Raw genomic sequence first — 57,093 nt, 5'->3', positions numbered from 1 at the left:
TGCAGGATCGGCGCGCCCAACGCGGCCATGTGCAAGCGCAACTGGTGCTTCTTGCCGGTGACCGGGTGCAGCGCATAGCGCCAGATATCGGCCCCGCGCTCGATCACCTCGATCAACGTCTCGCTGTTGGGTTCGCCCTCGACCTCGCGCATGCGGAAAAACGGCTCGCCCGCCACGATGCGCGAACGGCGATGCTGTGGAAACGACAGCTGCGGCAAACCCGGCGCCAGCGCGTGATAAAGCTTCTCGATGCGCCGTTCGCGGAACAGCGCCTGGTACGCCGCGCGGCTGGCCGGGTTGGCCGAGAAAAGCACCAGCCCCGCCGTGGCCCGATCGATCCGGTGCAGCGGCACCAGGTCCGGATTGCCCAGCCGGCGCATCAGCCGCCGCAGCAAGGTCTGCTCCACGAAGCCGCCCGCCGGCGTCACCGGCAGGTAGTGCGGCTTGTCCGCCACCACCAGATGCGCACCGACATGCAGCACGGTTTCGACGCCGGGGATCGGCACCTCATGCGCCACCTCGCGGTAATAGTGGAGGCGCAGCCCCGCGCGATACGGCGTGTGCGGCCTGATCGCCCGCCCCTGCGCATCCAGCACCCGCCCGCGTTCGATCCGGTCCAGCCACTGCGCAGGGCTCACGCTGGCGAAATGCGCGCACAGCGCGTCCAGCACCGTGGCCCATTCGCCGGCAGGCAGATGCACGGTGCTGGCGCGGGGATCGTGGAAGGCGTCAGTCATAAGCACCGCAGTCTAGAGCCAACGCGTAGAATGGCCGGCTGTTGTCTCAAGGCTGGCCCATGGCGCTCAACTCCACCATCTACAAAGTCGAACTGCAGATCAGCGACATGGATCGGCATTACTACGCCACCCACGCGCTGACCCTGGCGCGGCACCCCTCGGAAACCGAGGAGCGCCTGATGGTGCGGCTGCTGGCGTTCGCGCTGTACGCGGACGATCGGCTGGAGTTCGGCAAGGGCCTCAGCGACGAGGACGAACCGGCCCTGTGGCGCAAGGCGTACACCGACGAGATCGAGCTGTGGATCGAGCTGGGCCAGCCCGACGAAAGCCGCATCCGCAAGGCCTGCGGCCGCTCGCGCCAGGTGGTGGTGATCAGCTACGCCGGCAACGCCGCGGAGATCTGGTGGAGCAAGGTCGGCTCCGCGCTGGCGCGCAACAGAAACCTCACCGTGCTCGACATTCCCGCCGCGACCGTGACCGAACTGGTTGCGCTGCTGCAGCGGGGCATGCGGCTGCAGTGCCTGATCCAGGATGGCCAGCTGCAATTGATGAACGACACCGACGCGGTGGCCGTGGACCCGGTGAAGCGCATGCTCGCCACGGACGCTTCGAAATAACCCTCACCTTTTCCGGAGATACCCATGCGCTGGTTGCTGCCCCTGCTCGCCGTCTTCACCCTCGCCGCCTGCGGCGGCTCGCCCCAGGTCCGCACCCACGGTCACGTGGACAAGCTCACCACCATCGACCACACCGTCGGCAGCGGCGCCGAGGCGAAGGCCGGCATGGACGTGCTGGTGCACTACACCGGCTGGCTGTATGACGACACCGCCACCGACAAGCACGGCACGAAATTCGACAGCTCACGCGACCACGGCACGCCGTTCAATTTCCAGCTGGGCGCCGGCCGCGTCATCGAAGGCTGGGACCAGGGCGTGGCCGGCATGCGCGTGGGTGGCAAGCGCACGTTGTTGATTCCCGCCGCGCTCGGCTATGGCGCCCAGGGCGCCGGCGGCGACATCCCGCCGAATGCGTCGCTGGTGTTCGATGTGGAATTGATCGACGTCAGCAAGCACTGACCCCTGTAGGAGCGACTTCAGTCGCGATGCTCTTGAAGGGGATTCGGGATTCGGGATTCGGAAAAGCATCGCGACTGAAGTCGCTCCTACAAGAGCTGTGCTCCTACAATCAATCCTCCTGCGCCGCGGCCTCGCGCCCCTGCTGGCGGATGATCGCCTCTTCGCGCGCATCGATGATCGACTGCATCACGCTGTCCACGTCGGCGATGCTTTCGTCGAACTCGAACTGGCCGGTCAACTCGGTGTCGGGGTGCAGTTCGCCCAGCTCGTACAGCGCCCACATCTCCTCGCCGTAATAAGTGTCCAGCAATTCCGGCGCAAAGCGCGACAGGCTGATGGTGATGTTGCCCACGTCACGGCGCAGCATGGCGCGCGCCGCGTTGTTGCCCGACGCGCTGACCACCTGCGGCAGGTCGATGATCACCGGGCCCTCGGGGCCCACCAGCACGTTGTATTCGGACAGGTCGCCGTGGATCAGGCCGATGCACAGCATGCGCGCCACCTGCTGCATCAGGAAGCGGTGGTAGTCGCGCGCCGTGTCGGCCGACAACTCCACCTCGCCCAGTCGCGGTGCCGAATAACCGTCCGCGTCGGTGACCAGCTCCATCACCAGCACGCCGCTGAAATAACCGAACGGCCGCGGCACCCGCACGCCGGCGGCGGTGAGCTGGTACAGCGCGTCGACCTCGGCGTTCTTCCAGTTCTCCTCCATCTCCTTGCGGCCGAACTTGCTGGCCTTGCCGATCGCGCGCGCCTGGCGGCTGCCGCGCACCTTGCGGCCCTCCTGGTATTGCACGCGCGCCTGGAAACTGCGCTGCCCCATGTCCTTGTAGACCTTGGCGCAACGCGTTTCATCGCCGCAGCGCACCACGTAAACGGAGGCCTCCTTGCCGCTCTTGAGCGGGCGGAGCACCTGGTCGATCACGCCTTCCTCGATCAATGTCTGCAGGCCCTGGGGTGTCTTCATGCGTTGGAAAGCTTCAAGTCGTCGTGGAAAGGTCGCGATTATGGCCGATCGGATGTTGCTATTTGTTCGACGCGCACACGGCGGCGATCTCGAATGAGCGCCGGCGGGCGGCGTGGTCGAACACGTTCGCGGTGATCAGCACCTCGTCCGGCCGATGCCGCTCGATGAATGCGTCGATGCCTTGCCGCACGGTCGCCTCGTCGCCCACCACAGCGCAGGCCAGCGCGCGCTCCACGCCGATCTTCTCCACCGGCGACCAGTAGGTCTCGATGTCGTCGATCGGCGGCGGGATCAGCCCCGGCCGGCCGCGACGCAGATTGATGAAACTTTGTTGCTGGGTGGTGAACAGCCGCCGCGCCTCGGCATCGCTGTCGGCCGCCACCACGTTCAGACCCAGCATGGCGTACGGCTGTTGCAGCCGCGCCGACGGCCGGAAATCGCGACGGTACAGCGCCAGCGCCTCGTCCATCGCATCGGGCGCGAAATGCGAGGCGAACGCGAACGGCAGGCCCAACGCCGCCGACAACTTGGCGCTGAACAGGCTGGAACCCAGCAGCCACACCGGCACGTCGATGCCGGCGCCAGGCACCGCGCGCACCGGCTGGCCGGGCGTAGCGGGTTCGAAATAGCCGAGCAGTTCCATCACGTCCTGCGGAAACGCGTCGGCACTGTCGAAATAGCGGCGCAAGGCTTTCGCGGTGGGCTGGTCGGTGCCCGGCGCGCGGCCCAGCCCCAGGTCGATGCGGCCCGGATACAGCGACGCCAGCGTGCCGAACTGCTCGGCCACCTGCAGCGGTGCATGGTTCGGCAGCATGATGCCGCCGGCGCCCACGCGGATGGTCGAGGTGCCGCCGGCCACGTGTCCGATCAACACCGCCGTGGCCGCACTGGCGATACCGGGCATGTTGTGGTGCTCGGCCAGCCAGTAGCGGTGGTAGCCGAGTCGCTCGGCCAGCTGCGCCAGATCCAGCGTGTTGCGGAACGCCTGCGCGGCATCGCTGCCTTCGGTAACCGGCGCCAGGTCGAGTATCGAGAAAGGGATCATGTGGGGACGTCCGCCATGGTGGAGGTTTCCAATCTGGGGGCGCGCACCGGGAATGCCACCGCGGCGGTTTATTTTCGTGCGGTTGCCCACGGATGCCTACAATGGTGGATTCCCCTGCGCTGGCCCTTCCCATGACCGAACCTGTCCGCCTTGCCAAACGGGTCGTCGCCCTGGCGGGTTGCTCGCGCCGCGAGGCGGAGCAATTCATCGAAGGCGGCTGGGTGCGGGTGGACGGCGTGGTGGTGGAAGAGCCGCAGTTCATGGTGGACGCGCAAACCGTGGCCATCGACCCCGCCGCCCGGCTGGCGCCGCTGGAAGCGGTCACGCTGGTGCTCAACAAACCGGCCGGCATCGACGCCGGGCCGGGACCGGACAGCGCCGCCACACTGGTCACGCCGGCAACGCGCAGCGCCGACGACGCTTCCGGCGTGCGGCCACTGAAGCGGCACATGTCCCGCCTCACGGCGCCCCTGTCGTTGCCGACCAAGGCCAGCGGCCTGCTGTTTTTCACCCAGGACTGGCGCGTGGCGCGCAAGCTCACCGAGGACGCCAGCCGGATCGAGCAGGAGTTCGTGGTCGATGTGGATGGCGAGCTGATCGAGAACGGCCTGGCGCTGCTCAACCATGGCCTGCGCTTCAACAACTACGCGATGCCGCCGATCAAGGTCAGCTGGCAAAGCGAGCACCGCCTGCGTTTCGCGTTCAAGGGCCTGCAACCGAGCCAGATCGAACCGATGTGCAACGCGGTGGGCCTGCAGGTGGTGGCGATGAAACGGTTGCGCGTGGGCCGTATTTCACTGAGCCGCCTGTCGCCCGGGCAATGGCGTTACCTGGCGCCGCACGAGCGCATCTGACAGCGGCGCGATGGCGATCGGCATCATCGCCACGACCGCTTCGAAAACGCCAAGCGCCACCGGCTTGGCTTCCACTGCGCCCACCCCTAAACTCCGATCGCGCCGCGCTCGAAGTTTCTGCCGGCGCCCGGATCGGCGCTGCCGCTCCCGTCCAACCTTCCACAGTGCGGAGTTCGACATGAGCAAGGGCATGGATTCAAAGAAAACCGAGAAGAAAAAGCCGGCCAAGACCATGAAGGAAAAAAGGGCGGCCAAGCAGGAAAAGAAGAAAAGCCAGTAACCAGGGCTGAAATCCGGGCAGCGAACCCGCACCATCGCAGGCAGCCGGCTCACCACGGCCGGCTGCACCAGGCACCGCAGCGGACGATCGGATTGCTCAATTTTTCCGTCGCCCTGCCGTTATCTCCGCAAGTTGTGGGACGCTTGCGTTTTCTCGAAAAGGGACGTTTGCATGGGGAATCTTTGGCAGCGTTTGTTTCGCAGCCAGAAGCCGGTTGCGGGTCGCATGCGACCCATGGCGACCGGACCCGTGCGGGCGTCCGCGCGGATTCCCGACGATGACGTGGTGGTGGAGCCGGACTTCCCGCTGACTGAAATCGAAGACCGCTTTCACCGCTTCGTACTCGATCTGCCGCCCAGCGAGGCGGGAGAACCCAGTACTGCCGAGCAGGCCATGCTCAAACGCCTGGACCTGCTCAGCACGCGCTTCGACATGCGCAGCCTGCCGCGCCTGCCCAGCGTGCTGCCGCAACTGCTGCGCACGCTGAAAAACGACAACGCGGCCGGTGGCCAGCTCGCCAAACTCGTGGGCCGCGATCCGCTGATGGTGGGCGAGGTCATGCGGGTCACCAGCAGCTCGTATTACCGCTCCGCCCAGCCGATCAGCAGCCTGCAGCAGGCAGTGGTCCTGCTGGGCCAGGACGGCTTGCGCCGGGTGCTTACGCAATACGTGATGAAGCCCATCCTGCAGGCCAATGCCGGCAGTTTCGGCCAGGCTGCCGGCGAGCGCCTGTGGGACCACGCCGAGCGCTGCTCGCACGCGTGCGCATGGCTGGCCCGGCACAACGGCGGCGATACGTTCGAAGCCTACCTGGTCGGCACCATCTGCCACACCGGTACCGGCGCGGTGGTGCGCCTGCTCGACCAGCTGGCGCAGGATTCCGCCCTCACATCACCCTCGGCGGAGCTCATTGCCAGCTGCAGCGCACTGGCGGCGCGGCTGTCGCTGCAGGCAGCGCAACACTGGGAGCTGCCGCCGCGCGTGGTCGAGGCGATGGCCGATCGCCAGCCTGGCAAGTCAGTCGCCACCAGTTCGCCGCTGGGCAAGACGCTGGCCACCGCCGATGGCCTGGCGATGGCGCAACTGCTGGGTGAACACGAGCGACTGGATCGCGACGTGGACCTCAGCCACAGCTGGCCCGATGCCTTTGCGCCGGCGCTGCTGGCGCGTTGCCAGCAGGATCTGCGCCGCCATTTCCCCGCGGCCGAGAAGTCGATCTGAGAGCCGCGTCATTCGGCGTGACCGTCAGCGGTGGAGTTCGCGCTCGTCCTCCCGGCTGACGCTCAGTCCGATCAGTCGCGATACCACCAACGCGATATACATCACGCCCACGAACATCTCCAGGCAGGCCAATGCGCGCGCATGCACGGTGATGGGTATGACGTCACCGATGCCGGTGCTCGACATCAGGGCAAAGCTCAGAAACAGCAGTTCGGTCCAGCTGCGCGGAGCGGCCGGATTGACCGCGGCGGCAAAGCAGCCCGGCTGCAATACCTGGCAGAGCACGAACAGGTAGGTGAAGCCCCATACAAGCAGGGTGAAAGTGGCGCCGGCGGCGAACATCTCGTCGGTGGTGGCGCGGCGATCGGCCAGCATGTAGGCGATCAGGCAACCGGCCGCATAGAAGTAGAACAGTGCCTCCAGCGCGGCCCACCACGGTTTCAGTGCCGGCATGTCCAGCATCAAACCCATCGCGTTGCACACGACCGCGGGCACGGCGATGGCCACGCTGATCCAGCCCCGGCCGCGGGTCCGCTGCACCATCGAAATGGCCAGTATCAACACCACCACGCCGAAGGCGCCGAACAGCGCGCGTGCCGCACGCGTCTGCTCGATGAACGGATACAGCAGCAACCCGGCCAGCTGCACCAGCAGCAGTGCCGCGGACGGATGACGGATGAGGATGGCGAGCCACCGCAAACGACGCATGCTCCACACGGTATCGCCGTCACTCGTTCGCATGCGTCACCCTTTTGCTCCAAAGGCCGTTTCGAAGACGGCGTTGCCGATATTCAACACGATGGGCCACGACCATCCCCATCGTCGGGATGCCGCGCCTGCCACGCCTCCAGCAACATACGGTAGCGTTCGAGCGACGCCTCGTATACGTCATGGACACAGCGGACGCAGCCTTCGCCACAGCAATCGCCCGGGTCCGGCGCAACGGGCGGAATCGGGGGTGGATCGCTCGGGCATGCCGGATCGTGCGTCATGGTTTCAGCCCATCGATGGAACGTTTGATGCTCGCATATTCGCGCGTTTCACCAGCACTATCGATGGCGCTTGAAGCGCCCTGGGGCAAAAGGCCGCCGGCTGTCCGATCCAGCGCTGACAGGCGGGATGAAAGAAAAGAGACGTCCATAAGCATTTCGGCCCATGCGTCGCTCCGTCGCAGCGGCAACTGTTCATCTCCGGCCGCACCTCAGTGGGCACCGGTGCTGCAATAGGCTATCGTTCTCCGTGCGTTGCGCGCCGTAGACCCGAGCAGGCGCACGCCAGGGGAAAACCGCGCATGCATGAAATTGCAAGCCAACCGAGCTTCGGCTATTTCACGGCCGCCTTGCTGGCAACGGCAGCCGTGGCGCTGTCGTCGGGCATGCAGTTTCTGGTTATCGGCCTGCGTCATCAGCGTGAACTGATGTACCAGGCGTATGCGGTGTTGTGCATCTGCATCGCCGCCCTCGCCCTCTCCAACGTGCTGCTGGACTGCGCCACGACGCTGGCGCAAGCCACGCTCGCGCTGCGGCTCATGTACGCCTCATCGATTTTCTCGTTCCCGGCCTTCATCGTTTTTGTCAGCACCTACACCCGAAAACCCGTAAGTCGCTTCACCTTCGGCGTGATCCTGATGGTCGCGACAGGCTTCTTCTGGTTCGACCTGCGAGCACCTTACGGACTGCATGCCAGTCTCAGCGCCGGTGCTCCGATGGTGCTTCCATGGGGGGAATCCCTGTTCACGCTGAAGGTGCAGCCATCCGTCGCCAGCCACGCCTTCCACATCCTGACCTACGTGGTTTTCCTCTGGGCGCTGCTGCGTTCGTGGCGGTTTTACCGCGGTGGCCAGGCGCGGCCCGGGCTGCTGTTGGGCATTTGCCTGCTGGTGCAATTCACCGCCATGCTCTGGGGCGATATCGTGATCGATATTTTCGACCAGCCCTACCCCTATCTGGACGCCTTCGCGTTCCTGCCGTTTGTGTTGCTGATGGGCGTTTCGCTGGCCAGCCAGTTGCGCGCCCGCACGCTGCAGTTGGAACAGACCACGCTTGAACTGCGCGCCGAAGCGGAGACGCGGCGCGAAGCCGAGCTGGATCTGCGCCACATCGCCTACCACGATCCATTGACGGGCTTGCCCAATCGTTCGCGCGCGCTGCATTCACTGGCCGAAATGCTCGCCGACGCCAACCAGTCCGGCCGGCATGGCGCCGTGCTGATGATCGACCTGGACAACTTCAAGACCATCAACGACTCGCTGGGCCACCACGTCGGCGACCGCGTGCTGGAGGCCATTGCCGATTGCCTGCTTGCGGTAGCGCCCGGCGAATCCACCGTGGCCAGGCTCGGGGGCGACGAGTTCCTGGTGCTGCTGGATGCCGGATCGCACGAAGCCATGGATGCGGACGCCACCGCCGCACTCGCCATGGACGTGGCCGAAAGCATGGTGGAACGGCTTTCCGTTCCGCTGCCGATCGACAGCCGCATCCTGGCCATCGGTGCCAGCATCGGCGTCGCGGTTTTTCCCAACGGCGATGCCGAAGCAGCCGACATCGTGCGCTGCGCCGACATCGCGCTGTACCGCGCCAAGGCTGCAGGGCGCAACGGCGCGCGACTGTTTCTGCCGCATATGCAACGGGATGCGGACAACCGCCTGGAACTGGAGCGCGGCCTGCGCACCGCGCTGGAGCGCAACGAGCTGTCGCTGCATTTCCAGCCGCAAGTGAGCATGAGCGGCAAACTGATGGGCGCCGAAGCGCTGCTGCGCTGGCGCCACCCGGAACTGGGCGACGTACCGCCAGACGTCTTCATTCCGGTGGCCGAGGAAACCGGCCTGATCCACGCGCTTGGCAGTTGGGTGATCACGCGCGCCTGCGCGCATATCCAGACCTGGCGCAGCCAGGGCGTGGATTTCGGCGGCCGCCTGGCCGTGAACGTCAGCCCCTGGCAGATTGCCCACCCCCAGTTCGTCGAACACATCCAGGCCATCGTGGTAACTGCCGGCATCGACCCGGAGTGGCTGACGCTGGAGCTTACGGAAAGCGCGCTGCTGAACGATTTCGAGGCGGCGCTGGCCACCCTGCATGCACTCTCGAACATCGGCTTCCGGCTGGCGATGGACGATTTCGGCACCGGCTATTCATCGCTGGCCTATCTGCAGCAATTGCCGTTGGATGAATTGAAGATCGACCGCTCCTTCGTCAGCGCGTTGCAGCCATCGGTTCCCGACCCGTTGGCGGGATTCATCGTGGACATCGGCCGCCGCCTGGGCATGGCCACCATCGCCGAAGGCGTGGAAACGGAACAACAACGCGCGCGGCTGGGCGCCATGGGTTGCGACACGCTGCAGGGTTACCTGATCTGCCGTCCACTCCCCGAAGCGGACTACCTGCGCTGGCTGGCCGCGCGCAAAACCACCGCCAGCGAAAAAAGCACGATCACCTAGAAGCCCGGACGCGCGCCTGCCCGTTTACTTCGCACGCCGCCGGTCCAACATCGCCACTTCGGTGTCGCTCAGGCGACGCCACTGGTTCTTCGGCAGATCGCCCAACGGCAGCGAGCCGATCGCCACGCGGATCAGCCGCAGCACGTCAAACCCCAGCGCCGCCAGCAGACGGCGTATGTGGCGATTGCGGCCCTCATCCAGCATCACCTCCAGCCAGGCGTTCTTTTCACCCTGCCGCAGCACGCTGGCGTGACGCACTTTCAGCCACTCATCGCCGTCCGCGATCCCGGCATGCATGGCGGCCAGGGCAGCCGCATCCGGCTGGCCCGCCACCTGCACGTGATACGTCTTGTCGAGATGGGTGACCGGATCCGTAATGCCGGCCGCCCACGTCGTGTCATTGCTCAGCAACAGCAATCCCTCGCTGGCCTTGTCCAGGCGCCCCACCGGGCCCAGCCAGGGCAAGCCGGCGGCGGCCAGTGCCGTGTAGACCGTGTCGCGGCCGTGCTCGTCGGACGCGCTCACCACCAGGCCGCGCGGCTTGTTGAACATCACATGGACTTTTTCCGCCGATGCCAGCGGCTTGCCGTCGACCGTGATCGGCGGGCCGTCCGGCCGGATGGGAAAGTGCGGATCGCTGACCACGCGCCCGGCCACGCTGACCCGACCGTCGCGAATCCATTGTTCCGCCTGGCTGCGCGAACAAACGCCGGCCTTCGACAATACCCGCGCAAGGCCGTGACGTGGAGTGGCAGCCTTTACGCTGGTGCGGGTGTTGCCGGAAATGGGGGAACGCATCGCGATAGCGTAACGAATACACGCCGCAAACGCCGACCGTGAAGGCAAAAAAAACCCGGCCGAAGCCGGGTTTTTTCATTCACCGGACTCCGAATGGAGCCCGGTCTACTGCCGCGGTTCGATTACTGCTGAACCTGCAGTTCCGTGCGACGGTTCTGCGCGCGGCCGGCATCGGTCTCGTTGTCACCGATCGGGTTGGTTTCGCCGTGGCCGATCGGGCCTTCCAGACGGCTGGCATCGATGCCATGGCTGGTCAGGTAGTTGTAGACGATCGAGGCGCGACGCTCCGACAGGCTCTGGTTGTAGGCATCCGTACCCACCGAGTCGGTGTAGCCGGCGACGGTGACGTGCACCTGCGGGTAACGCTGCAGGGTGTCGACGGCCTGGTTCAGAACGGCGATCGAATCGGAGCTCGGCTCAGCCAGCGCGCCGGAGATATCGGTCTCGTTCTTCTTCGGGCGATCGAACTTGAAGTTCACGCCACGCAGGTCGATGACGACCTTCTGCGCGCAACCGTCGGGGCCGACGATGGTGCCGGCCGTGGTCGCCGGGCACTTGTCTTCGCAGTCGTTCACGCCGTCGTTGTCGCTGTCCATGGTGGAGCAGTCAGCCACCGGGGCCGGTGCTTCAACCGGGGCCGGAGCCGCGGCCGGTTCGCCAAAGCGCGAAACGATGCTGAAGCCCAGGAACCAGTCGCCATAGCCGTCTTCGGCCGGCTGGGACTTGTCATCCCAGTCGTAGCGGTAGCCGGCTTCGATGCGGACATCGGAGCTGTCGGTGATGGTCTTGGACAAACCGCCGCCCAGTTCGGCAGCCGGCGACCAGCCCTTGTCGCCCGCGTTCTGGTGGTGGCTGCCCATGACGCCGGCCAGCACGTACGGACGCCATGAATCCCAGGCGCCAGCGTAGAAGCGAACGGCTGCGCCGACCGTGTTGTTGGCCCAGCTGCCGCCGCCATCGACGTCGCGCTTGGTGCGGTCAATGAAAATGTCGATGGACGCATTCGGCGAGATGAAGCGGCCGACACCCAGACCGTAATAAACCTGGCGGCTGTTGGTATTGCGGTCGGTGTCGTTGTAATAGCCACCAACGGTCGGGGCAATGTACCAGCGACCATCATAGTCGGCCGCCGCGGTGGACGAAGAGGCGGTATCAACGGCGCCCGTGGTGTCCTGCGCGTGTACGGCGCCAACGCCGCCCAAAGCCAGCGCAATCAGAAAATACAAGCCCTTACGTTTCATCGGGTGTCTCCTTGTGTGGGATTTTTCGTCCGCTTGACAACATAAATACGGGGATCGAACGAATGGCCAATGACAACGGCTCTTTCACCGATTCGCCGTGCCACGTTCGACGCGAACTTTAGCAAAAAATAAACATACCCGACCGCTTCCGCGACGGCTCGTTCATTTTCCGCTTATGTCGTCTTTACAGTGTGAATAGACCGAGGAAGTCCTGAATCGGCATTTTATCCAGGGCGGCCGCGTCACCGGTTGCCGCCAGGATGGCATTCACCCGGTGCTCGGGCAGATGCCCGCGCAGGGCGGATTCAAACTTCCTCAGCAGCACCGGGATGCCTTCGGCACGGCGGCGGCGATGGCCGATCGGGAAATCGACGGAGACTTTCTCCGTGCTGCTGCCATCCTTGAAGAACACCTGCACGGCATTGCCGATGTAGCGCTTGGCCGGGTCGAAGTAATCACGGGTGAACTGCGGGTTCTCGCTCACCGTCATCTTGTTGCGCAGCGCATCGATCCGCGGATCGGCGGCCACGTCGTCACTGTAGTCGCTGGCCACCAGTCGCCCGAAGATCAGCGGCACGGCCACCATGTACTGGATGCAATGATCGCGATCGGCGTAGTTCGCCAGCGGGCCGGTCTTGTCGATGATGCGGCAGCCCGCCTCCTGGGTTTCGATCACGATCCGGTCAATATCGTCCAGCCGGCCGGCAACCTGCGCGTGCAACTGCATGGCGCACTCCACCGCCGTCTGTGCGTGGAACTCGGCGGGGTAACTGATCTTCAGTAGCACGTTTTCCATCACGTAGCTGCCGAACGGGCGCTCGAACTCGAACGGCTTGCCGTTGAACGCCACGTCGTAGTAGCCCCAGGTCTTCGCGCTCAACGCCGACGGATAACCCACCACGCCGCGATGCACCGCGTTGATCGCGTGGGTTACCGCGCGGCGGCAGGCATCGCCGGCGGCCCAGCTCTTGCGCGGGCCGGTGTTGGGCGCGTGCCGGTAGGTACGCAGCGCGCCGTTGTCGATCCAGCTGTGCGAGACCGCCGCGACCACCTGCTCCTTGTTGCCGCCCAGCATCGCGGTCGCCACTGCGGTGGACGCCAGGCGCACCAGGATCACGTGGTCCTGCCCCACCCGGTTGAAGCTGTTGAGCAGCGCGTAGCCGCCCTGGATCTCGTGCGCCTTGATGGCATAACCCAGCACGTCGCGCACGGTCAGCGGCTGGCCGCCTTCACGCACCGCCTGGCGGCTGAGGTAATCGGCCACCGCCAGGATCGCGCCCAGGTTGTCGGAAGGATGGCCCCACTCCGCTGCCAGCCAGGTGTCGTTGAAATCCAGCCAGCGGATCTGCGTGCCGATCGCGAACGCCGCCTGCACCGGGTCCAGCTCGTGGCTGGTACCGGGCACGCGTGCGCCGCCGGGCAAGCTGGCGCCGGGCACCAGCGGGCCGAGGTGCTTCACGCATTCGGGAAACTTCATCGCCAGCATCGCCGTGCCCAGCGAATCGAGCAGGACGTAGCGGGCGGTATCGTAGGCCTCGGTCGAGTCGATGCGGTAGTCGATCACGTAGTCGGCGATGTCGACCATCGGCTGATCGGGATCGGGACGGATGGCGGAGCGGACGTCGGGCGCACTCATGGGGTCTTCTCGCTAAATCGGAAACCACCATTTTAGCCTGAGCACCCGTCGACCGCTTGCCACGCGGGGGGCACATGGGGACAATGGCCGCTCCCAAAAGGGAGTAGTTCCCGGCGCGGCTTCCCGCATCGGTGCGGTGATCGTCAACACGAGCGACGCTTCGCTCCGGTCATCGCGGCAGCCACGTTGCGAACGAGACTTTTGCGGTGGCTACGGGCCGCGCGCGTCCGTACCCGCTGCATTGTCCGCCGCGCATGGATTGTCCTATGGATTTTTTCACCCCTGATTTCTTCTCCGGCCTGCTGGCCATCGTGCTGCTCGACCTCGTGCTGGCGGGCGACAACGCCATCGTCATCGCGATGGCCGCCAGCCGCCTGCCCAAGGAATTGCAGAAGAAAGCGGTGTTCTGGGGCACCTTCGGCGCCGTCGCCGTACGTTTCGCCCTGACCGCGGTGGTGGTCTACCTGCTGAAGTTGCCAGGCCTGATGCTGGTCGGCGGCGCGTTGCTGTTGCCGATCGCCTGGAACCTGCTGCGCCACGACGGTGATGAGAGCCACGAGATCAAGGCAGGCCGCACGTTCTGGAGCGCCTTGCGCACGATCATCGTGGCCGACGCGCTGATGGGGCTGGACAACGTGCTGGCGATCGCCGGTGCGTCACGCGGCCACCTGGGTCTGGTGATCATCGGCCTGCTGATCAGCGTGCCACTGGTGGTATGGGGTTCGACCCTGATCCTGAAACTGATCGAGCGCTTCCCGATCATCATGTACGTGGGTGCTGGCGCCATCGCGTTCACCGCCGCGCGCATGATCGGGCACGACCACTGGCTGGCGGGCTGGTTCGCCGCGCACGGCTGGGCGCAATACGCGCTGGACGTGCTGCTGGTCGGCGCGGTTTGCGTGGGCGGCTGGCTGGCGCAACGGCGGCGGGCGGCACGATCCGCGTCCGCATCGAAGGTCGCCACCCACGGTTAAGGCAACGCTGACCAAGTATCGCCGCCGTCATGATGACTGGAAGGCCCGCAGGTGGTGGCGCGTGGCGCTGGCAAGACTGGCCGTCTTGTCAAGCCGCGCGGCGTCGCCTGCGGGCCTTCCAGTCATCACCTCATCATTTCAAATTCAATAGCTTGAGGCCCACCCTCTCTGTTCGCATGCCTTCGGTCCGCCGCCTCGACAGACGGCCAGTCTGCCTTCGCCGACGGCCCTGTGGCCTGCGAACAGAGAGGTTGGGTGACGGCGGTGATACTTGGTCAGCGTTGCCTTAATACGTGGTGGGCAGGCGCACGGTTACGGTGGCGTCGGGCGTGTCGCGGGTAATGCCGACGCCAAGCGCCACGTTCAGCGTGCGCCGGTCGCTGAGGCGATAGGAACCGCCGACCAGCAAGGTGCCCAGCACCGTCTTCGCCGACCCCGCCACCGTCTTGCCGTTCTGCCTGGTCAGGCCCACGAAACTCTGGTCGTAGCCCAGGCTGATGGACGCCTTGTCGTTCAGCGCAAAGCCCATGCCCAGGCTGAGATCCACCACGTCACCCACCTCGATCGTGCCCAGCGATTCCCTGTCCCCACCCAGCACGCGGCGGCTGACGCCATGGCGGGCAAAGTTGTGCAGGTAACTGAGGTTGCCGAAAAACACCACCGGGTCGGACGGATACAGCCAGGTCACGCCCGGCTGCAATGAATAGAAACCCGAGCCTGTCGGCAGTTGCAGCGGCATGCCGGTGCCGGTGACGTTCTGGATGCAGCGGTTGACGCAATCGGTGGTGACATCGAACGGATCGCGACCGGTGCGCGATTTGAAACGCAGCCAGCCCACGAAATAGGGTTTGTCGGCGCCACCGTCATTCATCTGATAGCGCGCGGTCGCCTCGATGTCGCCCAGGCCGTGCCCGCTGGAGGTGAACACGCGATCCTCCGCGCTGCCGGTGAATATCTCGCGGCTGGTCGTGTCGGTATGGCTGTGCAGGTATGGCACCCGCAGCTCCAGCTCCATCCGGTTGGTGAGCCCGTAGCGCAGCGCCAGCGCGCCGGTCTGCGTAGTGGTCCTGACCTGGCGAGCGTCGATCAAGCCGATCAGCACGGCGGGGATCACCGTGTAGCCGATCAGGTCGACCCGGTCGGCCGAGGAATAGCCGAACTGGTACGACGGCTCGATCACGAATTTGCCGCGCGGCGTTAGCACCCCGGGCTGCTCGAAGATGGGCGCCACCGCGGGCGGCCCCGGTTCGCGCACGGGCGCGCGGCCAACCGGTTGCGATGCCGCGGCGACGGCCGTTCCAGTTGTCGCCACGCCGGATGTGGCAGCCGTATTTGCGGTGCCCGCAGACTTGTCACCGCCGTCCATGCCCATCTCGTGGCGCAATGTGCGGTAATCCGCCTCCTGTGCCGCCAGCGCGCGCTTGAGCTGTTCGATCTGCGCCATCTGGGCGGCCAGCTGGCTGCGCATGGCATCCAGCCGCTCACCCTGCTGGATCACATTCTGCCTGATGGCGGCGGGCAGCCCATCGGCGGTGGACGATGCCGGTTGCTGGGCATGCGCCATCCCGAGACAGAGCAAGCCGACGCAACCGGCGGCATATTTGCTTCGCGACGATTTCCCTGCCATGCCCTTTCCTCTTGAGCCCAAAAGCACGTGCGAAGCCGCACTCACCGCGTCGCCACTCAATGCCCCAGCGACTGGATCAACGCGCCCTGCAAGGTGTCGCCCAGGCGCGCGCTGCGAAACTGGTCCAGGTGATCCACCGACGCGTCGATCGTGGTAAGGCTCTGGATGTGCTGGCCGTCGAGGCTGTTCTGGATCATGGTGGCCGTGGCGGCGCCCGATGGCACCAGTGCCGCGGTGTTGCCCTGCCCGCCTTGCACCACCGTGAGGACGCCATCGACCGCGGCCAGCGCCTGCGCCTGCGCGGGCGACATGTGGCCGATATCGGGTATCGACACGCTCGTGCGGGTGGCCAGATTGCCGTTGATATAAACCACGCGATCGATGCCGAACGACGCCAGCAAACCGCTGCCGTTGTCGAAGCCACCGCGCATGGTGTCGAGCTGCGCGTTGCCGACCGGAAGCGACCAGGCATTCACGCAAGGCGGCCCGCATGCCGCCGTCGCCAGCGGTGCCGCACCGAGCGTGGCCGCTGCAACCAAACCCAATGAGCAAGAACGAAGATGCCGCGAATGTCGGGTCCTGGTCATGGTTCGTTCCACGCTCAGAGGTCGTTGGGACCGCGTTTGGGCAGGGTGATCCGGTCCAGCCCGCGCCGGTCGATGCCGTCGCCCAGCGAGGCCAGCGGCGCGGTGCGCCAATCGTCCGCGCTGTTGAACACAGCCAGGGTGCGGCGGTTGTGAATGACGAAAACCAGCTTGCTCTGCCATGCCGCCTCGAACGTGCTGCGCGCCATTGCCCGGGTACCGCGCGCAGGGTCGCCCACCAGCACGCGACCGTTGCGCAGGCCCTTCACCACCACGAAATGGTGGTAGCCCTTCTCGTTCAGCAGCACGATGGCCGGCACGCTGGATTGGCGCAGTTTGTCCAGCGGCACATGGAACCCGTCGGCCTCGAAACCGTTGGCGTGCAGAAAGCGCTTGATGTCCAGCAGGGAGAAACCTTCGCGCCGGATCTTCGCGCGGTCGCCATGGGTGTACATCTGCTCGAACACCCATTGCTCGTCCACCGGGTAGCCATACTGATACGTCAGCAGGGTGGCGGTGGCCGCGGAGCCGCAGCTGAAGTCGAAATGCTGGCGGATGGTGTTCTTGAAACGCGCTTCCTTGAGGCTGGTGAGGTGGAACGTATAGCCGTTGCCCTGGATGCCTGGCACCTCCATCGTGGCCGCCCACGCCGTGCCGAGCAGCAGCATCGATACCGCCAGCAACACCTTGCACCAGTTGCCATGCTTCATGGCTGGAATTGCACGTTGATGATCGTGGCGTTCTGGATCAGCACGTTGTTGCCGCTGTTCTGGATCACCATCGGCACGCCCGCCGCACCCGTGAATGCGCCGCCGGAAATCGTGTTGTAGCCGCTGGCGACGTGATCGGCGCTGTTGTTGTCCACGGTGCCGTGCAGGTGCATGTTTTCCACGACGTCGGTACCGCCACGCATCGTGGCCAGGGTGGCGGAGGTGACGCTGGGACCAAAGCCGTCGGTGCTGACCGGCACGGCGACGTGAGCCGCAGTTGCCGGCGAGGGAGTCGCCGGGGCCGGTGATTGTGCGAGGGCCGCCATCGCCATGGGTGCCAGCAGGCATCCCGGCAATGTGGGCAGAAGAAATCGGCAGCTTCGCATGGCGTCACTCCGTGAATACTCGGCGCCAGGGCACGGCGCATTACCGTGCCTTGGCCAGGTCAGGGAAAACGCCGTGGAGCATTACTCCACGGCGGGCTTTCCGTTACGGGCCGACGGTGAGGTTGGCCTGCACATTCACGCTTTGCTGCACCAGCGCGGCAGCGCCGCTGTTCTGGGCGATCACCGCGATACCCGCGGCACCCACGGCGGTGCCGTTCATCTGGTTGGACATGTCGAAGCTGCCGGCGTCCGCGTACGACGTGCCGCCGGCACCACCAGCACCGCCGGCCGCACCCATGCCATCGCCGCCGTTGCCGGCACCACCGTTGCCGCCCGCGCCACCGTTGCCGGCGGTATTGCCGCTGGCACCGCTGCCGCCGCCGCTGCCGGTGGCCGCGCCGCTGTCCGAGGTGGCCGCACCACCGGTACCGGCACCGGCCATCCAGCTGTCCGCACCACCCGTCGCGGTGCCGCTGTTGCCGCCGGAGAGCATGCCGGAGCTGTCGTTGTTGTTGTCGCCAGCCGCGCCGCTGCTGTTGCCGCCCGCGCCGAGGCTGCCCGCGGCGACACCGCCACTGCTCGCCGATCCGTAGCCACCGGCGCCGCTATGACCCTGCGCATCGCCACCGCGGCCGCCATGGCCGGCACCGCCGCCATTGCCCCTGGCTCCGTAACCGGCACCGCCGGCACCGCCGCGCCCGCCGTCGGCATTGCCCATGTTGTTGGCGGCGTTGCCCACGGTGACACCCACGTTCGAGACCATGCCGCTCAGTTCGCTGTTGGCGGCGACGCGGTTGACGTTGTTGGAGCTGGTCATGTCATGCGAATCGGCGTGGGTGCTGGAGTTGGAGTGGCTGCTGGAGTCGCTGCTGTTTGCCACGTTTTGCAGCACGGCCGCGTTGTCCTGGGCGTTGGAGCCACCACCGTTGTTCTGGGTCTTGTCCGCCATGGCGGGCAAGGTGAGGCCGATACCGAGGCAGATGGCAGTAGCGATAAGTGTCTTGCGCATGGTCGTTCTCCGTTTGAAAGCCTGATCAAGCTCTGGAATCACCCCGGCGGGCCGGGGCCGTTGTCTGCGATGCCAGAGGGGTCGGATCAGGCGCTCACCGGAACGACAGTGCGTTCGGCGATTCCATGACAACCATCAAGACTTGCTGATCCTGGCTACAACCGGCTCGTGTTCGCAGCGTGCGGAATTTGCATAAACGGTGCCGATCAGACGGATCAGATTAATTTCAACGAAATCATTGATTTGCGGTTAAAACCAGGAGAACGAAACGCTTCCGTTGCGGAAACGGTGTAACACCGGTGATACACCCGCTGCGCATCACCCGTCGGCAATTAGGCGCACCGATGGCGCCACGGCGGGCTCGGTGTGCCCGCCGTGGCGTCAATGAGTGGTGTATCGAGGTTGTTACAGGTGTATCGCGGCAAGGCGGTGTTGCCGCTGCCGCGGGGCCTCAATCAGGCGTGTGGAAGAGCATCGCGACTGAAGTCGCTCCTGCATATACAGCGTCAGCGCTTGTCGATGGGGATATAGCTGCGGTCTTCCGGGCCGGTGTAGTTGGCGCTGGGGCGGATGATCTTGCCGTCCTCGCGTTGCTCGATCACGTGCGCGCTCCAGCCTGAGGTGCGGGCGATCACAAACAGCGGCGTGAACATCGCGGTGGGCACGCCCATCATGCGGTAGGCGCTGGCGGAGAACCAGTCGAGGTTGGGGAACATCTTCTTGATCTCGGCCATCACCGTCTCGATGCGTTCGGAAACATCAAACAAGGTGGGGTTGCCGCCCTCGGTGCACAGCCGGCGCGAGATTTCCTTGATGATCTCGTTGCGCGGATCGGACACCGTGTACACCGGGTGGCCGAAGCCGATCACGATCTCCTTGCGCTCCACGCGGGCGCGGATGTCGGCCTCCGCGTCATCGGCGCTGCGGTAGCGGGAGATGATCTCCATCGCCACCTCGTTGGCGCCGCCATGCTTGGGACCGCGCAGCGCGCCGATCGCCCCGGTGATCGCCGAATAGATGTCCGAACCGGTGCCGGCGATGACGCGCGCGGCGAAGGTGGACGCGTTGAACTCGTGCTCGGCATACAGCACCAGCGACTTGTCCAGCGCCTGCGCGTGCAGGTCGCTGGGCTTCTTGCCGTGCAGCAGGTGCAGGAAATGGGCGGCGATGGATTCGTCGTCCGTCTCCGTCTCGATGCGCTTGCCGTTGTGGCTGAAGTGGTACCAGTACAAAAGCATCGAGCCGAAGCTGGCCATCAGGCGATCGGCGATGTCGCGCGCGCCGGTGACGTTGTGGTCGTCCTTTTCCGGCAGCACCGTGCCCAACACCGAGCAACCCGTGCGCAACACATCCATCGGATGGGTGGAGGCCGGCAGCAGCTCCATCGCCGCCTTCACCGGTGCCGGCAGGCCGCGCAGGCGCTTCAGCCGCTGGCGGTAATTGTTGAGCTCGGTCCAGTTCGGCAGCACGCCGTGTACCAGCAGGTATGCCACTTCCTCGAAGTTGCCCTTGGACGCCAGGTCGTGGATGTCGTAGCCGCGGTAATGCAGGTCATTGCCGCTGCGGCCCACCGTGCACAGCGCGGTGTTGCCGGCGGCCACACCGGACAGTGCGACGGATTTCTTGGCCTTGGGCAGGGCTTGCTCGCTCATGGATATCTCCTGTGATGCAGGGAATTCGAACCTTGAAACGTGTGTCCTGCAGGAGCGCACCCTGTGCGCGAAATGCGTCCGTGAAGAGCTTTCGCGCACAGGCTGCGCTCCTGCAGGGGGAGTCAGTTCTTCTGGGAAAACAGCTCGTCCAGCTTGTCCTCGTACGCGTGATAGTCGAGGAAGTCGTACAGCTCCTCGCGCGTTTGCATCGTTGGCACCGCGGCTTTCTGGGTGCCGTCACGAAGCACGGTTTCGTAGAAGTTCAGCGCGGCCTTGTTCATGGCGCGATAGGCGCCGCAGCAATACAGCGCGATATCGACATTCGCCTCGCGCAGCTCGTCGGTGGTGAAGAACGGCGTGCTGCCGAATTCGGTGAGGTTGGCCAGGATGGGCACTTTCACCGCGGCCTTGAAGCGGCGGTAGTCGTCCAGCGTCTTCATCGCCTCGGGGAAGATCATGTCGGCGCCAGCCTCGACATAGGCGCAAGCACGGTCGATCGCCGCGTCGATGCCCTCCACCGCCGCCGCATCGGTACGCGCCATGATCACGAAGCCGGGCTCGGTGCGCGCGTCCACCGCGGCCTTCACCCGATCGACCATCTCCTCCTTGCTCACCACTTCCTTGCCGGGACGATGGCCGCAACGCTTCTGGCCCACCTGATCCTCCATGTGCACGGCGGCAACGCCGGCCTGCGTGAAACTGCGGATGGTGCGGGCGATGTTGAACGCACCGCCCCAGCCGGTGTCGATGTCGACCAGCAGCGGCATGCCGGTGGCATCGACGATGCGCCGCGCGTCGATCAGCACGTCTTCCATGCTGCTGATGCCCAGGTCCGGCACGCCCAGCGAATTGGCCGCCACGCCGCCACCGGAGAGGTAAATGGCCTTGAAACCGGTGCGCTGGGCCATGCGCGCCGCATAGGCCGTGATGGCGCCGACAACCTGCAACGGTTGCTCCTGCGCCACGGCGGCGCGGAATCGCGCGCCGGGGGAAGCTGTCTGTGTCATGGCGCCTCCGTCAAAGCCGCGATTTTAGCCCACCACGTCTGCGCGGCCGTTCTGCAGGGCAACATATCGATAGTCACAGCCAATCGAAGCGATGCCGACAATCAATTAGATAGATCGCTCGCCACGTCGTATCTTAGGACTCACCTTCACCAACGAGGATGCTCCCGATGTCCCTGATCAACACCGAAATCAAACCATTCAAGGCGCAGGCTCTGAAGAGCGGCAAGTTCATCGAAGTGACCGACGCCGACCTGAAGGGCAAGTGGTCGGTCGTGTTCTTCTACCCCGCCGACTTCACCTTCGTCTGCCCCACCGAGCTCGAGGACCTGGCCGACAACTACGCCGAGTTCCAGAAGCTGGGCGTGGAAATCTACAGCGTCTCCACCGACACCCATTTCGCCCACAAGGCGTGGCACGACACCTCCGATGCGGTGAAGAAGATCAACTACACCATGATCGGCGACCCGACCCACGCGATCTCGCGCAACTTCGACGTGCTGATCGAAGCCGACGGCATCGCCGATCGCGGCACCTTCGTGATCGACCCCGCGGGCAAGATCCAGATTGTCGAGATCAACGCCGGTGGCATCGGCCGTGACGCCGCGGAACTGCTGCGCAAGGTCAAGGCCGCGCAGTACGTCGCCGCCCATCCGAACGAGGTCTGCCCGGCCAAGTGGAAGGAAGGCGAAAAGACCCTGGCGCCGTCGCTGGACCTGGTCGGCAAGATCTGATTCACCGCGCCACCGAAACCGGGCGCTGAAAAGCGCCCGGCTTCACCTCACTCTGGATGCTTCTGTCAGCGGCTTGCGCCCGGCAACGCTCCCCCGCCTGCCGACCCTCCCCTCGGTACAGGCCGCTGTCACAAACGTCTTTCCTCCCCCCACGATTTTTCTCCGCATCCATCACTGGAGTGGTAGCCATGCTCGACGAAACCCTCAAAACCCAGTTGCAGGCCTATCTGGAAAAGCTGTTGCAGCCGATCGAACTGGTTGCCGCGCTCGACGACAGCGCCAAATCCACAGAGCTGGACGAGCTGCTGCAGGAGATCGCCGCGCTGTCCGACAAGATCACGCTGCGCCGCGACGACAGCGAAGCACGCAAGCCCTCGTTCGCGATCAACCGCATCGGGACGGACATCGGCGTGCGCTTCGCCGGCATTCCGATGGGCCATGAATTCACCTCGCTCGTGCTCGCCCTGCTGCAGGTCGGCGGGCATCCCTCCAAGACCGCGGCGGATGTGATCGAGCAGGTACGCAATCTCGATGGCGAGTACAAGTTCGAGACCTATTTCTCGCTGTCCTGCCAGAACTGCCCCGACGTGGTGCAGGCGCTGAACCTGATGAGCGTGCTGAACCCGAACATCCAGCACATTGCCATCGACGGCGCGCTGTACCAGGACGAGGTCGAGGCACGCCAGGTGATGTCGGTGCCCACCGTGTTCCTCAACGGCGAGGTGTTCGACCAGGGCCGCATGAGCCTGGAGCAGATCCTGGCGAAGATCGACACCGGCTCCAGCGCCCGCGAAGCGGAGAAGATCAAGGCCAAGGACGCGTTCGACGTGCTCGTCATCGGCGGCGGCCCGGCCGGCGCGGCGGCGGCGATCTATGCCGCGCGCAAGGGCATCCGCACCGGTGTGGCAGCCGAGCGTTTCGGCGGCCAGGTGCTGGACACCATGGCCATCGAGAACTTCATCTCGGTGCCCTACACCGAAGGCCCGAAGATGGCGGCGGCGCTGGAACAGCACGTGCACGAATACGAGGTGGACGTGATGAACCTGCAGCGCGCCGAGAAGCTGGTGCCGGCCAGCGACGCCACCGGCGGCCTGGTGGAAGTGCAACTGGCCAACGGCGCCACGCTGAAATCGAAGACCGTGATCCTCTCCACCGGCGCGCGCTGGCGGCAGATGGGCGTGCCCGGTGAAGACCAGTACCGCAACAAGGGCGTGGCCTACTGCCCGCACTGCGACGGCCCGCTGTACAAGGGCAAGCGCGTGGCGGTAATCGGCGGCGGCAACTCCGGCGTCGAGGCGGCCATCGACCTGGCCGGCATCGTGGCCCACGTCACGCTGATCGAGTTCGACAGCAAGCTGCGTGCGGATGATGTCCTGCAGCGCAAGCTGCGCAGCCTGCCCAACGTGGACGTCATCGTCAGCGCACTCAGCACGGAAGTATTGGGCGACGGGCAGAAGGTCAGCGCGCTGGTTTACAAGGACCGTACCAACGAGCAGATGCACACGCTGGAGCTGGAAGGCATCTTCGTGCAGATCGGCCTGCTGCCGAACACCGAATGGCTGAAGGGCACGCTGGAACTGTCCCCGCGCGGCGAGATCGTGATCGACGAACGCGGCCAGACCTCCCTGCCCGGCGTGTTCGCCGCCGGCGACGCCACTACGGTGCCGTACAAGCAGATCGTGATCGCGATGGGTGCGGGTTCGACCGCGGCGTTGAGCGCGTTCGACCACCTGATCCGCACGTCGGCACCGGCAGCCGAAACCAGAGCTGTCGCAGCGGCGTGACGCTTGGTACACACCTGTGGGAGCGACTTCAGTCGCGATGCTTCTGCTCTGAAACTCCAAAGCAAGAGCATCGCGACTGAAGTCGCTCCCACAACAACAACACACAAAAAAGCCGGCGAAAGCCGGCTTTTTTGTGTCACATGGATCCGCCGCTTACTTCTTGGCAAACAGATGCTCGACGCCAGCACGCTCCTCGCGCAGCTCCTTGGCGGTGGCGTCCATGCGGGCGCGGGCGAAATCGCTGACGGCCAGGCCCTGCACGATCTCGTACTTGCCGCCCTTCACGGTGACCGGGTAACCGTAGATCACGCCCGGCTCGATGCCGTACGAACCGTCGGACGGGATGCCCATCGACACCCAGTCGCCCTCGGCCGTGCCCAGCGCCCAAGTGCGCACATGGTCGATCGCGGCCGACGCCGCCGAGGCGGCGGACGAGGCGCCGCGCGCCTTGATGATGGCCGCGCCACGCTGCTGCACGGTGGGGATGAAATCGGTTTCGTACCAGGACTGGTCGACCAGCTCCAGCGCCGGCTTGCCGTCGACGGTAACGTGCGACAGGTCGGGGAACTGGGTGGAGCTGTGGTTGCCCCAGATCGTCATGTGCTTGACGTCGGTGTTGTGCTTGCCGGTTTTCTCGGCCAGCAGGCTCAGCGCGCGGTTGTGGTCCAGGCGCACCATCGCGGTGAAGCACTTCGGATCCAGATCCGGTGCGTTCTGCTGCGCGATCAGCGCGTTGGTGTTGGCCGGGTTGCCCACCACCAGCACCTTCACGTCGCGCTTGGCATGGTCGTTCAAGGCCTTGCCCTGCGGCCCGAAGATGGCGCCGTTCGCTTCCAGCAGATCCTTGCGCTCCATGCCGGGGCCGCGCGGACGCGCGCCGACCAGCAGCGCGTAATCGACGTCCTTGAAGGCCACGTTCAGATCATCGGTGGCCACGACGCCGGCCAGCGTGAGGAACGCGCAGTCGTTCAGTTCCATCACCACGCCCTGCAGCGCGGGCAGCGCCGGGGTGATTTCCAGCAGGTGCAGGATGACCGGCTGGTCCTTGCCCAGCATGTCGCCAGCGGCGATGCGGAAAAGCAGCGCGTAGCCGATCTGGCCGGCAGCGCCAGTGATGGCAACTCGAACGGGGGCTTTCATGAGCGGTGACTCCTTGGGTGAGAGGGGCAGCGTGTGGCGAAGGCGGTTCAGGCCCGAAGCAAAGGCGCGATTTTATCACGCGGCCGTCTGCCGGCGCGATTTGGGCCGTCCAGACGGCAGAAGGCCGCCAACAGACGTGGCGGCCTTCACCTTTCCAGCGTGGGGAATGCTCAGCCGCGCTGGTCGAGCACCGCGTTCCATTCCGCCACGCGCTCGGACTGCGCCGCCAGCAGCGCGTCGACGTCGCCGGACACTTCCACCTTCTCGATCACGTCGCCCTGCTGCACGGCGTTGACCACTTTCTGGTCATCCTCGCCCAGCACTTCGCCGAACACGGTGTGCTTGCCGTCCAGCCACGGCGTGGCGCCATGGGTGATGAAAAACTGGCTGCCATTGGTGCGCGGGCCGGCGTTGGCCATCGACAGCACGCCGGGCTTGTCGTGGCGCAGCGACGGGTTGAACTCGTCCTCGAACTTGTAGCCCGGGCCGCCGCGGCCGCTGCCTTCGGGGCAACCGCCCTGGATCATGAAGTCGGCGATCACGCGGTGGAACGACAGGCCGTCGTAGTAACCACGCTTGGCCAGGTTCACGAAACTGGCCACGGTGACCGGCGCCTTGTCGTCGTGCAGCCGCAGGTGGATCGGGCCGCGGTTGGTGGTGAAGGTGACATTGATGGTCATCGATAGTCCTTGAGGTCGGAAACGGTTTGCGCCCATGGCCATGGACGCGGGAAGTCCTGAAATCGCACCGCCGCGCGTCGAAACGGGCCGCCGGTGCCACCGGGGCTGCCAAGAATAACCCAGGCCCCGTGCGGAGCAGTGCCTCCGTCGACAGCTCTCGCAGCATGCAATGACGCGGGTGAAAACAACGCGACCGCAGCCCTGGCACGGCCGAAAACTAGCCGAGCGCGACCACGGCCCGGGTCCGGCTGCTCTCCAGCGCGGCCTCGATGATGCGCACGTTCAGCAAGGTATCGGCCAGCGCCACCGGCGCGGGCGCACCCTCTCGCACATGGCGATAGACCCCGGCGAAGAACGTCTGATAGCTGCCCGCCGGCGAGGGATAGCGGCGGCGCTCGTCGTGGCCATCGACGCAGGTGTGCAGTACGCCATGCTCCGCCGTGGGCTCTTGTCCCCAGTCGGCGACATTGGGCGAGATGCCCTGATCCAGCATGTCGGCCTGCACGTCGGCACGGGATTTGAGGAACGATCCCTCCGTACCATGCACCACGAATCCCGGTACCGGCTCCAGCGCCAGCAGGCTGCTCTTCAGTCGTACGGTAAACGCGCCGTACAGCAGCGTCAGGTCGAAATAGTCGTTGACCACCGAGCCGGGCCGGTGGGTGCGCAGCACCGCGAAAACACGCTCCGGCCTGCCGAACAGGCAGATCGCCTGGTCGATCAGATGCGGGCCAAGGTCGTAGATGACGCCCGTGCCCAGCTGATCGACCTCCTTGTGCGCCTTCGCGCTGAGGTTTTTTTCGTAGCGGTCGTAATGGAATTCCGCCTCGATCAGCTGCCCCAGCAGTCCCTTTTCGACAACCTCCCGCACGGCCAGGAAATCGCTGTCCCAGCGGCGATTCTGGAATGCGACCAGCTTGCGGTCCTGCCGTGCTGCCAGTTCGACCATCTCGGCGGCCTGTGCGGACGTCACCGAGAAAGGCTTCTCCACCACCACATGCTTGCCCGCCAGCAGGGCCATCCGCACGTGCTCGAAATGGTCCACGTTCGGCGTGTTCACCACGACCAGCTCGATGGCCGGGTCCGCCAGCATCGCCTCGACCGAATCGTACGAGCGGATGTCGGGATAGGTATTCGCCACGCGCTTGGCATGGCGTTCCACCACGGCGTGCAGCGAGAACTCGTCCATTGCATGCAGGAATGGCGCCTGGAACATCCGGCCCGACATGCCGAACGCGCACAGGCCGGTGACGATGGGGCGCTTGTTTTCCGCCATGGGGTAGCTCCGTGATGGTTTGGCTTGGGGAGATGCGGTTGGGTTGTGCGTCGGCTGAGGGACGCTGGACGTTCAGGAGTATTGCAGCCGCAAAGTGCGGGCGCATTGATGTGGTTTTTGTTCGGCTTTGAGGAGCGCCCCCATCCGCCCTGCCGGGCACCTTCCCCCGTTATACGGGGGAAGGAAACTGGCCGTTTCGAGGAGTCCGATCGCTTCCTTCCCCCGCTTGCGGAGGAAGGTGCCGAAGGCGGAAGGGGACCCGCTCTTCAGCACACCCCAAATCAATCCGCCGCCGGCGACTTCCTACGCCGTACCGGCTTGGCCTCGCTGGCGGCAATCAGCTGCTGCAGATACGCGATGCCCTCCTCCTCGGGAAAGAACGCCACCACGTCGGCCACGGTCAGGCCATAGCGCTTGCGCAGGGACAGAAAATCCGCCCTTGCGTTGGCGAGTCGCTGGTCGGCGACGGGGACATCAGCGGGAAGGTGCTCCTTGCGATCGATGGCGGCGAGTTCCTCCTGGAAGCGCCGGAATGCATCGTTGGGGACAGTCATGAAACTCGAAGGTGCGGGATGGCGAAGGCCGATATTGTCGCATGACTCGAGCCAACGGCTGACTGCCGCGCGGATTCGTTCCTCACCCCGGCGCATCCTCCGCCGCCACGAACCCGCCGGTCTGCCGCTTCCACAGCCGCGCATACAGCCCATCGCGTGCGATCAGTTCGGCGTGCGTGCCGCTCTCCACGATCACGCCCTTGTCCAACACCACCAACCGATCCATGCGGGCGATGGTGGACAGGCGGTGGGCGATGGCGATCACGGTCTTGCCCTGCATCAGCAGGTCGAGGCTGTCCTGGATGGCGGCTTCCGCCTCGGAATCCAGCGCCGAGGTGGCTTCGTCCAGTACCAGGATCGGCGCGTCCTTCAACAGCACGCGGGCGATGGCGATGCGCTGGCGCTGGCCACCGCTGAGTTTCACGCCGCGCTCGCCGACCAGCGCGTCATAGCCGCGGCGGCCTTCGCCGTCGCTGAGCGTGGGGATGAACTCGTCCGCCCGCGCCTTGCGTACGGCGGCGGCGATCTGCGCATCACTGGCGTCTGGACGTCCATACAGGATGTTGTCGCGGATCGAGCGGTGCAGCAGCGAGGTGTCCTGCGTCACCACGCCGATCTGCGAGCGCAGGCTTTCCTGGGTGACGTGGGCGATGTCCTGGCCGTCGATCAGGATGCGTCCGGATTCCAGGTCGTACAGCCGCAGCAGCACGTTGACCAGGGTGGATTTGCCCGCGCCCGAGGGGCCGACCACACCGATCTTCTCGCCGGCCCGCACGGCCAGGTCGAGTCCCGCGATCACGCCACCCTGCTTGCCGTAATGAAAATGGATGTGCTCGAAACGCACCGCGCCGTTGACCACTTCCAGCGGCATGGCGCCCTCGCGATCCTGCACCGTGCGCGGCTGCGAGATCGTGGTGATGCCGTCCTGCACGGTGCCCACGTCCTCGAAGATGCCGTTGACGACCCACATGATCCAGCCGGACATGTTGTTGATGCGGATCACCAGCCCGGTCGACAGCGCGATCGCGCCCACCGTCACCCGGCCCTCGCTCCACAGCCACAACGCCAGCGCCGAGGTGCCCACGATCAAGAAACCGTTGAGCACGGTGATGCTGGCGTCCATCGCGGTGGTGACGCGGGTCATCCGGCGCAGCTTGTCCGTTTGCTCGGCCATCGCGTCGGCCACATAGGCTTCCTCGCGCCGCGTATGCGCGAACAGTTTCAGCGTCAGGATGTTGCTGTAACCGTCGACGATGCGGCCCATCAGTTTCGAGCGTGCCTCCGAGGCCAGCCACGAGCGCTGCTTGATGCGCGGGATGAAGAACGTCAGCAGGCCGACATACGCAAACACCCACGCGAACAACGGCAGTGCCAGCCACAGGTCGGCCTGCGCAAACAGCACGATGGCGCTGCCGGTGTAGATCACCACGTACCAGATCGCATCGACGATCTGCACCGCCGAGGCGCGCAACGCGCTGCCGGTCTGCATGATGCGGTTGGCGATGCGGCCGGCGAAATCGTTCTGGAAGAACGCCAGGCTTTGCCGGATCACGTAGCGATGATTCTGCCAGCGGATGCGGTTGGTGAGGCTGGGCACGATGGCCTGGTTCACCAGCAGGTCGTGGGAACTGTTCAGCAGCGGCCGCGCCACCAGGGCCACGAAGGCCATGCCCAGCAGCTCCATGCCGTGCGTGCGGAAGAAGACGTCCGGCCCGCTCTGCGCCAGATCCACCAACCGCCCGATGAATCCGAACAGCGCCACCTCCACGATGGCCACGCCGAAACCCACCACGATGGCCGCCGCGAATGCCGGCCACGCCTGGCGCAGGTAGAACAGGTAGAAGCGCCGCACCGACGTCGGCGGCATCACGTCGACCGGTTCCTTGAATGCGTCGATGAGGGATTCGAACCAGCGGAAGATCATGGGGAGGCAACGAGCGGGGGATGGGATAACTTGCGTGTCCGCGCCGGGTTTCGCAAGGGCCTGTGGAACCGACTTCTGTGGGAGCGACTTCAGTCGCGATGCTTTTGCTTTGAAACTCCCGACCAAGAGCATCGCGACTGAAGTCGCTCCCACATGATCGGGCCATCGGCACGAACATGAACGCCAGCCGCCGCAACCGGCACGTACGCGCCGGCCGCGATTGACCGCCTGCGGCGGCGCTCCGATCATGCACGGATGCCTATCCTGCTCCGCTGTCTCCTGCTTCTGCTGCTGAGCTTCGGCAGCAGCCTTTCATTGGCCCAGACCGGCGATCCGTCGCCGGCCGCCGCCACGCCGACGGCCACACCGGCGCAATCGCTGGATCAACTCACCGAACAACTCGATTCGGTGCGGGCCGATCTCAAGAGCAAGGATGGCAATCCGCCGCTGGCCGACCTGCGCGCCACCGCCCTGGGCGTGCAGGACCAGGCGCGCCAGCTGGCCGCCAGTCTGGCGCCGCAAATGATGGCCTTGCAGGCGCAATTGACCGTGCTGGGGCCGGCGCCGGCCAGCGGCGCACCCGCCGAAGCGTCCGAGGTTGCCGCACAACGGCGCCAACTGGACCGGGCGCAGACCAACCTGGACGCGCAGATCAAGCAGGCGCAGTTGCTCAGCCAGAACGCATTGCAACTGGCCGCGCAGATCAGCGGCATGCGCAACGACCAGTTTCAGGCGAGGTTGGCCTCGCGTACGGCCACGCCGTTCAGCGGTGCGTTCTGGCTCGATGTGGCGCGCACCTTGCCGGGCGACACCCAGCGGCTCAAGCGGCTTGGCGTTCGCCTTGGCAATGCGTGGAGCGACGCGTGGCAGCCGCCCAACCGGAAACCGTTGCTGCTTTGCCTGATCGGCGCGGTGCTGCTGCTCGGCGGCGGCCGCTGGGCGCTGGAACGGGCGTTGCTGGGGCTGGCCAAGCGCCATGTTCCGGATGGCCATCTGCGGCGCAGCGCGATGGCCACGGCGGTGGCGCTGACGGCCGTCTTCACCACCGGCCTGGCGGCGGAGCTGGCCTACCTCGGGCTGAACTGGAACGACATCCTCGACGACGACACCGCCACGCTGGCCCATGCCGCGGTGCAACTGGTGTGCTTTGCGGCGTTTGTGGTGGGGCTGGGCCGGGCGCTGCTCTCGGTGCGGCGCCCGTCGTGGCGGCTGCCGGCGTTGACCGACCGGGTCGCGCAGTGCCTGCGTCCGTTTCCCTGGTGGCTGGGCGCGGCGGCGCTGGCGTTTGGCCTGTTCGACCGCGCCAGCCGCACGATCGGCACCAGCCTGCCCGCCACGGTAGCGGCGCGCGGCCTGTTTGCACTGGTCGTCAGCGGCTTGATCGGCATGGCGCTGATGCGTATGCATCGCACGCGCCTGGCATCAGCCAGCAGCGACGCCGAACCACAACATCGCCCCGTGTGGGTAGGCATCCTGATGGCCGCCGCCACGCTGGCCGTGGTGCTCTGCTGGCTGGCAGTGGCGACCGGTTTCATTGCGCTGGCATTTTTCCTGGCCAGGGAAATGCTGTGGGTGGGCGTGATCGTGGCATCCACCTACTTGCTGATCCATCTGCTGACGGATCTGGTCACGGCCCTGCTGGCGCCGCAGGGCCGTGGCGGCCAGCGTCTGCAAAGCACGTTCGACCTGCGCCCGCACACGTTGGAGCAGGCGGTGATCGTGCTCAATGCCGTCCTGCGGGTGACTCTGGTGCTGCTGGCGCTGGCGACCGTGCTGACGCCGTTCGGTGCCGGCCCCGGCGACCTGATCACCAGCGCGAAGCAAACGTTCGGCAACCTCAAGCTGGGTGATCTGGCGATCGATCCGGGCAGCATCTTCACCGCCGCGCTGGTGTTCGCGATCGGCTGGTACACGCTGCGCAGACTCAAATGCTGGCTGCGCGACAAGCTGCTGCCGAGCTCCACCATGGAGCTCGGCATGCAGGAATCGCTGGTTACCCTGCTCGGCTACCTGGGCAGCATGCTGGTGTTCGTGCTGACGCTGGCCGCGTTGCATGTGGATCTGAAAAGCATCGCCTGGATCGTCAGCGCGCTGTCGGTGGGTATCGGTTTCGGCCTGCAGGCGATCGTGCAGAACTTCATCTCCGGCCTGATCCTGCTGGTGGAGCGGCCGGTGAAGGTGGGCGACTGGGTCAGCCTGTCGTCGGACGTCGAGGGCGACATCCAGCGCATCAACGTGCGCGCCACCGAAATCCGCATGGGTGACCGCTCCACCGTGATCGTGCCCAACTCGCAACTGATCACCCAGAACGTGCGCAACGTGACCCTCGCCAACGCGCTGGGCCGCGTGCAGATCGTGTTGCCGCTGCCGCTGGATACCGACGCGGGCAAGGTGCGGTCATTGGTGCTGGAGGTGCTGCAGGCGCATCCGGCCACACTGGAATCGCCCGCGCCGCTGGTGCAGCTGTCCGGCATCGACGCCAACTCGATGACCTTCAGTTGCACCGCCTACGTCAACAGCCCGCGCGACGTGGGCAGCGTGAAAAGCGACCTGCTGTTCGAACTGCTCGACCGCCTGCGCAAGGCCGGGCTCCAGCTGGCGCGCACGCAAAGCATGCTGGTGCGCACGCTGCCGCTGCCCGGGGACGCCGAACCCACGGGCTGAGCCGGTAGTTGCAACCCGCGGCAGGCTAACCGGCGGGCCGGAAATTCAGGGCGTGGCGACAGGCTTCAGCCTTGAATCCGGTCGCGCGACGGCATACATCGCCCAGCTGATCTGCTTGAGCAGGCCGTGGTGGTCGTCGCCGATCCAGTACACATTGCCGTGGGTGCGGTCGGGCAGGAAACGGAACTCGGACTTCGCACCCAGACCATCGAGCACAGCCTTCAGCTTGTGCGCGGAGCCGTCGAGGTAGAACGTGTCGGCGGTGCCCACGTAGAGATGAATCTTGCCGTCCAGGTCGGGTTTCAGCTCGGGCCACTGCTGCTGCAGGCGGTACGCAATGTCGTAGTGGTCGCGCCAGTATGACACCACCGCCGGATCAACGTCGCCGGTGTCGCGATCGAACATCGGCACAGGCCGGCCATCCTTGCCGCGCGGTGAGAACACCCACTCGAACGAGGCCAGCTGGCCGCCGTAGCTGCCCAGCACGCGTTCAAGCTTCGCGAACTGCTCGAACGTACCCAGCACCTTGTCGTGGTTGCGCACCAGCGGGTAGGCCGAGCCGTCGGCGCGGCGATAGACATTGGCATGCGGCGCGTACAGGTCGACGCCGGTGAAGTCGTGGAAGTCGCTGGGGTCGGGCGAGGTCGACCAGGTGCCGCCGAAGACCTTCGGATAGCGCGTCTGCAGCCACAACGTGGCCCAGCCACCGGAGGAGTGGCCGTTGAGGAAGCGACCGTTGACGTCACCGTCCATGCGGTAATGCGCTTCGAGATGCGGGATCAGCTCGGTGGTCAGCGCCTGTCCCCACGGGCCGTTGTTGACCGAGTCGGCAAACTCGTGGGTGCCGGTGGGGCTGGACTCATCCAGGAACACCCAGATCATCGGCGGCATCTGCTGCTTCGCCATCGCCGTGTAGACGGTGACGATGGGGCGGATCACGCGATCGTTGTTGCCGCCGAAACCCTGGGTGTAATAGACCGTGGGGTAGCGGGTGGCGGCATTGGCGTCGTAGCCGGGCGGCGTCAGTACCCAGCCGCGCATGTGGATCGGCCGGCCCCAGAACGCGCTCAGCAGCGGGCTGGTGAAATCGACCAAGTGCGCGTGCGGGCGTGCCGCGGCCACGTTTTCGCGCATCGCCGGCGACGCCGACAGCGGCACGGTCCATGGGTCATCGTCTGCCGGCAAGGCCTTCGCCAGCTTCAGTTTCGGCACACCGGCGGCGGGCAGATGCAGCTTGACCACCTCGCTGACCAGGTCGCCGGCGCCACGCCCCAGGTAGTTGTAGTCGTGGTTCACGTCCAGCACGGCCTGCACCAGGTAATCGCCCGGGGGCAGCTGCGACCAGCCGGCGGGATACGCCATGTGTTCGGGGTCGACGTCGATCGTCTTCCCCGGCACCCAGTGCTCCACCTCGCGTGCCGCCACGCTGGTGACCGTGCCGCTGAACGGATCGGCATCCACCGATTCGACCACGCTGCTCTTGCCCTTCGATTCCGCCTTGGCGGCCGCCTCGGCCACTTTCGCGTCTGTCGCGAACAGCAGCAGCCGGCCCGAGGTCGGTTGCGCGCCGTTGGTTCCGAGTTCGACCCGGATGTAGTGATGATCCAGTGCGTGGTCGCCGCGCGCCTGGGCAGCGCCAACCAGCAACCCGAACGACAGCAGGACCGCCACCGCATGATGCCGATACTTCATGTCCCTTCCCCTTGGAGTGTGGGCGGTAGAAACTTTCGAGGCGAAAAAGTGGTTGCGTGAGGACAGATTTTTGCCGATTTGCCGGCCCATGGTGGTTCCATGGGCCAAGAAGCGGCGGAAATATGGACCACGCAACCGCTTTTGCAGCCCGGAAGATTTCTACCGCCCACGCTCCTAGCCTGAGCGCCGCGAACAGCGCGGTGGTGGATCAGTTATCAGTGGTTCGCCGGCTTCAATCGCAAATCCTGGAAATCGAAACTGAAATCGGTCAGCGGCGAGATTGGCTCCATCCGCACCTCGCGCACGGCCCCGTCCGGGTCCAGCGCGTAGCTGACGAACGCATCGGCATTCAGCGTGCGGTCGTCCCAGCGCACCACGAAGGTGTCGTGCTGCCACGGCGTCATGGTGCCGACCAGTTGCGCGGTCTTGCTGAAGCGCATGCGCAGCTTGCCGTTCTCCTGGCTGACGATGATGTCGCCGTACCAGGGGTCGCGGTAGGTGCCGGCGTATTTCGCCAGCGGCAGCGAGGGCTTGCTGTGCTTGTCGCGGGCGGCCTCGTGTTTGGCGAAGCTGTCGTCGGCATGGGCCTGAGATTTCTTCACCGCCTTGGTATAGACGGCCACCCAGTCCGTCTTATGATCGCGGTTCAGGTAGGCATCCAGCACGCGGTAGGTTACCGCGTTGAAGGCCGCGCCCGATTCGGCATTGGTCAACACCACTACGCCCAGGTGCTGGTCGGGCACCAGGGTCACCCGCGACACCATGCCGGGCCAGCCGCCGGTGTGCCACACCAGCCGTTGTCCGCGGTAGTCGGACAGGAACCACGACTCGCCGTAGCCGGAGAACTTCGGCGTCAGCGGCGCCAGCTCGGGAATCGACGGTTTGCGGATAGTGATGGGCGTCAGCATGCTCCACATCTGCTGCTGGCTCTTCTCGGAAAACAGCCGTTGCGACTTGCCGTCCGTACCCTTGGTGGGCAGGACGCCGCCGGCCAGTTGCACGTTCATCCACTTGGCCATGTCGTGCACGCTGGCATAGATGCCGCCGGCGCCCGGATCGTTGAGCCAGGCCATCGGCGGCACCGGCTGCAGATCCTTGAAATCGGCCTTGGCGTGCCCCGTGGCCACATCCATCCCGGGTTTGATGTAGGTCTTGTCGATCAGCGACTCGTCCATGCCCACCGGCTTGAAGATGTGGTCGCGCACATAGTCGGCATAGCTCTGCCCGGACGCTTCCTCGATCACCAGCGTGGCCACCGCGAACAGGATGTTGTCGTAGGCATAGCCACTGCGGAAACCATTGGCGATCGGCACATGCGCCAACCGCTGCACCACCTCCTTGGTGGTGTATGAGGTGGGCGGCCAATACAGCAGATCACCCGCGCCCAGTGACAGACCGCTGCGATGCGCCAGCAAATCGCGGATACGCATCTCGTGGGTAATGTACGGGTCGGACATGCGGAACCACGGCAGATGGTCGATCACCCGGTCGTCCATGTTCAGCTTGCCCGCCTCGGCCAGCTGCTGCAGCGAGGCGGCCGTGAACGCCTTGGTATTGGAGGCGATCGCGAACAAGGTGTGCGCATCGACGGCGTCGGGTTTACCCAGCTCGCGCTGGCCGAAGCCCCGCGCCAGCACCACGTTGCCGTCCTTGACGATCGCCACGGCGATGCCGGGCACGTCGAACGCCTTGCGCGCGCTTTCCACATACGCATCGAAATCCTGCAACTGCGCGGGCAGCAGCGGGCGTACCTGGTCGTTGGTGGAGATGGGCAGCTGCGGTATCGAGGAGGTCGGCGCCTGCGCCGCGGCACCCAACGTGGCGACGCACAACGCGCACGCCACCGAGAGGCGCAAGACAAGAGGTCGCTGCAGCATCGATAACTCCATGACAGGGGCAGTCGCACCACTATCGCGGCAAACCGGGCGGCAGGCCAGCGCCGGAAGTCACGCGGCCGCTGGCGGCCGTTCACGACAGTTGCATGCACGTCGCGGCATGCTGCGTTACCAACTCCGCCAGGCCTGTTTCCGATGGAACACCCTGACCACACCGCCGCCAGCAGCGCGCTGCACGGGCCCATCCGCGTCGGTGTGGGCGGCTGGGTGTATGCGCCCTGGCGCGACAATTTCTATCCCGCCGACCTGCTGCGGCGGCTGGAGCTGGATTACGCCAGCCGCCACCTGCGCGCCATCGAGGTCAACGGCACTTACTACAGTGCGCAAAAACCGGCCACCTACGCCAAGTGGGCCGAGGCCACGCCGCCGGGTTTCGTGTTCTCGCTGAAAGCGCCGCGCTACATCACCGAAAGCCGGCCGCTGGCGCACAGCGGCAAGGGCGTGGACAGCTTCATCTACGGCGGCATCGAGGAAATGGGGGATCGGCTGGGCCCGATCCTGTGGCAGCTGCCGCCGTCGCGAAAATTCGATGCCGACGACCTGGACGCCTTCCTGCAGGCGCTGCCTCGCGTATTGAACGGGCGACCACTGCGCCACGTGCTGGAGGTGCGCAAGCCCGGCTTCCTGTGCCCGGCTTATGTGGAATTGGCGCGCAAGCACGCGATCCCCACCGTGTTCACCGACTCGCCGAAATTCCCATCGCTGGCCGACCTCACCGGCGACTTCGTCTATGCCCGGCTGATGCGCAGCATCGAAGAGATCGCCACCGGCTACGAAGACAGGGCGCTGGATCAATGGGCGGCGCATGCCCAGGCATGGGCCGCGGGCCGCGACATCGCTGCCCTACCCCACGTCGGCCCCACCCAACCGCCCGGGCCACCGCGCGAGGTGTTCGTTTTTTTCATCAGCAGCGCAAAACTGCGCAACCCGGCCGCCGCGATGGCGTTGCAGGAGCGAGTTGATCGGCTGGCCTGACGGGAATCGGGAAAGGCAGCGCGCCGCCCCCTCACCGTTCGCCCTGAGGGTAGCCGCGCAGCGGCGAAGTCGAAGGGTGTTTCGCCGCGATGCGGCTACGATGCGAACGGCCAACCGGCACTCGCCCGTTGCGTTTCCGTATCATCACGACTGACCCAAGCCGACCTGCCGCCAACCTGCCATGCGCCGATTCCATCCGCTGATCCTGCTTGCCGCGCTGGTGGTTGCGCTGGTCATGTGGCGACAGCCACCGTCGACCTCGCCGGGGGTGGCCCCTACCGCACCGGAAGTCGCCAGCCAGATCGATCACGCGCGCGATTCGTCGACACTGCCAGCGTTCCTGCCGCCCGAGGCCCGCGATACCTTGCGCCGCATCGCCAGCGGCGGGCCATTCGCCCATAGCCAGGATGGCACCGTGTTCGGCAATTACGAGCGCCACCTGCCACAACAACCGCGCGGCTATTACCACGAGTACACCGTGGAAACGCCCGGCGCGCGCAACCGCGGCGCGCGGCGCATCATCACCGGCGACACACCGCCGCGCGTCTATTACTACACCGACGATCATTACCGCAGCTTCCGCCGCTTCACGCTACAACCATGAGCGCGCACCGTTTCGACCTCAACCTGACCCAGCCCGCGCAAAGCGGGGTGTATTTCGTCGGCACCGACGACCTCGACCGGCTGGCGAAGGCGGCGCGACGCGACGAGTTGCAGGTGTGCCGCACGGACCTTGGCGGCTGCGCGGACAAATACGAATTGCTGCAGCGCCTGGCCGTTTCACTGACGTTGCCCGCCAGCTTCGGCCACAACTGGGATGCCCTGGCGGACTGCCTGCGCGACATGAGCTGGTTGCCCGCGTGGGGCTACGCGCTGCTGTTCGAACGCGGCGACGACCTGCGCAAGGCCGCACCGGAAGATTTCACCACCCTGCTCGGCGTGCTGGACGACGCGGCCACCTTCGGTGCCGACCACGACAAACCCTGGTTCGCGTTTCTGGCCCTGCCCGACGAGGCATTCGACGGCGGCTGATCGTGTCACGCTACGCCTCTGCCAACGCACCCATCACCCTGGATACCCATGCAAACGATCGATTTCGAACTGGAAGGCAGCTACGTCGAGTTGAACATGCTGCTGAAGCTGGTCGGCCTGTGCGACAGCGGCGGCGCCGGCAAGCGGCTGGTGGCCGAGGGCGATGTCAAGGTCGACGGCGCCACCGAATTGCGCAAGACCTGCAAGATCGTAGCCGACCAAACGGTCACGCTTGGCGATGTGGAAATCCGGGTATTGGCCGACCCCGAAGGCTGAGGGTGAAGGCTTTGCTTCCCCCGCCTGCGGGGGAAGCTGCCCGGAGGGCTGAAGGGGGGCTTTTCCCGACGGCGAAAAGCAAAAACAAGAGCGCCCCCATCCGCCTTCGGCACCTTCCCCCGCAAGCGGGGGAAGGAAACGACGAGGCTCACGCCTTGCTTCCCCCGCCTGCGGGGGAAGCTGCCCGGAGGGCTGAAGGGGGCGCTCAACCCGGCAGTTCACCCAGCCGCCGACCCAGGTCGGCATGCTCCGGTAAACGCAACCCGAACCGCTCCTCCAATACCCGCCGCACCTCCCCGCCATCACGCAACGAATGATGCTCGGGCTCATGGCCCAGCCGGCGCACGGTGAACTCGCGGTCGAGCAGGGTCAGGCGGCGGTCGCCTTCGATGCGGGCGGCCACCAGATGGGTGGTGAAGCGGGAGCCGGGATAGGTCGAGACGTAGTGGTTGGCGACCACAAGGTCGATCGGATACGGCGTGTGCAGGTCGAAGCGGTACAGCGGGCGCCAGACACCGTGCACCCGCGATTGCATGCACCAGTCGCTGTCCATCCGCACCAGGCGGAAAGGTTCGAGCGGTGTCGGTTGTTCGATATCTGCCTGCAGGCGCAAGGCGCCGGTGAGGGTCTGGCTGCCGAAGCCCACGTCGACCAATCGGGTTTCACCATCCAGATCGACGCGCAGCAACATGTGTGTCTGCGCCGTCATGGTGTCGTCGGTTTGCCGCCAGAGCACCCGCGCGATCAACGCGGAGACCTCGAAACCGATGGCCCGCAACGCAGCTTGCAGCAACAGGTTCTGTTCGAAGCAGTAACCGCCGCGGCCATCGTGGAGCACTTTGCGCTCGATCGCGGAGAGCTCCAGGTCGACCGGCAGGCCAAGCCAGGGAGTGAGGTTTTCGAAGGGAATGGTGGCCGCATGGGCCGCTACCAGCCCGCGCAGGGTCGGCAGGTCGGGCGCCACGGTGGCGCGATAGTCGATGCGCCGCAGGTAGGCGTCCAGGTCGATGGGCGGGTGCACGCGGGTGGCCGTAGTGGTGGGGCACATGACGGTATCACCGTCGGGGCCACGGCGCCCCATGGCAGGCGACGTCGATCAATCGTGGTTGTGCGCGTGCTGCATGGTGTCCAGCGCCAGCGCCGAATGCGCGTAGGCGCCGCCGGCGCGCATCTCCGCTGCCACCCAGATCGCCTCCATGATCTGCTGTTCGCTGGCGCCTTGCTTCAACGCTTCGGCGGTGTGGCCCTTGATGCAATACGGGCATTGGGTGACATGCGCCACCGCCACGGCAATCAGCTGCTTGGTGACGGCCGGCACGGCGCCTTCGGCAAACACGGCGGCACTGAACGCCTTGAACGCCTTCAGCGGCTCGGGCGCCAGCTCGCGGCGTTTGCGTGCCAGCTCGGCGCTGGCCTGGGGATAGAGGGGTGTGTCCATGGTTGTGCTCCGTGGGGAATCGGCTTCCGGTTCGATCGCAGGGGTATCGAACGGGGATCAGGAAGGCCGCGGGGAGACGCCTTGCACCCAGCTCGGCGGGTCGCTGGCGGGAAAGCTCTGCGCCAGTTCCTCGTCGATGCGCTGCTCGCGCTGCGCCCTCAGTTCCAGCGCGGCAGTTGCGGAAAGGCCGGACCCGCCGATACCGCCGCGCTCCGGCACAACGGCATGGCGATGCAATGGACGGCGAAACAGGTACATGGCGATACCTCCTGGTGGACGACGACGAAACCGCCACCGGGCCTGCCGTGCATGGCGCTCACAACCCCAGGTTGTTGTGCTCCAGCACGCGCTCGGCGCGATAGCTTGAACGAACCAGCGGCCCGGCCACGGCTTCCAGAAAACCCTTGGCCAGGGCCAATTCGCGGTACTGGCGAAATTCGTCCGGCGTCACGAAACGTTGCACCGCCAGGTGATGCGGGCTGGGGCGCATGTACTGGCCGAGGGTGACCACGTCGACGTTGGCGGCGCGGATGTCGTCCAGGGTACGGTCGATCTCCTCGTCGGTTTCGCCCAGCCCCAGCATCAGGCTGGTCTTGGTCAGCGTCTTCGGCGCGTGGCGCTTGGCAAACGCCAGCACGTCCAGCGTCTGCGCGTAACCGGCGCGCGGATCGCGCACGGGGTGGGTCAGGCGTTCCACCGTCTCCAGGTTCTGCGCATACGTGGCCAGCCCCGCATCAAGCACGGTGGCCACGTCGGCACGCCGGCCGGCGAAGTCGGGTGTCAGCGCCTCCACCGCGGTTTGCGGCGAACGCTGGTGGATGGCCCGCACGCAGGCGGCGTAATGGGCGGCGCCGCCATCGGGCAGGTCATCGCGATCCACCGAGGTCAGCACCACGTAGTTGAGCCCCATCAAGGCCACTGCGTCGGCCACCTGCATCGGCTCCAGCGGATCGAGCCAGCCGTTGGGGTTGCCGGTGCTGACCGAACAGAAGCGGCAGGCCCGCGTGCACACCGAGCCCATCAGCATCAGCGTGGCGGTACCGCGGCCCCAGCATTCGGCGATGTTGGGGCATTTCGACTCGGCGCAGACGGTGTGCAGGTTGTGGCTGCGCACGATCTCGTGCACTTCCTCGTAGCGGGCGCCGCTGGGCAGTTTTATGCGCAGCCACGGCGGTTTGTGCCCGATGTCGGGCGTGGCACTGCCGGCGTTGGGGCGGATGCCGCCCTTGATCGCACGGGTGCCCTGCGGGCTGGTGAACTTGGTGCCGTCGGGGACGTGGGTGGGTTGCGGGTCACTGGACATGGGCGGAGTGTCGCGCGTACTTGCGCGACCCGCCATGACATGTATCAGGCGCCACCCGGTCGGTGGCTACAGGCCACGCTTCGGCGGCACCAGCCGCAACTTGGTCGGCACGTGAAACGAGCGCGGCGACATCAGTTTTTCGATGGCGCTGGCCGTCAGCGCGTACGAATACAGATAGCCCTGCCCCTCATTGCAGCCGGCGCGCATCAGGAACTCGTGTTGCGCCTCGGTCTCGATGCCCTCGGCGATGGTCTTCAGGCCCAGGCTGCGCGACATGGCCAGCATGGCTTCGATGATCGCCACGTCGTCGGTACTTTCCGGCAGGCCGGACACGAACGAGCGGTCGATCTTCAGGTACGCCACCGCCGGCAGTTTCAGATAGGCCATGGAGGAATAGCCGGTGCCGAAATCGTCGACCGCCACCTCCAGCCCCAGCGCATGCAACGCACGCATGGTGCGCTCGGTGTCGTCGCCCATCCGCAACATGGCGCTTTCGGTGATTTCCAGCATCAGCCGCCCGGGCGGCACCCGCCGCTGCTGCATCGCGCGGCTCACGCCATCGACGAAGGCCGCGTGGCCAAACCCGCGCGCCGACACGTTTACCGCCACGCGCACCGGCGGCATGCCGGCCAGGTCCCACGCCTCGATCTGGGCGCAGGCGGTCTGCATCACCCATTCGTCGATGCGGCGGATCAGGCCCAGGCTTTCGGCCACGGGGATGAACTCGCTGGGCAACACCTCGCCCCGGTCGGGATGTTGCCAGCGCACCAGCGCCTCGACCGCCACGATGCGGCCCGTGCGCATCTCGATGCTGGGCTGGTAAACCAGCCGGAATTCCTCGCGAGCCAACGCCTGGCGAAGCTCGGTGGCCAGCAGCAGGCGGCGGCTTGTGCTGGCGTGCATCATCGGCGTGTAGAATCGCAGCGTGTTGCGTTCTTCAGTCTTGGCGGCGTACATCGCCGCGTCCGCGTTGGCGACCAGGGTCGCCGCGTCGAGCCCGTCCAGCGGGTAGCCGGCGATACCGATGCTGGCGCTCAGCACGATCTCGTAGTCGTCCACCAGCAGCGGTTCGGACAACACCGCCAGCAGCCGCTCGGCCATCACGCGCGCGTCCTCGCGCAGGTTGAGGTGATGGATCAGCACAGTGAATTCGTCGCCGCCAATGCGTCCGGCCACATCGCCCTCGGACAACTGGCGGCGGATGCGCTCGGCCACTTTCACCAGCAGCCGGTCGCCAATCGCATGGCTGTAGCTGTCGTTGACGATCTTGAACGCGTCCAGATCGATGAACAGCACCACGGTGGCCAACCGCTCGCGCTCGGCGATGGCAATGGCGTCGGTGCAATACCGCTCGAACTCCGCCCGGTTGACCAGGCCGGTGAGCGGATCGTGCCGGGCCAGGTGTTCCAGGCGCTGCTGCTGCTGCTTGGTCGCGGAGATATTGGTGAACACCGCCACGTAATAGAGCACCTGGTGTTCGGTATCGCGGATAGCGCTGATGCTGAGCTGCTCGGGGTAGCTGGTGCCGTCGCGACGGACGCTCTGCACCTCGCCCAGCCAGTTCCGGCCGGCGGCAATGTCATCCCATATCGACTGCGGCAGGCTGTGGCCGTCGGGCAGGCGGCGCGTGGCGTCGAGGCGCTTGTCGCGCACGGCATCGGCATCGAAACCGGTGAGCTGCTCGTGCGCATCGTTGACGGAAATGATCCGGCGCTGCGGGTCGGCAATGATCACACCCTCGGCGATGCTGGCCAGCGCCTCGGCGGCGATGCGCCGCTCCCGCTCCATCGCCACCCGCTCGGAAATGTCGCGGATGATCGCCTGGCGCACACGCCGGTCGCCCCAATTGACCAGGCTGCACTGCGTTTCCACCGGGAGCTTGGTGCCATCGGCGCCCAGCAAGCCATTGATGGCGGCGCGGCCTTCCAGTTGGGACACCGTCTGGGTGAACAGGTGCACGAAGCGGTCGCCGATCAACTCCCCGGCACGCCGCCCGGTCCATTCCGATGCAGCCCGGTTGGCGTCCAGGATGCGCCCGCTGGCTTCATCCACCATCACGATCGCGTCCGAAGCGCTGTCGAACAGCAACCGGTAACGCTCCTCGGTACCACGAATGCTGGCCAGCGTGCGCCGGGCCATGAGTATCCACAACAAGGCGGCGATAGCGGCCGCAGCCAGTACGCCACCGAACAGCACCTGGCCCATCCAGGTGGCGCCCAGGGCGATTTTCAGCGAAAACAGGTTGCTGCGCGGTTCGATGTAGCTGTTTATCGTGCCGATCCGCGCACGCTGACGTGTGACCTCCTGAGCCGACACGGCGCCCAATGCATGGGCACGCTGCAGTTCGAGTGCGATGGTCTCCAACTCGGCGACGGCGTTATCGGTGGATCGCCAAGCCAGCAGTGCGTCGCGCATGTACGGCGCGCCGGAAAAATGATGCAGCATGAAAATCACGCCGGGGATCGCGGTGGGCATCGCATTGGCCCGGCGCAGTCCATTCACGGTGGCGTCGTAGTCGTAGTGCCCCGAGGTGATGTTGTCGCGCGCCCAGCGGTCGGTATTCAGTACGGTCAGGTTGCGCTGAAAATCGCGAAGGTCCGTCGCCGACCCGCTGCTTGCATAGGCATCCAGATCGACCACCGCCTGCTTCTGCGCTTTCGACCAGACGCTCTCGCCGTTGAGAAAGCCGGCGAGAGCCACCTGTGTCTGCAGCGCCACCCAGGTCAAAGCCAGGATGAGCGCCACCATGGCCAGCAATGCATAGACCAGCGGCATCAATCGCCGCGACAGGGGCCGCTGCAAGGTAATCGGGAAAGTACGCATGGATGCCTTTATCTCACGATTTGCGCGTCAATGCGTTTACCAAAGGACCTTGCAGCAGCCCGTTCCGTCAAGCTGCCGCTTCGCTGAGAACGTTCAGCATCCGCGAAGGCTGTACACAACGATCAGCAAGTATCCGCATGCTCGTGTAGCTGCGCTTGATACAGGCTGTGATGTGTGCAACCTCCTCGGCTGCCGGGGACGTGCCGAGCAGGGTGCAAACGATTTCCAGCGCCTCCCATGGATGGGTATCGTCATAAGCCGCATGCAACTGTAGCCAGCGTAGCGAACCGGCACGCGTTTTCTCGGGAAAACGCTGCTTGTAGCTCTCGCTTTCATAGATCAGCTGCGACCATTCCCCCGTGGCGCCTTCCACCGCGTAGTTGGTGGCAGCAATGCTGGCTACCAGGCTGTCGCCGCTGCTCACCTCTTCGCACCAATGCGCCAAGGTCTGGGTTCCCCGGGGGGGCATGCCGTTCAGCACTTCATCGCGCGACACCCCTACCCCCTCGGCCCAATGCAACCAGTATTCGGCATGGTTCTGTTCCACGCGGATGTTGCGTACCAGCCAGCGTCGCGCCAGGTTGTCGCCGGCACTACGGCCGTACTGGGTCTTGAGCAGGCTCATCGCCATGTAACCGGGAAACCGCTCGATGACCGGCCAGATGCCACACATGAAATTGATGGTGCCATCGCGACCGAGCGTGCCATCGCTCATCCTGGCCCACAGCTGGTGATCCACCACGCTCTGCTTGGTACTGGCACAGTCCGCGACCATATCTTGCGCCCATTGCGGGTAGCTGGTCAGTTCGGTCAGCGGGCCAGTGCGTTCAAAATGCGAGTTCATGCCGTTCTCCTTGGAGATACAAGTGAGAGGCTGCAAGGTTTGCAGCCTCGGTTGAGCCGGCGCAGGAGACAGGGATCCCTTTTGCCGGTGGTGCTTCAACATCGCGAGCGATGCCAAATCTCATTTCATGAACGCCGGGCCGCGATTGGGCGCGCCGGCCTGCTTGATCGTCATCGTAGACAACCCAGGCGACGATTGCCGCTAACGGCTCGGTCTTTTTCGTATTCGCGCTTCCCCATCACGTAAGGCTTCCGTACGCTGCGCGCCAACGGTCGCCACCTGCATTGACCTTCGATACTCGCGCAGTCCCGCGGCAAGAGAAAGCGCCGGCCGTCCGCGGTGTGATGGCGCCCCGCCGCCATCCGACGGCGGCCCCTGAACGGGCCGGGTTCTACCACCGCGCCCCGCCTGAACGAAATCACGGGCAAGTTGGCGCACAACTCCGTATAATCGGTTAATTCGTCCTTCAAAAACCTGCGTGACGGCCTGTGCGCCGCCCGAGTCGATCCCATGTCTATCGAAAACCTGCGCAATATCGCCATCGTCGCCCACGTCGATCACGGCAAGACCACCCTCGTCGATTGCCTGCTCAAGCAGTCCGGCACGCTCAATGAGCGCACCGTGCTGGCCGAGCGCGTAATGGACTCGAACGACCAGGAAAAGGAGCGTGGCATCACGATCCTGGCCAAGAACACCGCCATCACCTGGCAGGGCAACCGCATCAACATCGTCGACACCCCGGGACACGCCGACTTCGGCGGCGAGGTGGAGCGCGTGCTGTCGATGGTCGACTCGGTGCTGATCCTGGTCGACGCGATGGACGGACCGATGCCGCAGACCCGCTTCGTGACGCAGAAGGCGTTCGCGATGGGCTTCAAGCCGATCGTGGTGATCAACAAGGTCGATCGCCCGGGCGCGCGCCCTGAATGGGTTGTCGAGCAGGTGTGGGACCTGTTCGACCGCCTCGGCGCCACGCCGGAGCAGATGGATTTCCCGATCGTCTACGCCTCGGCGCTGAACGGCTACGCCGGCCTTAATGACGACGTCCGCGAAGGCGACATGACCCCGCTGTACGAAGCGATCATGCAGCACGTGAGCAAGCCGGACGTGGACCCGGACGGCCCGTTCCAGATGCGCATCAGCCAGCTGGACTACAACAACTTCGTGGGCGTGATCGGTATCGGCCGCATCCAGCGCGGCACGTTGAAGAAGAACATGCCGGTGGCCGTGATCGACCGCCATGGCAAGAAGCGCCAGGGCAAGGTGCTGCAGGTGCTGGGCTTCCTGGGCCTGGAGCGGATCGAGCAGGAAACCGCCGAGGCCGGCGACATCGTGGCCATCTCGGGCATCTCCGAGCTGACCATTTCCGACACCGTGTGCGCGCTGGAGGCCCCCGAGGCCCTGCCCGCGCTGACCGTGGACGAGCCGACCATCAGCATGACCTTCCAGGTCAACAACTCGCCGTTCGCCGGCAACAAGGACCTCAGCGGCGGCAAGTTCCTCACCAGCCGCCAGTTGAAGGACCGCCTGGACCGCGAGCAGGTGCACAACGTGGCGCTGAAGGTCGAGCAGGGTTCGGACGCCGACAAATTCCTGGTCTCCGGCCGCGGCGAGCTGCACCTGTCGGTGCTGATCGAGAACATGCGCCGCGAAGGCTACGAGCTGGCCGTGTCGCGCCCGGAAGTGATCATCAAGGAGATCGACGGCAAGAAGATGGAGCCGATCGAGCAGCTGGTGGTCGACGTGGAGGAAGTCCACCAGGGCGCCGTGATGGAAAAGCTGGGCATGCGCAAGGGCCAGCTGAAGAACATGGAATCCGACGGCAAGGGCCGCGTGCGGCTGGATTACGAAATCCCGGCGCGTGGCCTGATCGGATTCCAGAACCAGTTCAAGACCCTGACCCAGGGTTCGGGCCTGCTGTTCCACGTGTTCGACCATTACGGTCCGAAGGAAGACGGCCAGATCGCCAAGCGCCTCAACGGTGTGATGATCGCCAATGCCGGCGGCACCACGCCGGCCTACTCGCTCGGGCCGTTGCAGGATCGCGGCAAGCTGTTCGCGGCCGAAGGCGACAACGTGTACGAAGGCCAGCTGGTCGGCATCCATGCCAAAGACAACGACCTCACCGTCAACGTGATCAAGCCCAAGCCGCTGACCAACATGCGTGCCTCCGGCAAGGACGATGCGATCCAGCTGACCCCGGCGATCAAGTTCTCGCTGGAACAGGCGCTGGACTTCATCGACGATGACGAGCTGGTCGAGATCACCCCGAAGGAAATCCGCCTGCGCAAGAAGCACCTCACCGAGAACGACCGCAAGCGCGCCTCGCGCAGCTGAGCTGTCGCAGCCGGGTAAAGACAAAAGGCCGCCGCAAGGCGGCCTTTTGTTTTCGACCATATCCCTGTGTAGGAGCGGCTTCAGCCGCGACCGGGCTGACAGAAACCCTGGTCGCGGCTGAAGCCGCTCCTACAGATTCGCTAGGGCACCACCGGCAACTGCGCCCGCTCCAATGCCGCAATATGCCGCTCCAGCCGCGGCCCCAGGTAGCAATGCGAGCCGCACGACAACAACCCGGCGGCGCCGAACTCGCGCAGATACCACGCCGGCGCGCGGGAGATGAAACCCTGGCGGTCGCCAATCACGTCATCGCGGCCGGTGAACACTTCCAGGAAGGCGATCCCCTCCAGCATCTCCACGATACCGCCCAGGCCAGCGCGGATCTCGGCGGGCTTCAGGTAATGCAGCACGTCGGTGCATACGATCAGGTCGAAGCGCTGGTCGAAACGCAGGTATTCCAGCTGGCCGAAGCTGGCCAACCCCACATTGCGGCTGCGGCCGTAACGTGCGGCGACATACTCGCTGGCATCCAGCCCGCGGTAATCGATGCCCGGTCGCAAGGCGCGCAGCGGCGCGCGCCACACGGCCTCGCCGCAGCCCACGTCGAGCACGTTGCGGATCGGTCGCGCCAGGTAGTACTCGGCCTGCGCCACCACCATCGCCACCTTGCGCCGCAACTCGGCGGGCGAACCGATCGCGTGACGCGGGTCGCGATACCACTTGTCGAAATAGTTGCGGTCGTAAGTCTTCGGCATGCGCTGGCCCGGGCAAAGCTGCATGGTAACTGTCGCAGACGGCGCGACCCATCTGGGCGACAATCCCCGATCACACAGGAGTGCTGCCTTCCGTGAGTTCCGCTGCGCCAACCACTGCCCTACCGATCGAACCCGGCCTGATGGTGCTGCACGGCAACCGGCTGGAGGATCTGCGCGACCTGCTTGCCGCCTGGCTGGCCCGCGCGCCGCTGCGGCCGCTGGAAAACGAGCTGATGCTGGTGCAGAGCAACGGCATCGCGCAGTGGCTGAAACTGGCCCTGGCCCGCGCGCCGGACGCCGGCGGGCTGGGCATCAGCGCGGCGATCGACGTGCAACTTCCGGGGCGTTTCCTGTGGACCGCCTACCGCGCCGTACTGGGCCGCGACGCGGTGCCGGCCACCTCGCCGTTCGACAAGACGCGGCTCGCCTGGCGGCTGTTGCGGCTGATCCCGCAGCACCTGGACGATGACGACTTCGCGCCCATGCGCGATTTCCTGGGCGATGACCCGGACTGGCAGAAACGCTACCAGCTGGCCGCGCGCGTGGCCGACCTGTTCGACCAATACCAGGTCTACCGCGCCGACTGGCTGGACGACTGGGAACACGGGCGCGACGACCTGCACGATCCCCTGCGTGACCGCCTCACGCCACTGGCGCCGAACCAGCGCTGGCAGCCGCGACTGTGGCGGTTGCTGCTCGATGATGTGGGCGCGGCGTCGGTGCGCAGCCATCGCGCCGCCGTGCACAAGGCGTTCGTCGAGCGCGTACCGACACTGGATGCACGGCCAGCGGGGCTGCCCCGGCGCATCGTGGTGTTCGGCATGTCGTCGCTGCCGCAGCAGACGCTGGAGGCGCTCACCGCGCTGGCGCGCTTTTCCCAGGTGCTGCTGGTGGTCGCCAATCCCTGCCGCCATTACTGGGCCGACATCATCGAGGAGCGCGAACTGCTCAAGGCCAGCCAGCGGCGACAGGCCGGCAAACCCGGCACACCCGCCGTTCCGCGCTACGAGGATCTGCACCTGCACGCCCATCCGCTGCTGGCGGCGTGGGGCAAGCAGGGGCGCGATTACATCCGCCTGCTGGATGGCTGCGACCAGCCCGACCGCTACCGCCAGCAATTCGCCGCGATCGACCGCGGCATCGACCTGTTCCACGACGTGGAAGGCCACGGCCTGCTGCAGCAGGTGCAACAAGCCATCCTGGATCTGGAACCGCTGCCCGCCGACCCGTCGTTGCGCAAACCCTGGCGGGCCGACGACGCATCGTTGCGCTTCCACGTGGCGCACAGCCCGCAGCGCGAGGTGGAAATCCTGCACGACCAGTTGCTGGCGATGTTCGAGCGCGCCGCCGCTGCGGGCACGCCGCTGGCGCCACGCGACGTGATCGTGATGGTGCCCGATATCCAGACCTATGCGCCCCATGTGCAGGCCGTGTTCGGGCGGCTGCCGCCCAGCGACCCGCGCTACCTGCCCTGCAGTGTGGCCGACCAGTCCGCGCGCGGCAGCGTGCCGTTGATCGTGGCGCTGGAGCACTTGCTGGCCTTGCCGGAATCACGCTTCGCAGCCAGCGAAATTTTCGACCTGCTGGATGTTCCGGCCCTGCGCGAGAGGTTCGGTTTTACCGAAGCCGGACTGCCCACACTGCGGCGCTGGATCGAGGACGCCGGCATCCGCTGGGGTCTGGATGGCGCGCAAAAAGGCAGCCTCAACCTGCCCGCGCTGGAACAGAACAGCTGGCGCTTCGGCCTGCGCCGCATGCTGCTTGGCTACGCGGTAGGCGATGGCGAATCGCTGGATGGCATCGCGCCGTACGCCGATGTCGGCGGGCTGGACGCTGCACTGCTGGGGCCGCTGAGTCTGCTGCTGGATCAACTGGAACACCACTGGCAGCAATTGCGATTGCCCGCCACGCCCGATGTGTGGAGTGACCGCCTGCACGGGCTGCTGGCGGATTTCTTCGACCGCAGCGACGCCGAGGACGCACAGCGCCTGAACCGCCTGGACGAGGCTCTGGACGAGTGGCAGCAAGCCTGCCGCGAGGCGGATTTCGCCGAGCCCATTCCGCTGGCCATCGTGCGCGAACACTGGCTGCAGGCCATCGACGAGAGCCGGCTGTCGCAGCGCTTCATGGGCGGCGCGGTGAGCTTCGGCACGCTGATGCCGATGCGCGCGATTCCGTTTCGCGTGGTGTGCCTGCTGGGTATGGATGACGGCGCTTACCCGCGCCAGCAAACGCCGCTGGATTTCGACCTGATGGCGCAACCGGGCCACAGCCGTCCGGGCGACCGTTCGCGCCGCGAGGATGATCGCTACCTGTTCCTCGAAGCCCTGCTGTCCGCCCGCGAAACCTTGTACGTGAGCTGGGTCGGCCGCAGCGCGCGGGACAACAGCGCGCTGCCTCCCTCCGTACTGGTGGGGCAATTGCGCGACTACCTGGCCGCCGGCTGGTACCGCGACGGTGATACGCCCACCGACGCCGACGCGGGCAAGAACCTGCTCGCCGCGCTCACCACGACCTACCCGCTGCAACCCTTCAGCCGCTGCTATTTCGGCGCTGGCGAGGATGCGCGGGTCTTCACCTATGCGCGGGAGTGGCAGCAGGCGCATCAGCCCGCAGCCATCGCGTTGCCGGCTTCGACACTGGCACCGTGGCAGCCGGACGTGGCGTTGGGCATCGGCGCGTTGCAACGCTTCCTGCACAAGCCTGTGGCGTATTTTTTCAATCAACGATTGAACGTGTTCTTCGCGGACAACAACGACGACGTCAGCGATGACGAACCGTTCGCGCTCGATGGGTTGCAGCGCTACAGCGCCACCCAGTCCGTGCTGCACGCCGCGATCGACCCAGCCGTCGACGACGTCGACCATGCCATCGTCGCGGCGGCCGCGCGCCTGCACGATGAAGGCCGCCTGCCGCCCGGTGGATTCGGTGCCGCGTTGCAGGCGGACATCGCCGAACAGGTCAAGGGGCTGGCCGGCGAATGGCGCGAGGCATGCGTGCAGTGGCCACTCACCGACGACAAGCACGAGCTGCATTACGCCGGCGCGGGATTGCAGGTCGAAGACTGGCTCACCGATCTGCGCCGCAACGAGGCAGAACAGCACGGCCGCCTGGAACTGGTCAACGGCGCCTTGGCGGACAAGAACGGCAAGCTGCGCCACGAAAAGTTGTTGTCTGCGTGGGTGATCCATTTGCTGGCCAATGCGAACGGCCTGCACATGCAGACCCGACTGATCGGCGCCGATGCGCAGGCGCGGCTGGATGCGTTGTCGCCCGAAGACGCGGCTGCCCAACTGGATGCCCTGCTCGCCGCCCTGCATGAAGGCATGCAATCGCCGCTGCCCATCGCCCGCAAAACCGCGTTCGCGTGGTTGCAATCGCCGAAAAACCCGGTCACGGCGGCCAAGGCCTGTTACGAAGGCAACAGCTTCGCCCACATCCCCGGCGAAGCGGGCGAGGACGCCTATCTGGCGCGTGCCTGGCCCAGCTTCGAGGCATTGCAGGCGGGTGGCTTCGAGCGCTGGTTGCCGCTGTATCAGGCCGTGGTTGATGCCACCAGCGGGAGCGACGCATGACGCGGATCGAATCCCTCGCCCCCCTGCACTTGCCACTGCACGGCGTACGCCTGATCGAGGCCAGCGCAGGTACGGGCAAGACATGGACGATCGCCGCGCTGTATCTGCGCCTGGTGCTCGGGCATGGCGACACCGCAACGCCCTTGCTGCCGCCGCAGATCCTGGTGGTCACCTTCACCAAGGCCGCCACCGCCGAACTGCGCGAGCGCATCCGCGCACGCCTGGGCGAAGCCGCCGCCGCGTTCCGCGGCCAGGGCCTTGCCGACGATTTCCTGACCAAACTGGTCGCCGAGTATCCGGAGGCCGACGATCGCGCCCGCGCCGCCCGCCAGCTGGAACTGGCCGCGCAATGGATGGACGAGGCCGCCATCCACACCATCCACGGCTGGTGCCAACGCATGTTGAGCCAGCATGCGTTCGACAGCGGCCACGCGTTCGTGCAGAACGCCACCGGCGACGAAACCGAACTGCTGGTCGAGGCCGTGCGCGACTACTGGCGCCAGAACTTTTTCGCGCTCGACCGCCGCGACGCCGAGCAGGTCACCGCGCTGTGGAAAGCACCCGGCGACCTGCAATCCAGCGTCGTGCCGCTGTTGCACCAGCCGCTGGAGAATCTGCGTCTGGACGGCCAAACCCTGCCGGTCATCGACAGCCTCGCCACAGCCATGCAGGCACAACTGGCTCCGCTGCATGAAGCAGACAACATCGCGCGCCAGCTCTGGCGCGACGCCGCCGACACCATCGAGTCCAAACTGAAAGCCGCGATCGAGGCCAAGGCGCTCAGCGCTGCCACCTACAAGGCGGCGCAATTCCCCCTGGACATGGACGAATTGCGCCACTGGGCCAGCGACAACGCCGCCATCGACGACAAGACGCTGGCGCGCTACACGCAAAACAAACTGCTGGCCGCCACCAACAAGAACCACGAGACGCCGCAGCACCCCGCCTTCGCCGCCATCGAACAACTGCTGGAAGCCCGGCCCATCGGCAAGGCACTCAAACCGCTGATCCTGGCCCACGCCGTGCCATGGATCGCGGCGCAGATGGAAACGGCCAAGCAGCAGCGCGCGCAACTGGGTTTCGACGACATGCTCAAGCGCCTGGACCGGGCGCTGCATGGCGGCAACGGCGAGCAACTTGCGAACACGATCGCCGCGCAATACCCGGTGGCGCTGATCGATGAGTTCCAGGACACCGACCCGCAGCAATGGCGCATTTTCCGGCAGATTTACGCGCAGCGCGCCGACACCGGACTGCTGCTGATCGGCGACCCCAAGCAGGCGATCTACAGCTTCCGCGGCGCCGATATCCACACTTACCTGCTGGCGCGCAACAGCGCCCGCCAGCCGACCTGGACGCTCACCACCAACTACCGCTCCACCGAGGACATGGTCAAGGCAGTGAACCGCGTGTTCGGTTTCGCCGAGGAACACGCACAGGGTGCCTTCCTGTTCGGCAAGGATCAGCACGGCCTGCCCTTCCTGCCGGTAACCGCGCAAGGGCGCGCGGAGCGCCTGCTGCTGCACGGCCTGCCCATGCCCGCGCTGCAACTCGCCGTGGCCGCCGACGCTACGCCGATGAGCAAGGACGCCTACCAGAAGATGATGGCCGCACACGCCGCCGCCACGCTGGTGCAATGGCTGGATGCGGCGCAGCGCGGTGAATGCGGTTTCGCCGATGCGCAGGGCGGCTTCAAGCCATTGTCCACCGGCGATATCGCCATCCTGGTGCGCACCGGTAGCGAAGCGAAGCTCATGCGCGATGCGCTGCAATCGCGCGGGTTGGCCAGCGTCTATCTGTCCGACCGGGATTCGGTGTACGCCTCACCCGAAGCCCACGACCTGCTGTTGTGGCTGCACGCCTGCGCCGAGCCCGGCTCCGACCGCGCCATGCGCGCGGCGTTGGCCAGCGACACGCTGGGCCAGGGTTATGCCGAGTTGGATCGCCTGAACCAGGACGAGACGTACTGGGAAAGCTGCGGCGACCGCTTCCGCCAGTTGCACGACACCTGGCTGCGCCATGGCGTACTGGCGATGATGCACGACCTGCTGCATGCGTTCCGCCTGCCCGCGGCACTGCTGGCCCGCGCCGATGGCGAGCGCGCGCTGACCAACCTGCTGCATCTGGCCGAACTGCTGCAGCAAGCCGCCACCGCGCTGGATGGCGAACATGCGCTGATCCGCCACCTGACCACCCAGATCGCCGATGCCGGCAGCGCGATGGAAACCGCCGACGAGAAAATCGTGCGGCTGGAAAGCGAGGCCGGGCTGATCAAGATCGTCACCATCCACAAGTCCAAGGGGCTGGAATACCCCGTGGTAATGCTGCCTTTCGTCTGCGGCCTGCGCGAGACAAAACTCACCGACAGCTTCGTCTGGCACGACGACGCCAACCAACCCGCGCTGGATCTTCAACCGACCGGCGCTGCACTCGCTGCCGCCGAACGCGAACGGTTGCAGGAGGATCTGCGGCTTTTCTACGTGGCGCTCACCCGCGCGCGCCACAGCTGCTGGCTGGGCATCGGCAATCTCAAGGATGGCCAGAAAAAAACCTCCGGCCTGCACAAATCCGCATTCGGCCATGTCTTGGCCGGCGGCGAAAGCATCGAGGCGGAAGCGCTTTCGGCGCGGATCGAACAGCTTTCAAATGGCCATCCATACGTCCATGTCAGCAAGCTGGAAGAACCAGCGGAAACAAGGCGCCACCAGCCCACCGCCGAGACACCAGCCATCCAGCCCGCGCGCACTTTCCACGGACAACCGGCGGAACCCTGGTGGATCGCCAGCTACAGCACATTGAAGGTCGCCTCGGTGGAAGCGGCGCCGCGTCGCTCAGCGCCGGAAACCGCCCAGCAGGATGTGTTCGTCGAGGCGGGGATCGAATCTCCTGCGGCGCCCCTGCCAACGGGCAACATAGAAACGCCGACCATCCACAACTTTCCCCGTGGCGCCCAACCCGGCACGTTCCTGCACGACCTGCTCGAAACGGCGGCCGACGAAGGCTTTGCGTACAGCGCCACCGCACCAGCCACGCAGAGCGTGCTGATCGCTCACCGTTGCCGCCGCGACTTGCAACGATGGAGCGACATGCTGGCGGCGTGGCTACCGCAGTTTCTGAATACGCCGCTGCCCTTGCCCACGGGTGAAAGCGTGCCGCTGGCCGCGCTGGGCGACCACGCTTACCGCGCCGAACTGGAGTTCTGGTTCGAGGCCCATCGCGTGGACGCCAGCGCGCTGGATCAGCTGGTCACCGCGCACACGCTGGACGCGCGGCTCCGAGCGCCACTGCTGCCCGACCGCCTCAACGGCATGCTGAAGGGCTTCATCGATCTGGTGGTCGAACACGACGGCCGCTATTACATCGTCGATTACAAATCGAACTGGCTGGGCGCCGACGCGACGGCCTACACCATCGATGCCATGCGTGATTCGGTGCTGCACAGCCGCTACGACCTGCAGTACGCGATCTACACGCTGGCCCTGCATCGGCAATTGCGCGCGCGCCTGCCTGGCTACGATTACGCGCAGCATGTCGGCGGCGTGCTCTACCTGTATTTACGCGGCGTCGACGGCACCGGCCACGGCGTGCACAGCGAACGCCTGCCGTTTGCGCTGGTGGACGCGATGGACCGCCTGTTCGCCGCGGGAGATGCACACGATGCCCACTGAGTCGCTCGCCGCGATGTTCGAATCGGATATCGCACAGCATCGGCTGCGACCACTGGACGTGGCGCTGGCGCGTTTCCTGGCCGAGCGCGACAACGCCGCACCGGCACCGTTGTTGTGGCTGGGCGCCCTGCTCAGCCGTCAGCTGGCCGATGGCCATCTGTGCCTGGATATCGACGCACTGGACGCCCTGGCCGACGAGCAGCAATGGCCCTTCCCCTGGCGCACCTTGCTGCGCCGCGTGCAGGAGGACGTCGGCACATGGCGTTCCCCGTTGATTGCCGACGCCAAGGGCCAGCCCACCGCCGCGCCGCTGGTGCGCGACGGCAGCCGGTTGTACCTGCGTCGCTACTGGAACCACGAATGCCACGTGGCTGCGGCCATTCGCGAACGCCTGGCGCGGCCCCACGAGCTGCCGCTGCAGCTGGCCGACGAACTTCAACGGTTGTTTCCATCAAACGGAAAGAACCCAGTCGAAGCGGTGCACGACACGGCGCCCCTCCACTGGCAGAAAATCGCCTGCGCACTGGCGGCGCGATCCGCCTTCAGCGTCATCACCGGTGGACCGGGCACCGGCAAAACCACTACCGTCGTGCGGCTGTTGGGGTTGCTGCAGACCCTGCATCTGCGCGAGCACGCGCGGCCGCTGCGCATCCGACTGGCGGCGCCCACCGGCAAAGCCGCCGAACGCCTGAGCGCTTCGATCGTCGCGCAACTGACCACACTGGACGTCGATACAGATGCCCGTACCGCCATTCCCACCCAGGTCGACACGCTGCACCGCCTGCTCGGCTCACGCCCGGACACCCGCCGCTTTCGCCACGACCGCGCCAATCCATTGCACCTGGACGTGCTGGTGATCGACGAAGCGTCGATGATCGATCTGGAGATGATGTCCGCAGTGCTGTCCGCGCTACCTGCCACCGCACGGCTGATCCTGCTGGGCGACAAGGATCAGCTATCCTCGGTGGAAGCCGGCGCCGTGCTCGGCGACCTGTGCCGCCGTGCGCAGGGCGGTCACTATGATGACGCCACCGCACAATGGCTGAAGGCCACCACCGGCGAAGATGTCTCGCCGTTCGTGACCGCCGACGCCAACGCGCTCGACCAGCAAGTGGCCATGCTGCGGCATAGCCACCGCTTCGATGCCGGCAGCGGCATCGGCAGACTCGCCGCTGCCGTGAACATGGGCGATGCATCCGCCGTGCACGCATTGCTGACGACCGCCACGACCGACGTGATATGGGAGCCATCGGCGACACCCTCACACCTGGTCGACCTGGCGATAGATGGACGTTCGCACGCACAGGACGACAGCAGCGACGCCAACGCATGCGGGCATCGCCACTACCTTGAACAACTGCGGCGCCAACGCCCCACCGATGACGCAGGCAACGACGCCCACGATGCGTGGGCACTCGACACGCTGCGCGCGTTCAACCGCTTTCAGCTGCTGTGCGCCTTGCGCCGCGGACCGTACGGCGTGGAAGGGCTGAACCGGCAGATCGCCGAAGCACTGCAAGCGCGTGGCCTGATCGAAGGCCGCTTAGCGGGCGTCGGCCCGGGCCATGCAAACGAAGGCTGGTACGAAGGCCGCCCCGTCATGGTCACGCGCAATGACTACAGCCTGGGCCTGTCCAATGGCGACGTCGGCATCTGCTTGCGCTTCCCCGATGGCGAAGGCGGCGCGCGACTGGCCGTGGCATTCCCCGCCAGCACGACGCCGGGCGCAAGAGGCAGCACACACGTACGCCGCATCCTGCCCTCACGCCTCAACGATGTCGCCACTGCCTACGCGATGACAGTGCACAAATCGCAAGGCTCGGAATTCGAACACACCCTGCTGGCCCTGCCACCCGACCCCGGCCCCCTGCTCACCCGCGAATTGCTCTACACCGGCATCACCCGCGCCCGCCGCTGGTTCACCCTGGCCGGCAGCGAGGAGATCATCGAGCTGGCGACCCGGCAACAGACCCGGCGGTACTCGGGGCTGGCTGAGCGGCTGGGAGGCTGCTGACATGCAGTGTTACGCCATCTTCAAAGCCTCGAATCGCTCTGTGTGGCGGCCAGCTTCATGACAAATTGCGGGAAGCGGTGGCAATCGATTCAAACCAGGCTCGGATGGCGCAAACGGGGAGGTCCGGGGGTGTAATTCAAGAACAACCTTCGCTGGTCGCCAGTTTGCTCGACGCAGCGCGGCCGGAAGTGGCGATATTCAACTGGACGCCTGGCACCGCCGTCGTGTTGGTCCCGATACTGTCGTCGTCGCCCTGTTTGGCGCAGATGATGACGCTGACACTTTTGGGGACACCGCCGACAAGCAACTCGCCACGTGAATTGAATGTAAGCACGCCGCCACTGCTGGCACGTATGGAGGTGCCACCAGGGGCGGAAGCGGCGCGTTGAAGACTGCCGGTGACGCTGGCGTCGTAGGCGATGTTCGGCTTGGAGGCCGTATACACCAACCAGCCCTGATCGTAACTTTTACCG

The 57,093-nt window shown here is 65.7% G+C and carries 48 protein-coding genes (2 of these 48 running past the window's edge); 18 read left to right on the top strand and 30 right to left on the bottom strand.

All coding sequences use genetic code 11. The annotated features are described in order from the left end of the window. On the bottom strand, window positions 1-737 hold the 5' portion of the coding sequence (locus ACFPK0_RS05935) for a pseudouridine synthase (protein WP_377339060.1). Its footprint begins 178 nt before the window's first position; 737 of the gene's 915 nt are visible here — the first part of the coding sequence; its start codon is at window positions 735-737; its stop codon lies beyond the left edge, outside the window. Window positions 738-796: 59 nt separating this feature from the next. On the opposite strand from ACFPK0_RS05935, the gene ACFPK0_RS05930 reads away from it, so the two are divergent. Next, window positions 797-1,354, top strand: coding sequence for a YaeQ family protein (locus tag ACFPK0_RS05930; protein WP_377339057.1), 558 nt, complete (start codon window positions 797-799; stop codon window positions 1,352-1,354). Window positions 1,355-1,378: 24 nt separating this feature from the next. Beyond that, window positions 1,379-1,813 (top strand): FKBP-type peptidyl-prolyl cis-trans isomerase, encoded by a 435-nt coding sequence (locus ACFPK0_RS05925; RefSeq protein WP_377339055.1) that lies wholly within the window; start codon window positions 1,379-1,381, stop codon window positions 1,811-1,813. A gap of 109 nt (window positions 1,814-1,922) precedes the next feature. Here ACFPK0_RS05925 and ACFPK0_RS05920 read toward each other — a convergent pair whose 3' ends face one another. Both ACFPK0_RS05920 and ACFPK0_RS05915 read right to left on the bottom strand, forming a co-directional pair. Then, window positions 1,923-2,780: a PA4780 family RIO1-like protein kinase gene (locus ACFPK0_RS05920; protein ID WP_056080414.1), complete on the bottom strand. Its 858-nt coding sequence runs from the start codon at window positions 2,778-2,780 to the stop codon at window positions 1,923-1,925. A 58-nt stretch (window positions 2,781-2,838) separates the two neighbouring features. Further along, window positions 2,839-3,825, bottom strand: a complete 987-nt coding sequence (locus ACFPK0_RS05915; protein ID WP_377339052.1) for an LLM class flavin-dependent oxidoreductase — start codon at window positions 3,823-3,825, stop codon at window positions 2,839-2,841. A 131-nt stretch (window positions 3,826-3,956) separates the two neighbouring features. Here ACFPK0_RS05915 and ACFPK0_RS05910 point away from each other — a divergent pair, with 131 nt between their 5' ends. The 3 genes from ACFPK0_RS05910 to ACFPK0_RS05900 all read left to right on the top strand — a co-directional run bounded on the left by ACFPK0_RS05910 (window position 3,957) and on the right by ACFPK0_RS05900 (window position 6,180). Next, window positions 3,957-4,679 (top strand): rRNA pseudouridine synthase, encoded by a 723-nt coding sequence (locus ACFPK0_RS05910; protein WP_377339050.1) that lies wholly within the window; start codon window positions 3,957-3,959, stop codon window positions 4,677-4,679. Between the two features lie 10 nt (window positions 4,680-4,689). Next, window positions 4,690-4,959, top strand: a complete 270-nt coding sequence (locus ACFPK0_RS05905) for a hypothetical protein (protein ID WP_377339048.1) — start codon at window positions 4,690-4,692, stop codon at window positions 4,957-4,959. A 234-nt stretch (window positions 4,960-5,193) separates the two neighbouring features. Continuing rightward, window positions 5,194-6,180: an HDOD domain-containing protein gene (locus tag ACFPK0_RS05900; RefSeq protein ID WP_377339045.1), complete on the top strand. Its 987-nt coding sequence runs from the start codon at window positions 5,194-5,196 to the stop codon at window positions 6,178-6,180. 24 nt (window positions 6,181-6,204) lie between these two features. On the opposite strand, the gene ACFPK0_RS05895 is transcribed toward ACFPK0_RS05900, so the two are convergent. Both ACFPK0_RS05895 and ACFPK0_RS05890 read right to left on the bottom strand, forming a co-directional pair. Next, complete coding sequence (locus ACFPK0_RS05895; protein WP_082520137.1) at window positions 6,205-6,921, bottom strand: ion channel; 717 nt, start codon at window positions 6,919-6,921, stop codon at window positions 6,205-6,207. A 50-nt stretch (window positions 6,922-6,971) separates the two neighbouring features. Continuing rightward, entirely contained in the window at window positions 6,972-7,172 is a 201-nt protein-coding gene (locus tag ACFPK0_RS05890) for an oxidoreductase-like domain-containing protein (protein ID WP_377339043.1), read from the bottom strand. Window positions 7,173-7,471: 299 nt separating this feature from the next. Between ACFPK0_RS05890 and ACFPK0_RS05885 the strand changes: the two genes are divergently transcribed. Beyond that, window positions 7,472-9,616 (top strand): EAL domain-containing protein, encoded by a 2,145-nt coding sequence (locus tag ACFPK0_RS05885; RefSeq protein ID WP_056080431.1) that lies wholly within the window; start codon window positions 7,472-7,474, stop codon window positions 9,614-9,616. A gap of 24 nt (window positions 9,617-9,640) precedes the next feature. Here ACFPK0_RS05885 and ACFPK0_RS05880 read toward each other — a convergent pair whose 3' ends face one another. From ACFPK0_RS05880 to ACFPK0_RS05870, 3 genes are all read right to left on the bottom strand, one after another. Then, window positions 9,641-10,414 (bottom strand): pseudouridine synthase, encoded by a 774-nt coding sequence (locus ACFPK0_RS05880; RefSeq protein ID WP_056604779.1) that lies wholly within the window; start codon window positions 10,412-10,414, stop codon window positions 9,641-9,643. Between the two features lie 122 nt (window positions 10,415-10,536). Then, entirely contained in the window at window positions 10,537-11,655 is a 1,119-nt protein-coding gene (locus ACFPK0_RS05875) for an OmpA family protein (RefSeq protein ID WP_377339040.1), read from the bottom strand. Between the two features lie 184 nt (window positions 11,656-11,839). Then, window positions 11,840-13,291, bottom strand: coding sequence for a bifunctional 2-methylcitrate dehydratase/aconitate hydratase (locus tag ACFPK0_RS05870; RefSeq protein WP_377339038.1), 1,452 nt, complete (start codon window positions 13,289-13,291; stop codon window positions 11,840-11,842). Between the two features lie 266 nt (window positions 13,292-13,557). Here ACFPK0_RS05870 and ACFPK0_RS05865 point away from each other — a divergent pair, with 266 nt between their 5' ends. Then, window positions 13,558-14,265 (top strand): TerC family protein, encoded by a 708-nt coding sequence (locus ACFPK0_RS05865; protein WP_056080442.1) that lies wholly within the window; start codon window positions 13,558-13,560, stop codon window positions 14,263-14,265. Window positions 14,266-14,551: 286 nt separating this feature from the next. Here the strand turns inward: ACFPK0_RS05865 and ACFPK0_RS05860 are convergent, their stop codons facing one another. From ACFPK0_RS05860 to prpB, 7 genes are all read right to left on the bottom strand, one after another. Then, on the bottom strand, window positions 14,552-15,892 hold the full coding sequence (locus ACFPK0_RS05860) for a PspA/IM30 family protein (RefSeq protein WP_056080444.1): 1,341 nt from the start codon (window positions 15,890-15,892) through the stop codon (window positions 14,552-14,554). 56 nt (window positions 15,893-15,948) lie between these two features. Further along, a complete protein-coding gene (locus tag ACFPK0_RS05855; RefSeq protein ID WP_377339035.1) occupies window positions 15,949-16,368 on the bottom strand; it encodes a hypothetical protein in 420 nt (139 codons plus the stop codon). 125 nt (window positions 16,369-16,493) lie between these two features. Continuing rightward, on the bottom strand, window positions 16,494-17,186 hold the full coding sequence (locus tag ACFPK0_RS05850; protein ID WP_377339033.1) for a C39 family peptidase: 693 nt from the start codon (window positions 17,184-17,186) through the stop codon (window positions 16,494-16,496). Then, window positions 17,183-17,572: a hypothetical protein gene (locus tag ACFPK0_RS05845; RefSeq protein ID WP_377339030.1), complete on the bottom strand. Its 390-nt coding sequence runs from the start codon at window positions 17,570-17,572 to the stop codon at window positions 17,183-17,185. Before ACFPK0_RS05845 ends, ACFPK0_RS05850 begins: the two co-directional genes overlap by 4 nt. A gap of 103 nt (window positions 17,573-17,675) precedes the next feature. Beyond that, window positions 17,676-18,581: a hypothetical protein gene (locus ACFPK0_RS05840; RefSeq protein ID WP_377339028.1), complete on the bottom strand. Its 906-nt coding sequence runs from the start codon at window positions 18,579-18,581 to the stop codon at window positions 17,676-17,678. A 506-nt stretch (window positions 18,582-19,087) separates the two neighbouring features. After that, complete coding sequence (gene prpC, locus ACFPK0_RS05835) at window positions 19,088-20,233, bottom strand: bifunctional 2-methylcitrate synthase/citrate synthase (RefSeq protein WP_056080455.1); 1,146 nt, start codon at window positions 20,231-20,233, stop codon at window positions 19,088-19,090. A 122-nt stretch (window positions 20,234-20,355) separates the two neighbouring features. After that, window positions 20,356-21,240 carry a methylisocitrate lyase gene (gene prpB, locus ACFPK0_RS05830; RefSeq protein WP_056080458.1) on the bottom strand — a complete coding sequence of 295 codons (885 nt, stop codon included), beginning with the start codon at window positions 21,238-21,240 and terminating at the stop codon, window positions 20,356-20,358. A 167-nt stretch (window positions 21,241-21,407) separates the two neighbouring features. Between prpB and ahpC the strand changes: the two genes are divergently transcribed. Beyond that, entirely contained in the window at window positions 21,408-21,971 is a 564-nt protein-coding gene (ahpC, locus tag ACFPK0_RS05825) for an alkyl hydroperoxide reductase subunit C (RefSeq protein WP_056080462.1), read from the top strand. A 188-nt stretch (window positions 21,972-22,159) separates the two neighbouring features. Beyond that, entirely contained in the window at window positions 22,160-23,755 is a 1,596-nt protein-coding gene (ahpF, locus tag ACFPK0_RS05820; protein WP_377339025.1) for an alkyl hydroperoxide reductase subunit F, read from the top strand. A 153-nt stretch (window positions 23,756-23,908) separates the two neighbouring features. On the opposite strand, the gene ACFPK0_RS05815 is transcribed toward ahpF, so the two are convergent. The 5 genes from ACFPK0_RS05815 to ACFPK0_RS05795 form a co-directional block, all read right to left on the bottom strand. Next, entirely contained in the window at window positions 23,909-24,895 is a 987-nt protein-coding gene (locus ACFPK0_RS05815) for a malate dehydrogenase (protein ID WP_377339023.1), read from the bottom strand. Window positions 24,896-25,065: 170 nt separating this feature from the next. Further along, window positions 25,066-25,575 carry a peptidylprolyl isomerase gene (locus ACFPK0_RS05810; protein ID WP_377339021.1) on the bottom strand — a complete coding sequence of 170 codons (510 nt, stop codon included), beginning with the start codon at window positions 25,573-25,575 and terminating at the stop codon, window positions 25,066-25,068. A 217-nt stretch (window positions 25,576-25,792) separates the two neighbouring features. Then, window positions 25,793-26,851, bottom strand: a complete 1,059-nt coding sequence (locus tag ACFPK0_RS05805) for a Gfo/Idh/MocA family oxidoreductase (RefSeq protein WP_377339019.1) — start codon at window positions 26,849-26,851, stop codon at window positions 25,793-25,795. A gap of 281 nt (window positions 26,852-27,132) precedes the next feature. Next, complete coding sequence (locus tag ACFPK0_RS05800; RefSeq protein WP_056080478.1) at window positions 27,133-27,405, bottom strand: hypothetical protein; 273 nt, start codon at window positions 27,403-27,405, stop codon at window positions 27,133-27,135. A gap of 82 nt (window positions 27,406-27,487) precedes the next feature. Further along, window positions 27,488-29,326 carry an ABC transporter ATP-binding protein gene (locus tag ACFPK0_RS05795; RefSeq protein ID WP_377340277.1) on the bottom strand — a complete coding sequence of 613 codons (1,839 nt, stop codon included), beginning with the start codon at window positions 29,324-29,326 and terminating at the stop codon, window positions 27,488-27,490. A gap of 258 nt (window positions 29,327-29,584) precedes the next feature. On the opposite strand from ACFPK0_RS05795, the gene ACFPK0_RS05790 reads away from it, so the two are divergent. Further along, window positions 29,585-31,993, top strand: coding sequence for a DUF3772 domain-containing protein (locus ACFPK0_RS05790; protein ID WP_377339017.1), 2,409 nt, complete (start codon window positions 29,585-29,587; stop codon window positions 31,991-31,993). Between the two features lie 45 nt (window positions 31,994-32,038). Here ACFPK0_RS05790 and ACFPK0_RS05785 read toward each other — a convergent pair whose 3' ends face one another. After that, a complete protein-coding gene (locus tag ACFPK0_RS05785; RefSeq protein ID WP_056080482.1) occupies window positions 32,039-33,685 on the bottom strand; it encodes an alpha/beta hydrolase in 1,647 nt (548 codons plus the stop codon). Window positions 33,686-33,900: 215 nt separating this feature from the next. Further along, a complete protein-coding gene (locus ACFPK0_RS05780; protein WP_056080486.1) occupies window positions 33,901-35,562 on the bottom strand; it encodes a serine hydrolase in 1,662 nt (553 codons plus the stop codon). A 153-nt stretch (window positions 35,563-35,715) separates the two neighbouring features. Here ACFPK0_RS05780 and ACFPK0_RS05775 point away from each other — a divergent pair, with 153 nt between their 5' ends. The 4 genes from ACFPK0_RS05775 (at window position 35,716) to ACFPK0_RS05760 (ending at window position 37,863) form a co-directional block, all read left to right on the top strand. Next, the gene (locus ACFPK0_RS05775; RefSeq protein ID WP_377339013.1) at window positions 35,716-36,555 is read left to right on the top strand and encodes a DUF72 domain-containing protein; all 840 of its coding nucleotides are present in this window, start codon (window positions 35,716-35,718) and stop codon (window positions 36,553-36,555) included. Between the two features lie 181 nt (window positions 36,556-36,736). Beyond that, window positions 36,737-37,159 (top strand): guanyl-specific ribonuclease, encoded by a 423-nt coding sequence (locus ACFPK0_RS05770; protein ID WP_377339011.1) that lies wholly within the window; start codon window positions 36,737-36,739, stop codon window positions 37,157-37,159. Then, window positions 37,156-37,587: a barstar family protein gene (locus ACFPK0_RS05765; protein ID WP_056604816.1), complete on the top strand. Its 432-nt coding sequence runs from the start codon at window positions 37,156-37,158 to the stop codon at window positions 37,585-37,587. Before ACFPK0_RS05770 ends, ACFPK0_RS05765 begins: the two co-directional genes overlap by 4 nt. 48 nt (window positions 37,588-37,635) lie before the next feature. Next, on the top strand, window positions 37,636-37,863 hold the full coding sequence (locus ACFPK0_RS05760; RefSeq protein WP_377339009.1) for an RNA-binding S4 domain-containing protein: 228 nt from the start codon (window positions 37,636-37,638) through the stop codon (window positions 37,861-37,863). Between the two features lie 205 nt (window positions 37,864-38,068). On the opposite strand, the gene ACFPK0_RS05755 is transcribed toward ACFPK0_RS05760, so the two are convergent. The 6 genes from ACFPK0_RS05755 to ACFPK0_RS05730 form a co-directional block, all read right to left on the bottom strand. Then, window positions 38,069-38,911, bottom strand: coding sequence for an arylamine N-acetyltransferase family protein (locus ACFPK0_RS05755; RefSeq protein WP_377339006.1), 843 nt, complete (start codon window positions 38,909-38,911; stop codon window positions 38,069-38,071). A 48-nt stretch (window positions 38,912-38,959) separates the two neighbouring features. Then, a complete protein-coding gene (locus ACFPK0_RS05750; RefSeq protein WP_056080505.1) occupies window positions 38,960-39,301 on the bottom strand; it encodes a carboxymuconolactone decarboxylase family protein in 342 nt (113 codons plus the stop codon). Window positions 39,302-39,358: 57 nt separating this feature from the next. Continuing rightward, window positions 39,359-39,559, bottom strand: coding sequence for a hypothetical protein (locus ACFPK0_RS05745; RefSeq protein ID WP_377339003.1), 201 nt, complete (start codon window positions 39,557-39,559; stop codon window positions 39,359-39,361). A 58-nt stretch (window positions 39,560-39,617) separates the two neighbouring features. Further along, window positions 39,618-40,604, bottom strand: a complete 987-nt coding sequence (lipA, locus tag ACFPK0_RS05740; RefSeq protein WP_377339001.1) for a lipoyl synthase — start codon at window positions 40,602-40,604, stop codon at window positions 39,618-39,620. Between the two features lie 66 nt (window positions 40,605-40,670). Then, a complete protein-coding gene (locus ACFPK0_RS05735) occupies window positions 40,671-43,427 on the bottom strand; it encodes a putative bifunctional diguanylate cyclase/phosphodiesterase (protein ID WP_377338998.1) in 2,757 nt (918 codons plus the stop codon). Between the two features lie 67 nt (window positions 43,428-43,494). Then, entirely contained in the window at window positions 43,495-44,271 is a 777-nt protein-coding gene (locus ACFPK0_RS05730; protein ID WP_056604831.1) for a TenA family transcriptional regulator, read from the bottom strand. A gap of 510 nt (window positions 44,272-44,781) precedes the next feature. On the opposite strand from ACFPK0_RS05730, the gene typA reads away from it, so the two are divergent. Then, the gene (gene typA, locus ACFPK0_RS05725) at window positions 44,782-46,608 is read left to right on the top strand and encodes a translational GTPase TypA (RefSeq protein WP_056080515.1); all 1,827 of its coding nucleotides are present in this window, start codon (window positions 44,782-44,784) and stop codon (window positions 46,606-46,608) included. 140 nt (window positions 46,609-46,748) lie between these two features. On the opposite strand, the gene ACFPK0_RS05720 is transcribed toward typA, so the two are convergent. Next, entirely contained in the window at window positions 46,749-47,363 is a 615-nt protein-coding gene (locus ACFPK0_RS05720) for a class I SAM-dependent DNA methyltransferase (RefSeq protein WP_377338994.1), read from the bottom strand. A 92-nt stretch (window positions 47,364-47,455) separates the two neighbouring features. Here ACFPK0_RS05720 and recC point away from each other — a divergent pair, with 92 nt between their 5' ends. Genes recC through recD form a run of 3 tightly spaced genes read left to right on the top strand, consistent with a single transcriptional unit; the run spans window position 47,456 to window position 56,620 of the window. After that, window positions 47,456-50,938 (top strand): exodeoxyribonuclease V subunit gamma, encoded by a 3,483-nt coding sequence (recC, locus tag ACFPK0_RS05715; protein WP_377338991.1) that lies wholly within the window; start codon window positions 47,456-47,458, stop codon window positions 50,936-50,938. After that, window positions 50,935-54,606, top strand: coding sequence for an exodeoxyribonuclease V subunit beta (gene recB, locus ACFPK0_RS05710; protein ID WP_377338989.1), 3,672 nt, complete (start codon window positions 50,935-50,937; stop codon window positions 54,604-54,606). The genes recC and recB overlap by 4 nt, the downstream gene beginning before the upstream one ends. After that, a complete protein-coding gene (recD, locus tag ACFPK0_RS05705) occupies window positions 54,596-56,620 on the top strand; it encodes an exodeoxyribonuclease V subunit alpha (protein WP_377338987.1) in 2,025 nt (674 codons plus the stop codon). The genes recB and recD overlap by 11 nt, the downstream gene beginning before the upstream one ends. A 136-nt stretch (window positions 56,621-56,756) precedes the next feature. On the opposite strand, the gene ACFPK0_RS05700 is transcribed toward recD, so the two are convergent. Beyond that, on the bottom strand, window positions 56,757-57,093 hold the 3' portion of the coding sequence (locus ACFPK0_RS05700; RefSeq protein WP_377340275.1) for a GspH/FimT family pseudopilin. Its footprint extends 299 nt past the window's final position; the window shows 337 of its 636 coding nt (coding positions 300-636); its start codon lies beyond the right edge, outside the window; its stop codon occupies window positions 56,757-56,759.

This window comes from Rhodanobacter ginsenosidimutans, from assembly GCF_042655685.1.
GTDB classification, from domain to species: Bacteria; Pseudomonadota; Gammaproteobacteria; order Xanthomonadales; family Rhodanobacteraceae; genus Rhodanobacter; species Rhodanobacter ginsenosidimutans.
This window is presented reverse-complemented; position numbering and strand designations above follow the sequence as displayed.

What these genes read in the sequence shown, in the direction of transcription:
- ACFPK0_RS05785 (WP_056080482.1), bottom strand. Translation starts at nt 33,685, where the DNA reads ATGAAGTATCGGCATCATGCGGTGGCGGTCCTGCTGTCGTTCGGGTTG.
- ACFPK0_RS05930 (WP_377339057.1), top strand. Translation starts at nt 797, where the DNA reads ATGGCGCTCAACTCCACCATCTACAAAGTCGAACTGCAGATCAGCGAC.
- typA (WP_056080515.1), top strand. Translation starts at nt 44,782, where the DNA reads ATGTCTATCGAAAACCTGCGCAATATCGCCATCGTCGCCCACGTCGAT.
- ACFPK0_RS05790 (WP_377339017.1), top strand. Translation starts at nt 29,585, where the DNA reads ATGCCTATCCTGCTCCGCTGTCTCCTGCTTCTGCTGCTGAGCTTCGGC.
- ACFPK0_RS05925 (WP_377339055.1), top strand. Translation starts at nt 1,379, where the DNA reads ATGCGCTGGTTGCTGCCCCTGCTCGCCGTCTTCACCCTCGCCGCCTGC.
- ACFPK0_RS05870 (WP_377339038.1), bottom strand. Translation starts at nt 13,291, where the DNA reads ATGAGTGCGCCCGACGTCCGCTCCGCCATCCGTCCCGATCCCGATCAG.
- ACFPK0_RS05920 (WP_056080414.1), bottom strand. Translation starts at nt 2,780, where the DNA reads ATGAAGACACCCCAGGGCCTGCAGACATTGATCGAGGAAGGCGTGATC.
- ACFPK0_RS05900 (WP_377339045.1), top strand. Translation starts at nt 5,194, where the DNA reads ATGGCGACCGGACCCGTGCGGGCGTCCGCGCGGATTCCCGACGATGAC.
- ACFPK0_RS05810 (WP_377339021.1), bottom strand. Translation starts at nt 25,575, where the DNA reads ATGACCATCAATGTCACCTTCACCACCAACCGCGGCCCGATCCACCTG.
- recB (WP_377338989.1), top strand. Translation starts at nt 50,935, where the DNA reads ATGACGCGGATCGAATCCCTCGCCCCCCTGCACTTGCCACTGCACGGC.
- ACFPK0_RS05735 (WP_377338998.1), bottom strand. Translation starts at nt 43,427, where the DNA reads ATGCGTACTTTCCCGATTACCTTGCAGCGGCCCCTGTCGCGGCGATTG.
- ahpF (WP_377339025.1), top strand. Translation starts at nt 22,160, where the DNA reads ATGCTCGACGAAACCCTCAAAACCCAGTTGCAGGCCTATCTGGAAAAG.
- prpB (WP_056080458.1), bottom strand. Translation starts at nt 21,240, where the DNA reads ATGACACAGACAGCTTCCCCCGGCGCGCGATTCCGCGCCGCCGTGGCG.
- ACFPK0_RS05750 (WP_056080505.1), bottom strand. Translation starts at nt 39,301, where the DNA reads ATGGACACACCCCTCTATCCCCAGGCCAGCGCCGAGCTGGCACGCAAA.
- ACFPK0_RS05730 (WP_056604831.1), bottom strand. Translation starts at nt 44,271, where the DNA reads ATGAACTCGCATTTTGAACGCACTGGCCCGCTGACCGAACTGACCAGC.
- ACFPK0_RS05840 (WP_377339028.1), bottom strand. Translation starts at nt 18,581, where the DNA reads ATGCGCAAGACACTTATCGCTACTGCCATCTGCCTCGGTATCGGCCTC.
- ACFPK0_RS05910 (WP_377339050.1), top strand. Translation starts at nt 3,957, where the DNA reads ATGACCGAACCTGTCCGCCTTGCCAAACGGGTCGTCGCCCTGGCGGGT.
- recD (WP_377338987.1), top strand. Translation starts at nt 54,596, where the DNA reads ATGCCCACTGAGTCGCTCGCCGCGATGTTCGAATCGGATATCGCACAG.
- ACFPK0_RS05850 (WP_377339033.1), bottom strand. Translation starts at nt 17,186, where the DNA reads ATGAAGCATGGCAACTGGTGCAAGGTGTTGCTGGCGGTATCGATGCTG.
- ACFPK0_RS05895 (WP_082520137.1), bottom strand. Translation starts at nt 6,921, where the DNA reads ATGCGAACGAGTGACGGCGATACCGTGTGGAGCATGCGTCGTTTGCGG.
- ACFPK0_RS05880 (WP_056604779.1), bottom strand. Translation starts at nt 10,414, where the DNA reads ATGCGTTCCCCCATTTCCGGCAACACCCGCACCAGCGTAAAGGCTGCC.
- ahpC (WP_056080462.1), top strand. Translation starts at nt 21,408, where the DNA reads ATGTCCCTGATCAACACCGAAATCAAACCATTCAAGGCGCAGGCTCTG.
- ACFPK0_RS05760 (WP_377339009.1), top strand. Translation starts at nt 37,636, where the DNA reads ATGCAAACGATCGATTTCGAACTGGAAGGCAGCTACGTCGAGTTGAAC.
- ACFPK0_RS05775 (WP_377339013.1), top strand. Translation starts at nt 35,716, where the DNA reads ATGGAACACCCTGACCACACCGCCGCCAGCAGCGCGCTGCACGGGCCC.
- ACFPK0_RS05720 (WP_377338994.1), bottom strand. Translation starts at nt 47,363, where the DNA reads ATGCCGAAGACTTACGACCGCAACTATTTCGACAAGTGGTATCGCGAC.
- ACFPK0_RS05865 (WP_056080442.1), top strand. Translation starts at nt 13,558, where the DNA reads ATGGATTTTTTCACCCCTGATTTCTTCTCCGGCCTGCTGGCCATCGTG.
- ACFPK0_RS05815 (WP_377339023.1), bottom strand. Translation starts at nt 24,895, where the DNA reads ATGAAAGCCCCCGTTCGAGTTGCCATCACTGGCGCTGCCGGCCAGATC.
- ACFPK0_RS05905 (WP_377339048.1), top strand. Translation starts at nt 4,690, where the DNA reads ATGGCGATCGGCATCATCGCCACGACCGCTTCGAAAACGCCAAGCGCC.
- ACFPK0_RS05915 (WP_377339052.1), bottom strand. Translation starts at nt 3,825, where the DNA reads ATGATCCCTTTCTCGATACTCGACCTGGCGCCGGTTACCGAAGGCAGC.
- lipA (WP_377339001.1), bottom strand. Translation starts at nt 40,604, where the DNA reads ATGTCCAGTGACCCGCAACCCACCCACGTCCCCGACGGCACCAAGTTC.
- ACFPK0_RS05885 (WP_056080431.1), top strand. Translation starts at nt 7,472, where the DNA reads ATGCATGAAATTGCAAGCCAACCGAGCTTCGGCTATTTCACGGCCGCC.
- ACFPK0_RS05805 (WP_377339019.1), bottom strand. Translation starts at nt 26,851, where the DNA reads ATGGCGGAAAACAAGCGCCCCATCGTCACCGGCCTGTGCGCGTTCGGC.
- ACFPK0_RS05890 (WP_377339043.1), bottom strand. Translation starts at nt 7,172, where the DNA reads ATGACGCACGATCCGGCATGCCCGAGCGATCCACCCCCGATTCCGCCC.
- ACFPK0_RS05860 (WP_056080444.1), bottom strand. Translation starts at nt 15,892, where the DNA reads ATGGCAGGGAAATCGTCGCGAAGCAAATATGCCGCCGGTTGCGTCGGC.
- ACFPK0_RS05745 (WP_377339003.1), bottom strand. Translation starts at nt 39,559, where the DNA reads ATGTACCTGTTTCGCCGTCCATTGCATCGCCATGCCGTTGTGCCGGAG.
- ACFPK0_RS05770 (WP_377339011.1), top strand. Translation starts at nt 36,737, where the DNA reads ATGCGCCGATTCCATCCGCTGATCCTGCTTGCCGCGCTGGTGGTTGCG.
- ACFPK0_RS05845 (WP_377339030.1), bottom strand. Translation starts at nt 17,572, where the DNA reads ATGCGAAGCTGCCGATTTCTTCTGCCCACATTGCCGGGATGCCTGCTG.
- ACFPK0_RS05765 (WP_056604816.1), top strand. Translation starts at nt 37,156, where the DNA reads ATGAGCGCGCACCGTTTCGACCTCAACCTGACCCAGCCCGCGCAAAGC.
- ACFPK0_RS05780 (WP_056080486.1), bottom strand. Translation starts at nt 35,562, where the DNA reads ATGCTGCAGCGACCTCTTGTCTTGCGCCTCTCGGTGGCGTGCGCGTTG.
- prpC (WP_056080455.1), bottom strand. Translation starts at nt 20,233, where the DNA reads ATGAGCGAGCAAGCCCTGCCCAAGGCCAAGAAATCCGTCGCACTGTCC.
- ACFPK0_RS05755 (WP_377339006.1), bottom strand. Translation starts at nt 38,911, where the DNA reads ATGTGCCCCACCACTACGGCCACCCGCGTGCACCCGCCCATCGACCTG.
- ACFPK0_RS05875 (WP_377339040.1), bottom strand. Translation starts at nt 11,655, where the DNA reads ATGAAACGTAAGGGCTTGTATTTTCTGATTGCGCTGGCTTTGGGCGGC.
- ACFPK0_RS05800 (WP_056080478.1), bottom strand. Translation starts at nt 27,405, where the DNA reads ATGACTGTCCCCAACGATGCATTCCGGCGCTTCCAGGAGGAACTCGCC.